The following is a 57,671-nucleotide window of genomic DNA, read 5'->3' as shown; positions in this document are numbered from 1 at the left end:
TTCGACACCAGGGCCTTCCAGACCGGGAGGAGACGCTCCCGGAACTCTCGATCGGATTCAGGGGTACGCATCAGGGCGGAGACGGCAACACCTCGCGCCAGCTCTATGGCGAGGTCGATGATGTCGGGACTCACCCGGTCGCCCATGATTTCGAGGCAACCGGTGCGCAGCGCGTCGGACACCTTACGTTCCAGCGGGATCATCGCCGCGTGGAGCGACGGATCCGTCCGGGCCGCGACCCACAGTTCGAGTGCCGCGTCGAACAAGGGTCCGGAGAACGCGTCGAACAATGCCTCGAATCCGTACTCCGGGTCGGGGTCGGATTCGAGGATCTCTTGCAGCCGCTTTTCCACCAGATGCTCGATCGCCGCCACGACCAGCGATTCCTTGGTGGGAAAGTGGTGTAACTGTGCGCCACGGGAGACACCGGCACGGGTGGCGATGCCCTGTGTACTGATGCCCGCATATCCCTGCTCGACGAGGGATTCCACGGTTGCGTCGAGCAATTTCGCGCGAGTGGCCGCTGTTCGTTGCGCCTGAGTTCGTGTGGCGCCGGGCACAGTGTCGTGGATCACGCTACGGATCGTAACGGTAAACCAACAAACAATCCAGACTGTATGTAAACCTGTTTACGGACGGTTCAGCGACCGGGCCGCCTCATGGGTAGGTGGTCGATACCCGCCTCGATGAAATTCGGGCCGGTGCGCTCGAAACCCAAGCGGCCGTACCAGTCCTCGAGATACGCCTGTGCCAGGATCTCGACGGGTTGCGGATGGTCGTCGATCACCGACTCGATCAAGCGGGCAGCGAGACCCCTGCCCCGGGCCTTCTTCGCGGTCGCGACCCGCCCGATGTGGATGACCGGTCCGTCGGCGTCGAGGACCCGGAGGGTCGCCACCACATCGTCGCCCTCCTCGATCCAGTAGTGCGTCGTGCCGGGCTCGAGATCGAGGCCGTCGAGTTCCGGCTCGGACACGATCCCCTGTTCGTACACGAACACTTCTGTGCGCAACCGCACGATGCGGTAGAGGGTCGCCGGTGCGATGCGGTCGAGGGTCGCGGAACGAATGGACGTCACACCGGCCATCCTAGGTGGGCGCTCGCAGCGAACCCTTGGACGAAAAGCAGCGAGTGGACCACCCCTGCGGGATGATCCACTCGCTCGAGTACCGAGGTGCCGGAGATCAGACGAGCAACTCCGCGATCTGAATGGTGTTGAGCGCAGCGCCCTTGCGCAGGTTGTCGCCCGAGACGAACAACGCGAGTCCACGACCCTCGGGCGCACCCGGGTCCTGGCGGATGCGGCCCACCAGCGAGACGTCGTCACCGGCTGCAGCGAGTGGGGTCGGCACGTCGACGAGCCGGACACCCGGAGCCGAGGCGAGGATCTCCTGCGCACGCTCGACCGACAGGGGCCGCTCGAACTCCGCATTGATCGACAGCGAATGGCCCGTCACGACCGGCACGCGCACGCACGTTCCGGACACGAGCAGATCCGGAAGACCCAGAATCTTGCGCGACTCGTTGCGCAGCTTCTGGTCTTCGTCGGTCTCGCCGGAACCGTCGTCGACGAGCGAGCCGGCGAGCGGCAGCACGTTGAACGCAATCGGTGCGACGTACTTGTCGGGTGCGGGGAAATCGACCGCGCCGCCGTCGTGCACCAGCTTCTCCGCGTCGTCGATGACCGCGCGGGCCTGGCCGAGCAGTTCCTCGACACCGGCGATACCGCTGCCGGAGACCGCCTGGTAGCTCGAGACGATCAGACGCTGAAGGCCCGCCTCGTCGTGCAGCGCCTTGAGGACCGGCATCGCGGCCATCGTGGTGCAGTTGGGGTTCGCGATGATGCCCTTCGGCGGATTCTTCGCCTGCTCGGGGTTGACCTCGCTCACGACCAGGGGAACGTCGGGATCCTTGCGCCATGCCGACGAGTTGTCGACAACGGTCGCGCCTGCGGCAGCGAAGCGCGGAGCCTGGGCCCGGGACAACGTCGCACCGGCGGAGAACAGGGCGATATCGATGCCCGCAAGGTCCTCGTCGGACGTCGCGGCGGCGTCCTCGACGACGATTTCCTCACCCCGGAAGGGAAGCTTCTTGCCGGCCGAGCGAGCCGAGGCGAAGAACCGGACCTTGTCGGCCGGGAAGTTCCGCTCCTCGAGGAGCGTGCGCATGACGATGCCGACCTGTCCGGTGGCACCCACAACAGCAATGGTGGTCATGTCTATCGCCCCGTCCCTGCGTGCACGACCGCTTCCTCGGCACCACCGAGATCGAACGCTGCGTGCAGGGCACGCACCGCCTCGTCGAGTTCGGTGTCGTCGACGAGGACCGAGATGCGGATCTCGGAGGTCGAGATGAGATCGATGTTGATGCCGGCGTCGGCGAGTGCCTCACAGAACTTGGCGGTGACGCCGGGATGGCTCCTCATACCTGCGCCGACGAGGGAGACCTTGCCGATGTGGTCGTCGAAGAGGACCTGCGTGAAGCCGATCTCTTCCTGCCGCTTGGTGAGTAGTTCGACCGCGCGCGGAGCGTCGGAGGTGGGCAGGGTGAAGGTGATGTCGGTCTTGCCGGTCTCGACCTTCGAGATGTTCTGCAGCACCATGTCGATGTTGATGTCGGCGTCGGCGACCGCACGGAACACCTTGGCGGCGTAGCCGGGGGTGTCCGGCAGACCGACCACGGTGATCTTCGCTTCGCCGCGATCGTGCGCAACGCCGGTGATCAGTGCCTCTTCCACAGGGATGTCCTCCATCGATCCGGACACGATGGTGCCGGGCTTGGTGGTGTACGACGAACGAACGTGCACAGGCACGTTGTAGCGGCGGGCGTATTCGACGCACCGCAGCATCAGGACTTTGGCGCCACTCGCGGCGAGCTCGAGCATCTCCTCGAAGGACACCTTCTCGAGCCGCTGCGCGTCCTTGACGATCCGCGGGTCCGCGGTGAACACACCGTCGACGTCGGTGTAGATCTCGCATACGTCCGCCTCCAGTGCGGCGGCGAGAGCGACGGCGGTCGTGTCGGAGCCACCACGACCGAGGGTCGTGATGTCCTTGCTGTCCTGGCTCACACCCTGGAACCCGGCGACCAGCACGATGCTGCCCTCGTCCAGGGCCGTGCGGACACGACCGGGTGTGACGTCGATGATCTTCGCGTTGCCGTGGCTGCCCGTGGTGATCACGCCGGCCTGCGAGCCGGTGAACGAGCGGGCCTCGGCACCGAGAGAATGGATAGCCATCGCGACCAGGGAGTTCGAGATTCGCTCGCCCGACGTGAGGAGCATGTCCATCTCTCGCGCCGGGGGCACGGGGCACACCTGATGAGCGAGGTCGAGCAGTTCGTCTGTGGTGTCACCCATTGCGGACACCACGACCACGACGTCGTTGCCCGCCTTTTTGGTCTCGACGATCCTTTCAGCGACGCGCCGGATCCGCTCGGCCGTCGCGACCGAGGATCCTCCGTACTTCTGGACGACGAGTGCCACGCTGTCGAACCTCCGGGTCTTGGGAACAAGTCCAGGGGCCAAGCTTACCGATGGCTGTGTGGGGGCCGGTCGGGCCCATCGGGAAAGTGTCGTGCGCAACAAAGGGCGGTCGCCGTCGGCGTCACGAACCGGCCGCCCGAACGTTCGACCGGTCTACCTCCTCGAGCCGTCGTCGCAGAAACCGGGCCGTTGCCTCGTTGCCCGTGGTCTTCAGCGCGGCGCGGTACGCGTCGGCGGCGTCGGCCCAACGCCCGGCGCGCCGCAACAGATCTGCGCGGGCAGGCTCGATCAGCCTGCGCAATCGCGGATCTTCGGGCAGTGCCTCGAGGGCTGCGAGCCCCGCGTGCCACCCATCCCGGAACCCGAGGGCCACCGCGCGGTTGACCGCCACCACGGGAGATCCCGACAACTCCAGCAGGTGGTCGTACGCGCCGACGATGGTGGCCCAGTCGGTCGAGTGCCAGGTCGGAGCGCAGGCGTGGACGGCGGCGATCACCGCCTGGGGCAGGTACGGCCCCGCGGAGCCACCCGCGCGCGTCGAGGCCGTCCCGGATGCGGTCCCGGTCCCACCGCCCGCGATCCTGCTCCTCGAGCGGTCGCACCGGTCCGTCGGCGCCGACTCGCTCGTGACGCCGACTGTCGTGCAGGAGCATCAACGCGAGGAGTGCCCACGCCTCCCGCTGCTCGGGCATCAGGTCACACAGCAGCCGTCCGAGCCGAATCGCCTCCGCGCACAGATCCTCTCGGACCGGTGCGTCACCGGAGGTCGCGGAATAACCTTCGGTGAAGACCAGGTAGATGCAGGTGGTGACTTGCGGAACACGTTCGGGCAGAAGGTGTTCCGGAGGTGACCGGAACGGTATCCCCGCATCGCGTATCTTCGCCTTCGCGCGGCTGAGGCGCCTAGTCACGGCCGGCTCCGCCTGCAAGAACGCCCGGGCGATTTCGACGGCCGTCAGCCCACACACCAGACGGAGCGTGGGAGCGACTTGGGCGTCGCGCGCGAGCGCCGGATGACAGCATGTGAACAGCAACCGCAGTTCGTCGTCACGCACCCACGGCACCTCCTCCTCGAACGCCCCCAGTACATCGCCGCACCGCACGGCCGCGACCTCCTTTCCGTCGCGGGCCGCCTCCCGGCGGATCCTGTCCAGGGCACGCCGACGCGCAACGGTGGTGATCCACGCGCCGGGATTCGCAGGTTCGCCCTGGTCCGGCCAGGCCCGCAATGCGTCGACGAAGGCGTCCTGAACCGCGTCCTCCGCAAGGGTGAGATCGCCGGTGAATCGCGTCACCGCTGCTACCGCGCGGCCGTGCTCCGCGCGAAACACCCGGGCGACGTCCATACGGCCAGTCCGCTACTCGTCGACCATGCGGCGTAGTTCGACGCATCCCCCGGGACCCATCGGAATCTGCAGCGCGAGTCGCACAGCGGTGGCGCGATCCGGCGCGGACAACACGTACAGTCCGTTGGCGATCTCGGTGGTTTCGGAGAACGGCCCGTCCGTCAGCATCACCTCGCCGCCCTTCGTGCGAACCGTGGTCGCCGAGGACGGGGGTCGGAGTGCTCCTCCCGCGCGCACCGCCGAGCCGGCCGCTTCCGTGAATCGGGCGTGCGCGGCCGCACCCTCGTCCCACGCCGGGGTACCCGGATCGTCCGCGCCGCCGGCGGGTTCGCGCAGCAGTGCAAGCCAGCATCCGGCGCTGTGCGGCGTGGAGAACCACTCCACCATCGGCCACAACTCGATGTAGCCGTTGTCCATGTCGGGGATCCGGCGCACGAGGTCGAGAGCGGCGTCGACATCGTCCGCCTCGAAGATGCAGAACCCGCCGACGACCTCGTTCGACTCGGCGAACGGACCGTCCGTCACCAGCGGGGTGCCACCGGTGTTCCTGACGGTCGCCGCTTCGGCCACCGGATACAGCGCACCGCCGCCGACGATCGCCGGACCGGCGTACGCGTCGAAGGCCGCTCGGAAAGAGGCGGGAAGCCCCTCTGCAAAGACGACGAACAATCGGAGCCCTTTCGGACAAAGCGGGGGCCGGCGGTGCAATGAAGTGTCGTGGCGTTACACTGCTTGGCATGCAGCGCGCGCTTCTCCTCGGCCGCCGCGGCGGGATCTGACCAGACCGGCTTCCCGTCGCGGGGTTTCTACGCGCCGGTCGATATCCTGATCTGGACCCACCGGTCCCACCTCTTTGGAGATACGTCATGTCACCCGCCGACGCTTTCACCTCCGGTTCGCGCACCATCACCCCGCCGAGCAAGCCCGCGCCCGCCGATCAGCCCGCGTGGAACACCCAGAAGAACTCGTCGATGCCGACGTACCGGTACCGGCCGTTCGCCGAGGAAGTCGAGCCGGTCTCGCTGCCCGACCGCACCTGGCCCGACAAGATCATCGACCGCGCGCCCGGCTGGTGCGCAGTCGACCTGCGTGACGGCAACCAGGCGCTCATCGATCCGATGAGCCCGGCCCGCAAGCGGCGGATGTTCGATCTGCTGGTGCGGATGGGCTACAAGGAGATCGAGGTCGGCTTCCCGTCCGCGAGCCAGACCGACTTCGACTTCGTCCGGGAAATCATCGAGGACAATGCAATTCCCGACGACGTCACCATCCAGGTGCTGACGCAGTCTCGTCCCGAGCTGATCCGGCGCACCTTCGAGGCATGTGTCGGTGCACAGAACGTGATCGTGCACTTCTACAACTCCACGTCGATCCTGCAGCGCCGCGTCGTGTTCCGCGCCGACAAGGACGCGGTCAAGAAGATCGCGACCGACGCCGCGGAACTGGTGATCGAGACCGCGAAGGACTACCCCGACACCAACTGGCGGTGGGAGTACTCCCCCGAGTCCTACACCGGCACCGAACTGTCGTACGCCAAGGAAGTGTGTGACGCGGTCGTCGAGACCCTGGGCGCCACCCCCGAGCACCCGGTGATCATCAACCTGCCGGCGACCGTCGAGATGGCCACCCCGAACGTGTACGCCGACTCGATCGAGTGGATGCACCGCAATCTGGCCCGACGCGACTCGATCATCCTGTCGCTGCACCCCCACAACGACCGCGGGACCGGCGTCGCAGCCGCCGAGCTGGGTTACCAGGCCGGCGCCGACCGCATCGAGGGTTGCCTGTTCGGGAACGGCGAACGCACCGGCAACGTATGCCTGGTGACGCTGGGCCTGAACATGTTCAGCCGCGGGGTCGACCCGCAGATCGACTTCTCGAACATCGACGAGATCCGCCGCACCGTCGAGTACTGCAACCAGCTGCCCGTCCCCGAGCGGCACCCGTACGGCGGCGACCTGGTCTACACGGCGTTCTCCGGTAGCCACCAGGACGCGATCAACAAGGGCATGGACGTCATGAAGGCCGACGCCGATGCGGCCGGCTCCGATGTCGACGACATCACGTGGGCCGTGCCGTACCTGCCGATCGACCCGAAGGACGTCGGCCGCAGCTACGAGGCCGTGATCCGCGTCAACTCGCAGTCCGGCAAGGGCGGCATCGCCTACATCATGAAGCACGACCACGGCCTGAATCTGCCGCGTCGCCTGCAGATCGAGTTCTCGCAGTCCGTGCAGGCCGTCACCGACGGGGAAGGCGGCGAAGTCAGCCCCAAGGAGATGTGGGACATCTTCCACGAGGAGTACCTGGCTCCCATCACCCCGCTCGAGCGGATCCGCCAGAAGGTCACGGCTGCGGAGACGGACGAGGGCGAAGACACCATCACCGCGATCCTCAAGGTCAACGGTGTCGAGAAGGAGATCACCGGTACGGGCAACGGCCCGCTGGCCGCCTTCGTCGACGGCCTCGAGTCGCTGGGCTACCGCGTCGCCGTACGCGGATACTCCGAGCACGCCATGTCCGCCGGCGACGACGCGAATGCCGCCGCCTACGTCGAGGCCGACGTGACCCGTCCCGACGGCACCACGACGCTGGTGTGGGGCGTGGGAATCGCCTCGTCCATCACCGTCGCGTCGCTGCGGGCGGTCGTCTCGGCGGTCAACCGCGCCAGCTGATCAGTCGGCCGATTCGGCCGATGTCCCGACCCACGCGGCGGTACTCTGCGGGAAGTTCCCGGGGTACCGCCGCGTGGTCGGTTCGGTACGCATCCCCGGACCACTGAGCTCGTCCTACGAGTAAGGGGATCGCCGTGGAGTTCTGGGACATCATGTGGTACATCATCGTGTGCTTCGCGTTCATCGCGTATCTGATCATGCTGTGGCTGATCATCAGCGATCTGTTCGCCAACCGCGACCAGTCCGGATGGGTGAAGGCGATCTGGATCGTATTCCTTTTCATCTTCCCGCTGCTCACCGGCCTGGTGTACCTGGTGGTCCACGGTCGCGGTATGGCCGAGCGGTCGGCGCGAGAGGCCGCGCAGATCAAATCCGCGCAGGACAACTACATCCGCGAGGTCGCGGGCAAGTCCCCGGCCGACCAGATCGCCGACGCGAAGGCGCTGCTGGACGCCGGAACCATCACCGAGGACGAGTTCCAGGCGCTCAAGTCGCACGCCTTGGCCGCGACGGCGGAGCCCACCCGTAGTTCCTGACACAGTTGGCAAGCCGCCGTCGGCGGCTTCGGGGTGGCTGTGGAACACTCGCCGACGTGGGAACTAGCACTGAAATCACCGCGCGCGGCCGGTTCGCCCTGCGCGCCGCGAAAGCTGCCGCCTGGGCGTCCCAGAAAGCCGGACGCGGCAAGGGGTCGATGATCGGCGGGCTCATCGCCCTGAAGATCGAGCCGACGCTGATGAAGCAGGTCGGCCACGGACGCCGCACGGTGCTCGTCACCGGCACCAACGGCAAGTCGACCACGACGCGGATGACCGCCGCCGCCCTGGAGACGATCGACAAGACCGTCACGCAGGCGGACGGCGCGAACATGGACGCGGGCATCGTGGCGGCCCTCGCCTCCGATCTCGGCGCGCCTCTCGCCGCGATCGAGGTCGACGAGCTGCACACCCCGCACGTGGCCGACGCTCTCGCCCCCGAAGCGATAGTCCTGCTCAATCTCAGCCGCGACCAGCTCGACCGCGTGGGCGAGATCAACATGATCGAGCGCAAGCTACGCGCCGGCCTTCAGCGGCACCCCGGCGCCGTGATCATCGCCAACTGCGACGACGTGCTCGTCACGTCGGCCGCGTACGACAACCCGAACGTCGTGTGGGTGGCCGCCGGCGCAGGATGGGCGAACGATTCGGTGAGCTGCCCCCGCACCGGGGAACCGATCGCCCGCGAGGGCGTCCACTGGTACAGCACTGGATCCGATTTCGCTCGGCCTCAACCTGATTGGTGGGTCGACGACGACAATCTGTACGGGCCGGACGGCCTCGTGCTGCCGTTGAAGCTGACACTGCCCGGCAAGGCCAACCGCGGAAACGCCGCCCAGGCGGTCGCGGCCGCGGTCGCGCTGGGCGCCGACCCTGCCGACGCGGTCGCCGCAGCAGCAGTTGTCGACGAGGTCGCGGGCCGGTACAAAACCGTCCAGGTCGGCCCGCATTCCGTCCACATGCTGCTCGCCAAGAATCCGGCGGGCTGGCAAGAAGCGCTGTCGATGATCGATCCGACCGTCGACGGACTCGTCATCGCCGTCAACGGCCAGGTGCCCGACGGCGAAGACCTGTCCTGGCTGTGGGATGTGCGCTTCGAACACTTCGAGGGAGTACAGGTGGTCGCGGCGGGCGAGCGCGGCACCGACCTTGCGGTGCGCCTCACCTACGCGGGCGTCGACCACACTCTCGTTCCGGACCCGCTGAAGGCCATCGCCTCCTGCCCGCCCGGGCGGGTGGAGGTGCTCGCCAACTACACCGCGTTCCGGGATCTCAACACCGAAATCTCCAGGAGGACGGCCCATGTCTGACTCGACCGTTCGGATCGGGCTGGTGCTGCCCGACGTCATGGGCACCTACGGCGACGGCGGAAACGCCCTCGTGCTGCGGCAGCGCCTGCGCATGCGCGGCTATGACGCCGAAGTCATCGAGATCGGTTTGAGCGACCCGGTGCCCGAGTCGCTCGACATGTACACGCTCGGCGGAGCCGAAGATGCCGCGCAGCGACTCGCCACGCGGCATCTCCAGCGTTATCCGGGTCTGCAGCAGGCCGCCGGCCGCGGCGCGCCCGTGCTCGCGATCTGCGCCGCCATCCAGGTGCTCGGCCACTGGTACGAGACCTCGTCGGGAGAACGCGTCGACGGTGTCGGCCTCCTCGACGTGACGACGTCGCCGCAAGAGGTCCGTTCGATCGGGGAGATCGTCACACAGCCCGTCGTCGACGGTCTCACCCAGCCGCTGACCGGCTTCGAGAACCACCGAGGCGGAACAACTCTCGGGTCGAGTGCGACAGGCCTGGGACGCGTGTCCCGCGGCGTCGGCAACGGTGTCGGCGACGGACTCGAAGGCGCAGTACAGGGTTCGGTGATCGGCACCTATCTGCACGGACCGGTGCTGGCGCGCAATCCCGAACTCGCCGACCACCTGATCGCGCAGGCACTGGGCGTGGATTCACTACCGCCGCTCGATCTTCCGGAAGTCGACCTGCTGCGGCGCGAGCGCCTGCGCGCCTAGGACTCCGTCGAGAGCCCGCCTCCGTCGAGAGCCCGCCTCCGTCAGCTGTGGGCGGAGGCGTGCTCGACGACGAAGCGGGCGAGTTCGTCGGGGACTTCGTCCGGGATCCAATGGCTGACGCCGGCGAGCGTCTCCGACCGGTACGGACCGGAGACATAGCGCGGCGTGGCCTCGACCCCGGCGGGCCCGACGGCGACGTCACCGTCGCTCCACACCATGAGCGTGGGCACCGTGACGGACTCGAGCGTCGCCTTGGGGTCGCTCCACAGCATCGCCCGGTACCAGTTCACCCCACCGCGCACCGCGGATCGATCGGCAAGACGCGCCGCGTCGCGCGTCACCGCAGCGTCGGGCTGGCCCGACCGGCTCAGAACGAAGCGTCCGACCGACTCGTTGCTCAGCAGCAGTTCCGGGACCCACGGCATCTGGAACGCGAGCATGTACCAGGACTTGAACAACTGGGTGCTCGTGGCGAACGCGCGAAGGAACGCCGCGGGGTGGGGCACCGACACTGCGGTGAGGGACCGCACGAGGTCCGGGTGCTGGGCAGCCACTCCCCACGCGACTATCGCACCCCAGTCGTGCCCGACGAGGTGGACAGGCGACCCGTCGCCGACCTGCTCGATGATCGCGACGGCGTCCCCGACGAGCAGGGGAATCCGGTAGTCGCGGCGACGCGGCGGACGCGCGCCCGGTGAATACCCGCGCTGGTCCGGCGCGAAGGTGCGGTATCCGGCCTCGTGCAGCCATGCGGCCACGCCGTCCCACGATCGTGAATCCTGCGGGAACCCGTGAAGCAGTACGACACGTTCGCCGTCGATCGGTCCGTCGTCCCGGATGTCGAACGTCAATCCGTTGTGGACGACGGTCGTGATGCGTTCCCCCACCCTGATCCCTTTCGTCGCAGGCCCCCCGACAGGGGTTCGGCCCGGTTCCGCTCTCGCGTGTACCGGGCCGGATCTCTGCTTCACGAGCACTTCTCTGTCGTCCGCGGACGTCTCCGGCTCGATTCGCAAGATCGATGTTACCTAGGTCACATCGGCGGGTGCAACCCCAGGGGCTTCTTGCGCGAGGATCGCGGTACCCATCCACCGGCGCAGGTACCGGCGCAGTTCGTCCTCGCTGCGCGGAGGATCCCCCGGGGAGACGAAGAACGACTGCATCGTCCGCAGGACGAATTCGACCAGTTCGCCGAGCGACTCGTCGTCGTAGCCGTAGCTCTCCCAGTCGACGTCGAACCGCCGGATCATGGTCATGCCGAAGGCGCGCGCCTCACCCGACGCGATTACTTCCGGATGCGGGTCCGAATACGTACTCGACAGCAGGATGCCCAGGTGTGGGGTACGACGGACTTCCGCGAGCGTGAACACGACCCCGGCGACCATCGCCTCCGCGGGGTCACCGATACCGCTCACCTCGTCGGCCAGCCGATCCAGGAATCCTTCGACCGACGCGATCGCCGCCGCACGCATCAGCGCGTCTGCGCTGGCGAAGTACCGGTACACCGTCTGACGGATGACGCCGAGCGACTGAGCGACGTCGGCGATGCTGATTTCCGCTCCGGACTGCGCGATCAGCTCGACCGCTGCCGCGACTATCCGCTGCGTGGCCTCCTCGTCGTCGACGGGAGGACGCCCGCCCCATCCACGTCTCCGCGCCACGATCCGCTTCCTCGGGTACCACGACCTGCAACAAGAACCCGACGGTAACACGGCGCACGTCTGCACACCGGGCCCGTCTGCGCGTCGCGGGGCCTTCCGCATCGGCGCCGGGATTCCTATCATACAAATGAGCGCACTGATGTATGGTCACGCCGAACCGAGGCCTCGTCACCCGGGGCCCCACCCGTCCGGCCTCCCGGGGCCGGCATGAGACGAGGTAGCGCCACGATGACGAACCTGCAGGTCCGGAAGATGCGCTTCGCATTCGCGGACTACGACGTGCCGTTCCTGTGGAACGAGGAGAACCCGGCCTTCTCGAGCATGGCCAACGCGGTGTCGTTCCTCGCGATCGGTTTCGAGAAGATGATCGTGAACATGGTCCAGGAGGTCGTGCACCGGATCGAGGACCCGAAGGTGGTCGAGGAAGCCAATGCCTTCATGTACCAGGAAGGTCAGCACTCCACCGCCCACCGGCAACACGTCAAAGGGCTGATCAAGCGGTACCCGGGTCTGCAGGAAACGCTCGACGAGGTCGTCGCTGCGTTCGATCGGCTCACGGCGGAGAAATCCCTCGAGTACCGCCTCGCCTACACGGCGGATCTGGAAGCGACCTTCACTCCGGTGTTCAAGCTGATGCTCGACAACGACTCGCACTTGTTCCGGCCCGGCGACGACCGGGTCGCATCGCTGTTCATCTGGCATTTCGTGGAAGAGGTCGAGCACCGCAGTTCCGCGCTCATCATCTTCGATGCGGTCGTCGGTAGCGACCTCTACCGGATGCGCATGGCACCGTCGGTGTTCAAGCACGTGCTCGACGTCATCGCCATCGCGTGCGACGGCTTCAACAAGCATGTCCCGATCGAGGACCGGAAGATCGACGCCATGTCGATGTTCGCGTCGTACCGGCGTAAGCAGATCCTGCGCAAACGCCTGCCGTTCCTCGACGCGGAGGACCACGGGCCGATGCCGCGGGCGTTCGACGTGCTGCCGTTGCGCGAGCAACTCGTCGCACTTGCGGGTGTCGTGCGCAGCCAGTTGCCCAAGCACAATCCCGATCACGAGAAGCTTCCCGCGCTCGCCGACGTCTGGTTCGAACGGTTCGACGCCGGCTACGACGTCTCGCACTGGTACACCGCCGAGACCGTGTCCGCGCGGGAGGCCGAGTGATGTCGGATCTCTGTTCCCCCACGTTCGAGGATCTCGCAACGCGGCTGGGGTTCTCGTGTGCCGAAGCCGGCGGGCTCTTCGAACTGCGCAGCCCGTTCGCCCTGGAGAACTGGACCCTTCCGGTGCTCGAAGCGACGATCGTGATCGGTGCGCTCCTGGCGCTGATCTACGCGATCGTCCGGCTCCGCCGCACCGGTGATCCCACCAATCTGGTCGTGTGGCTCGGAACGCTCGCGTTCCTGTTCATCATCGAACCGCTGTTGTACTTCCCCGACGCCTTCGGCGTCGAGGAATACGTGGACACGATGTTCGCGCACAACGTGTTCACGGTCGAATTCATGTGGGGGCGTCTGCCCCTGTACATCATCGCGATCTACCCGCTGATGGCGACGATCGCGTTCGAGATCGTCCGGATGCTCGGCGTGTTCCGGCAGTACGGCACCCTCGTCGGCGCCGCGTGCGTCGGTTTCGTCCACCACGCTTTCTACGAGATCTTCGATCATCTCGGCCCCCAGTTGCGGTGGTGGGAGTGGTCGCTCGACAATCCGGTCAACCAGCCGTTCTTCGAGTCGGTTCCGCTGCCGAGCGTGGTCGTCTTCGCCGCCTTGTGGCCGATGTCCCTGGCGTTCTGCGTCCAGTACTTCGTCGGCCGCCACGCCGACGCGGGCCGCACCTTCGGAGGTCTCGAACTGGTCTGGCGGACAGTGGTCGTCGGGCTTCTGGCCGCTCTGGGAACGGTGATCCTCCCGGCACCCGCGACCGTCATCGGGATGGGCAGCACGACGGTCCGCGCGACCATCTACGCCGCCGAACTCGTGCTCGTCTCCGCCGTGGCGATCTATGTGCTCGCACGCCAGTGGCGCCGGTTGCGCACCGTGCAGGGCACGACCGGTTCACCGGCGACGCCGGCGTATTCCAACGACTTCGTCAGGTATTTCAGCATCGTGTACCTGCTGGTGATGGCGGTGTTGTGGGCGAGTGCGCTGCCCGACTACTTCGCGGCCACCGACGGCGTGACCGCCAACGGCGATCCCGTCGGCAGCCTCTGGTACACGGCGGCATGCTTCGTGGCGGCGATACTCGTTGTGGCAGCGACCTTCACGATCCCGCGCAGCTACTCGTCGAGCGTCGACGACGCTCGCGCGAGGACACTCTCCGGCGCATAGTTGGCCCAGCCCGTTCCGGGCCAGTTGAACCACCCCGACGACGCGAGTGTGCCGCCGTCGGGGTGGAGCGTCGTTCCGGTGACGAACGACGACAGACCCGACGCGAGGAACACGACGCAGTTCGACACGTCGTGGACGTGACCGACCCGCCCCATCGGGATCGCGACAGCCGCGCTGCGTGGATCCGTCAGCGCGTGCTCGCCCACGGCGAGTTTGTCGAGGTTAGGCGTCGGAACGAAGTCCGGGGCCACGTTGTTCACCCGGATGCCGTCAGGCGCCACTTCGACGGCAAGGGTGCGGGCGAACTGCTCCACGGCGGCCTTCGCCGCGGAGTACACCGCGAAACCGGGTGCGGCGCGGTGCGCTTCGATGGTCGTGAGGTTGACGATGCTCCCCCCGCGGCCACCACGCTGCATGAGGGGCACCGCCAGGGAACACGCGTGGAACACATGCGAGAGGTTGGTGCGGACGAGCGCGTCCCAGCCCTTGGGGTTGGTGTCGACGAACGGTGACCGGAACGTGCCGCCGACGATGTTCACGAGCGTGTCGAGTCTCCCCCATCGCTCGTCGGCCGCCTCGAACAAGGCCTCGAGCGTCTGCGGATCCCGGACGTCGCCGTGCCGGACGACGGCGTCGACGCCCGCCTCCCGCAGCGACGAATCCAGTGCATCGACCGCGGCACGGTCGATGTCGAGGACGGCGGGACGCACGCCGTTGGCGGCGAGGTCCCGTACGATCGCCTCACCGAGACCGCCCGCGCCTCCGGTGATCACGGCGACGGTGCCGGCGAGCCGGGCCCGCTCCTCGAACCATCCTCCGGCCGAGGCGTTCACGGTGGTGTTCTGCACGGTTGCGGGATCTTTCACGACAGGTACGTGGTGCCGAAGGATTCGAGGAAGTCGACGGTGGCCGACAGTCCCTCGATGCGGCAGGAGACGGTCACCCAGTCCACACCGGCCTTCTCCAGATCCGCGAAGACCTCGCGGTGCCGGTCGGGGTGGACGCCCGCCGAACCGATCTCACCGCTGTACGAGTAGACGACGTCGATGTGGTCGGTGCGGCCAGCGGCGACCGCTGCCTCGCGCACGTCGGCGATCTGGCCCGCCAGCTGATCGACAGGTCCGAGTTCCTGCGTGCGCGCGGTCGCACTGAGCTGGGCGCCGCCGGACATCGGCATCCACCCCTGTGCTCGCTGCGCGACGCGACGGCGGGTCAGTGCCGAGTTGCCGCCGATCCAGATCGGAATCGGATTCTGCACCGGGCGTGGCCTCGCCACGATGTTGTGCGCACTGAAATGACGGCCGTCGTAGCTGAAGGGTTCACCGCTCCAGTGCAGTGGAAGGACATCGAGCGCCTCGTCGAACAGTGCGTTGCGTTCGTCGAAGTCGACGCCGAGGGCATGGAACTCGCTCTTCTGGTAGCCCGTGCCGATTCCGAGCATGAAGCGTCCCCCGGAGATCTTGTCGAGCGATGCCGCTGCCTTGGCGAGCAGGAACGGGTTCCGGTACGGCGCCACCGCGAGGTAGGTGAGCAGACGGAGACGCTCGGTCGCGCCTGCCACGTACCCGAGAGCAACGAACGGGTCGAGAGTCTGATGCCCACCGGCGGAGAGCCAGCGCGCGCCAGGAGCGGGATGCTCGCTGAAGGAGAAGGCGTCGAATCCGGCACGCTCGGCAGCCACCGCGACCTCGCGGACGGGCCCGGGGTCGAGTACATCGCCCTCGGGGCCGTTGATCTCGGGGTAGTGGAAGATGAACCGCATTGTCACCTGTGCGCCTTTCCGGCGAGCCGTCTGCCGTTGCTCCACCCGCGCGTAAACGGGATTCTGGTTTGTGAGAACTTTCCTATCTTCAAAAGATAGTCAGATTGTCTCAGGATGCAACGGCGAGGCTTCGGAGCGGTGGAAGGATCCGGTTACGCGGCGTCGGCGCCGTCGAGCAGCCACCGATCGTCGACGCGCTCGACCGTGACGATGAACCGGGTCGCGTCGGTGCGGCCGTCCGGCACCACCGCATTCGTGACGTCCTGGTCGAGGAAGACGAGCACCGTGGCGGTCTCACCGTCGAAGCTCTCGAGTCCGGCGTGGTCGGCGCGGGCGACGGACGTGCCCTGCCCGTTCTCGACCAGTCCACGCAGATCGCCCGCCACACCTTCGTACTTCGCCGCGAACTCGGCGGTGGAATTCGCGGTGACCGCAGCCAGCGACTCGTCGAAGGTGCGGTAGTCGTACGTGCCCAGCATGACCGCGTACTCCCGCGCCTTCGTCACGGCTTCGGCGCGCAGCGCGGCAACTTCCTCCGCCTGCCACCACCGGAACCCGAGGAATGCCGCTGCGGCGAGAAGCGCAACGATCGACGCGACTACCGCCCATCGTGCGGGCCCGCCCCTCCGGAATGCGCCCCGCGCGTCCGGCGACAGCGCCGGGGTGTCGTCTCCCGTGTCGACGTCCGTCGCGGTCGTGCCTTCCGACGTTTCGGCAGGTTGCGTCATCTCAGTTGCCCAATCCTTCCAACAGCTGCTGCCAGTAGTTGAGTGCTTCCACCCCGGTCGGAATGAGGAGCGGGTCGTCGGCGATGTCCGGGCCGGTCACCGCACCCGGCGTGGTCTGGTTCTGCAAGCCGAGGTCGTTCGGTCTCGGGGCCACCCGCGCGCCGCGCTGAGCATGGCCTTCGCCCGGTGGGCAGTAGAGCGAAAGGTTCGGCTGCCGGGGGCCGTAGTCCGGGATGGTGCGGCGCGGGGTGTCGTAGTAACACACCGGCCCCTGCGTGGCCACGAGCGAGAAGTTGCCCCGGTCACCCACGACAACCCGGTCGAGATCCTTCAAAGCCGCCGGAATCGACACGAGTCCGGCCTCCAACGCCGGGGTCCTTGGTCCCAGCACCTCACCGACCGTCACCAGGTTGGTGAGCAGGACACCGAAGTTGTCCTCGGTCGCCGCGAACAGCGCTTCGACGCGGGACAGGGCCTCCGGCGAGCGGTCGAGCAGATACACGAGAGAGTCCCTGCTGCCCACCAGTTGGTCGGATACGTCGCGCACCGCCCCCACCGTGCCGGGGAACGATTCGGAGTTGGCGGCCAGTGCGTCGACGAGACCGAGTCCCTCGTCCAGCAGCGTCGCGAGGGCCGGCGCCCGTTCCTCCACCATCCGCGACAACGCGTCGGCGTTCTCGAGCAGCGCCTGCAGTTCGGGACCCGTCCCTTCGAGGGCGGTTCCCCAGGTCTCGCCGAGGGTGACCAGAGAATCTGCGTCCAGACTCTCGATCAGCGACGTCATCCGGATCAGCATCTGGTCCAGCCGAAGACTCTGTTCCGCGACCGGTACGAGGATTTCGTCGCCGGCAACGAGGTACGGGCCCTCGTCCGTCTCGGGTTCGATGTCGAGGGTGAGAATGCCGATCGCTGTTGCGGTGGCCACCCGCGCAGTACTGCCGACCGGAATCTGCGTCCCCGGGTCGAGGGAGAGCACCGCGTCTGACCCGCGTCCGCCCGGTGCGACCTCGATGGAGTCGATTTCCCCCACCGCGACACCCCGGTACGTCACGGATGTGCCCGGACCCATCCCCCGCGCGTCGGACAGGTGTGCCCGGATGTCGATCGCCCCGCCGAGACTCTGCGGTCCCAGCACGTACCGGACACCGAAGACCGTCGCGAGGAGGCCGACGATCACGAACAAGGTGACCTGCACTTTCACCGAGCGGTTCACCGGACACCGCCTCGGAGCAGGTCCTGCAATCCCGTCGCGATGTCCGCCTGCGGCAAGGGCACCGCCGGCCCGCCGTCGAGCGGTACCCCTCCGGTCACGAGCAGGTCGATGGCTGCGGGAATGTCGAAGGCGCCGTCGAAGATCAAGTAGTCGCCGGGTGTCGCGCGGCGGAAACCGTCCATGAACCCCGTCATGTTGACGATCGCCGCCTCCACAGTGTTGTTGAAATCCTTGATACCCGAGGTGATGTCGGCGAGGTCGGAGACCGCTCCCCCGATCGTGCCGGAGTCCTGCATCACGGCATCGACCGACGCGGACACCGCCGCGGTACTCGACACGAGCGTCGTCAGATCCTGCTGCTGCTCGGCGAGCAAGGTGACCATGCGCGAGCTGTCGTCGATACTGCGGTCGAGCAATTCCTGTTGCTGCGCAAGACGCCCGGACACCGACTCCACCGCGACGAGAGTGCGCTCGAAGTGCACGCTGTTCTCGTCGGCCAGCGCCATCGTGGAGTCCAGGCGGGTGAGCATGTCGCGGATCTTCTCCCCGCGGTTGCCGAACGCGGCATCGAGTTCCGTGGTGATGGTGCGGAGCTGGTCGAGCCCGCTGCCGTTGACCACCTGACCGAGCATCGCGAAGGTTGCCTCGATGTCCGGACCCACCTCCGTCCGCTCGATCGTGTCGCCGTCGGACAGCGGCTCGGGTGACGGGTCCTCCGGCATGTCGATCTGCACGAAAGGGCTGCCCAGCGCGGACGGAAGTCGCACGGACGCGCCGATATTCGACGGGAGCTCGGCAGACGCCGACATGCTGAGATCCACGTACGCGCGTGTGCCGTCCGTCCGCAGCGTGTGGACACGGCCCACGACGGCCTGCCCGGCACGCACCTCCGCTCCCGGGTCGATCCGGTCGGCGCTCTCGAAGACCGCCGTCACCGTGTACGTCTCGCCGGCTGCGGTCCGGCCGAGCGGGAGTTCGTGCAGGCTGAGACCGCACCCGGACAGCACCGTGATCGACGCCAGTGCCCCGGCCACGCGGAGACGCCCGATCATCGGGTGCCGCCTTCGTTCAGGGCACGGTCGAGTGCTTCGGGTACGAGATCTTCGTAGGGGTCGGAGAGATCGAACGGCACGGTGATGGGGTTGGTGAATCCCGCGCCGGTGCACAGCGGTAACGGTTCCTGCGCACAGAGTTCCTGTGCGCGCGGGAACTGGCCGATCTGCGTGGAGATGTTGAGCCGGATACGTGCCCGGCCGTCGGGTCCGATGGCGTTGTCGATGTTCTGCATGGTCAGAGGCAGTACGTCGAAGATCTCGGCGAGCCCGACCTCGTGGAGCGCAAATGTGTCGGTGAGCGTCTGCGCATTCGACATGATCTGTTCGATGTCGCCGCCGCGGTCGGCGAGCAGGACGTCGAGTCGGTCGAGCACGACGGTGAGTTGATCGACCGGGGCGGCGACGTCGAGATCTGCGCGCTGCAATTCCTCGCCCAGTTCGCCCATCCCCTCGACGAGGGTGGCGAGATCTCCCTCCTTCGAACGGACTGCCCCGAGCGCGACCGCGAGGTCGTCGATCACCCCGCCGATGTCTTCGGATTTGGCGCCGACGACCGAGGTGGCCTGGCTCAAGGCGACGATCGCGCGGTTCATGTCCTCGCCCGTTCCGGCGGTCGCGTCCGCCGCGACCTCGAGGGTCCGGCCGAGTTCGCCTCCCTCGGGGCCGAGCGCACCGGCGAGCATGTCGACGCTTTCGAGCAACTCGTCCCAGTTGATCGGGGCGTGACTGCGTTCGACTGGGATGACGTCGCCGTCCTGCAGGGTGGGGCCGTCCTGATACGCCGGCCCCAGTTCGATGAAGCGGTCGCTGATCACCGCCGGGTTCATGACGAAAGCCGACACGTCGGCAGGAAGAGTGACGTCGGTCGGGACCGTCATCGTGACCTCGACGACGCGCCCCGCCGGCCGCACCTCTTCGACCGTGCCGAGGGGCAGGCCGAGAACGGCCACCTTGCTCCCCGGATAGATGCCGTTCACCGACGCGAACTGTGCGACCACGGTTCTGGTGCGGTCGGGCCCCACGACATACCAGGCACCGGCCGCGCACAGACCCAGGACGGCCACGATCGCGATAACGCGTGTCAGCCACCTTCTTCCCGTCCCGCTCAATTGCACCCCTCCATCACGCCGACGGCGCACAACGCGTTGTCGGGAATCGGTCCGGCAGGGGCGTGCACGTCGACCCAGTTCCCGTTGCCGGACGCATCGGTCGCGGCGCGGAGGCCCGCGGGCAGCGTCGCGAGAATCCGGTCGATATTCGCGGCGTTGGCCGCGAGCGTCGCGGTGACGGATTCCAGATTCACGAGCAGCGCGTCGACCTCGGACGAGTTGTCGGTGAGGAACGCTGCCGTGGTGGCGGCGAGGCCGCGCAGATCCTCGACGAGACGGACCAGGGCCTCCTTGCGCGCGGCGAGGATGTCCACCACCGTCGTGGCATTGCGGACCAGAACCGAGACGTCCTCGCTCTGCGTGGCGACCACCGAGGTGAGCGACTTCGCGGAACGCAGCAACGACGTGATCCGCGCATCGTTGCGCACGATCATCTGCGACGTCGCTTCGACGCCTGCCAGTGCGTCGGTGATGTGCCGGGAGTCGGAGGGCATGGCGTCGGTCAGCGTCTGCATCATCGTTTCGATGGATTCGATATCGAGTCCTTCGCTCACAGCCTGTGCGTCCGTGGTCAATTCGTCGAGGCTGTAGGGCACCGCGGTGCGGGACAACGGAACACGGCCGCCGGTGAGTTCGCCGGCACCCGCGGGTGTCACCGAGAGATAGCGCTTACCCAGGATGGTCTTGAGTTTGATCTCCGCCGTGGTGCGGTCGCCGAGATCCTGTTTCCGGTCGATCCGGAAGTCGACCAGTATGTGGTCGCCTGCCATCTCCAGGCCCTCGACGCGGCCCGCCGGGACACCGGAGACGTAGACCGGGTCGTTGGGAGCGAGCCCCGCCGCGTTGGCGAATTCGGCGGTATACGACTGTGTCCTGACCAGATACGTCAACTGCGGAAGCGCCAGTGCACCGACCATCACGACCGCGACGACGACCATGCCGATCACACCGAGAAGGATCGGATTCGCATTCCGGTCGTGCCGTCCGGAGAAGATCGCCGCGATCGCGTCCCGCGTCTCGCGTGTCGCGCTCATCGGCACACCTCCGAGTAGGCGGTGCCGAGAAGGTTCGTCTCGAAGTCTCCCGACAGGACCGTGAAGTTGCACATGTAGAGGTTGAGCCAGCCGCCGTAGTCGCCGATCCGATTGAGGCTGCCGGCGAGCGCGGGCAGCCCCGCCATCGCCTCGTCGAAGTTGTCGGTCTGCGGAATCCACGCGTCGGTCATCACCCGCAGATCCGTCACCGCGGTATCGAGTGGGGTGACGGCGCCGGACATCAGTGCAGCGGTGGCCCGTACGGCCGAACTACCTCGATCGACGAGTGCCGCGAGTTGCGCCTCGTCGCCGGCGAGTGCCTGGCTCACGACCGCCATCCCGGAGATCAGGGACGAGACCTCCTCGTTGCGCCGGTCGACGACGGTGACGAGTTGCTCGAGATTGGCGATCACCTCGTTGAAAACCTGCTCCTGTTCGACGACGTCCGCGCTCACCGAGGCGATGTGCAGAAGCAGGGATTCGAGTGTTCCGCCTTGCCCCTGGAACGCCTCCACCACGGAGACCGCGAGGGAATTGATGCGGGCGGGATCGATCGCCTCGAACAGTGGCTTGAAGCCGTTGACCAGCGCGGTGAGATCGACCGGCGGGGCGGTCTGCTCGAGGGGGATGGTCGCGTTCTCCTCGAGCACCACCCCTGTCGTGTCGGCGGGCAGGCGCAGCGCGACGTAGCGTACGCCGATCATGTCGCCGTAATTGACTTTCGCGGTGACGTCGGTCGTCAGTTGCCGGCCGGATTCGATGTCGAAGTGCACTCGCGCACGCGAGCTTCCGTCGTCCTGGGGAGCGAACTCCACGCGCGCGACCTTGCCGACACGGACTCCGGCGAGTGTCACGTCGCTGCCGGGAGTGAGCCCCTCGACGTCGGTGAACTCGGCGGAGTACTCGCGGGTGGATCCGACGACGGGCTGGTCGAGGGTGTTCCCCACGACGACAGCGGCGAGCACTCCTACGACGCAGAACGCGCCCAGGCGCAGCATCGGTCCGGTCACGGCACTCACGGGACACTCACCTCCGCTCCACGAACGAACGGCGCGAGCAGCATCGACGCGGCTGCCGACGGACTGTCACCGAACTCCGCCGCGTCGGGCGCGATACCCGCGGCGATCTGCTCGAGGTAGCGGAGCGGTGCGCGTTCGGCCGATGCAGACCGAATCGAGGAGGGGTTCGGCGCAGGCGTCCGGACCGGATCACCGCAGTTCGCGCCGTCCATGCCCGGGTACCTCGGGCAGTCCGCTGCTGTGTACGGCATCGGGTCGGCGAAATCGGGAACTGCGGTGATGTTGAACCGGCCGGTCGAGAACACCCGGGCGCCGGCACCACCGAAGACGGACAGGTAGCGAAGGGTCTCGTCGAGGCCTGTGGTGTTGCCTGCGAACGCGCCCATCACCGGTGCCCCGTTCCGGACCACCGCGATCATGTTGCCGGTGTTGGCGGACAGCACAGCCGCGCCTTCCTGCCCGAGTGACGCGCCCCCGGACAGCAGTCGGCGGATACCGTCCTCCCGGTCCAGCACGACCTGGGACAGTTCGGACGCGTTCTGCATGATGGCGACGACATCGTCGGTGGCTGCGGAGATCGCTTCGTTCACAGTTGCGAGCTGGGGGGCCGCGGCGATACCCGAATCGACGAGCGGGCCGAGATCGGTTGTCAGCGTGGCCATGCGGTCGATCGTCTCCCCCAGGGCTGTTCCCCGACCCTGCAATGCCTGGCTCATGGCGTCGAGCGCGACCGAAAGCTGCTCGGGGCGAAGCTGTTCCATCAACTCGGCGGCCCGGTAGTACAGGTTCGCGAGTTGCACGGACTCCGAGGAGGTATCGACGCTCAGTTCCGCCCCCGGCTCGAGTCGCGGTCCGCGCTCGGGTTCCGCTGGCGGCACCAACTCGAGGAACACGTCGCCGAAGAGCGTGCGCGGCACGACGCGCACCCGTACCGACGGCGGAATCTCGGACATCTGCGCCGCGTCGATCTGCATCGTCAGACGGGAACTGGTGACACCGGCGTCGATTCCGGTGAGGCTTCCCACGTGCACACCCTGGTACTGCACCCCCGCGGAACCGAAGATCAGTCCGGCGTCGGCGGGAAGTGTGGCGGTGATGCGCGGATCCCGTGACAAGGACCCGGCACCGGATGCGACGAGCAAAACCCCGGCGACGACGAGGATCACGGTGGAGACCACACCGATCAGAGCGAGGACCGGGCGGGTCGGACCCGACATCTTGTTCGTCCGGCGTGGGGCGGCGGGCGCGGGCACTGGGCGCGGGACGAGGCGTGCGGACGTCACGAGACTCCCACCCCCGGGATGGTGGGCACGAGACCCCACAGGGCGAAGGTCAGCACGACGTCGGTGATCCCGATGGCCAGGATGCTCGTACGCAACGCCCGCCCTGCGGCACGGCCCACGCCCTCCGGTCCACCTGAGGCGTAGAAGCCGTACGCACAGTGCACGATCGCCACGATCATCGCGAACACGACTGCCTTGATCAGCGAATACCAGAGGTCGGCCGGGGAGAGCGCGAGGTGGAAGTAGTAGTCGTAGGTGCCGGCCGAGTTGCCCTGGAAGTTGACGACGACCAGGCGGGTGGCGACGAACGAGGCGAGCAACCCCACCATGTAGATCGGTACGACGCATACCGCCGCGGCGACGAGACGGGTGCTGGCGAGAAACGGGATCGACCGGACGGCCATCGCGTCGAGCGCGTCGATCTCGTCGGAGATACGCATCGCGCCGAGTTGTGCGGTGAAGCCGGTTCCCACTTTGGCAGCGAGCGCGATGGAGGCGACGACGGGGGCGAGTTCCCGGGTGTTGGCGATCGCGGACAGCATGCCGGACAGGGACGTCATGCCGATCAGCTCGAGTCCTCGCTGCGTTTCGACACCCACCATCATCGCGGCCACCGCGGACATCGCGAACACGATTCCGATCGTGCCGCCCCCGGCGAGCAGCGACGCATATCCGAAACTGACATCGCCGATGTGGTAGAGCACGTGACGGAAGTACCGCCGCAGGGCAATGGGGATTCCGGCGACCGCTTTCCCGGCGAACACAACCTGCCGGCCCATCGATGCGAACCCGTCGACGGTCGCGGCGACCGGGCGATGCGTCATCGAGCGCGCACGGGTGAAGGTGGTGTACGAGATCATCAGTAGGTGCCCACCGCGGGAACGAGCACGGTGTACATCTGGGACAGAACGGTATTGACGACGAACACCATGACGAACGCCAGCACCACACCTTCGTTGACGGCGTCGGCGACACCGCTCGGTCCGCCCTTGGCGTGGAGCCCCTTGAAGGAAGCGATCAGCGCGGACGTGACGCCGAAGCACGCGGACTTGAACATGGCCGTCGCGAAATCCGACAGTCGACCGTATTCGCCGAGGGTTCTCAAGAACGCCCCGCCGGACCCGTCGTTGAGATAGATCTCGTACAGGTAGCACGCGGTGACACCGACCAGCGTGACGAGGGAACAGAGCATGAGCGAGACGAGTACCGAGGCGAGCAGTCGAGGCACCACCAGTCGTTCGACCACGTTGAGTCCCATCACCTCCATCGCCTCGATCTCTTCCCGGATCGTGCGCGACCCCAGGTCTGCACAGATCGCGGAACCGCCGACACCGGCGAGCATGAGAGCGCACACCAGCGCGGCGGCCTGTCCGACCACGACGAACGAGACGATTGCGCCGGAGTAGGCGCCGGCGCCGAGTTGTCCCGCGAGCGAACCGACCGACACCGCGATCAGTACACCGACCGGGAGCATCAGCAGTAGTGCGGGACCGCTGCAGACCTTCGCGATGAACAGCGCCTGGGTAACGGTCTCGCCGAGCGAGAGACGACGGCGGAACAGGACGCGGGCCGTGGCAACCAGGGTTTCGAGAGAGAAGCCGACGAGCGCACCGACCTGGATCGCCAGATCGTGTGCCGGTCCCTTCGGTTTGGGCAGTTCGAACGTCATGTGCCCCCTCTCCTTTCACTGATCCACGGCCCGGTCCCGAACGCGACCGGGTGGCCGGTGCGGGAGGGTCAGCCTTGAATCACGGCGGACAATCCGCCGCGGAGTTGGCCCTTGACGACCTTGCCGCGGGGGGTGGGGGGGCACGCCCTCGACGAGCACGACTTCCTTGGGGTGCTTGTACCGCGCCAAGTGGTCGTCGAGGTAGGGCTGGAGTTCCTCGATGGTGAGGTCGTCGGTGCCGGGTCCGAGCGCGAGCACCGCCACGGGGACCTCGCCCCACTTCGAATTCGGACGGCCGACGACAGCGGCTTCGAGAACCTTCGGGTGCCCGAAGAGGACGTTCTCTACCTCGGCGCAGTAGATGTTCTCGCCGCCCGAGATGATCATGTCCTTCTTGCGGTCGACGACGTAGACGAAACCTTCGTCGTCGACGCGAACGAGATCTCCGGAATGGAACCATCCGCCGTAGAACGCGTCCGCCGTGGAGGACGGGTTGTTCCAGTATTCGCGCATCATGGTCGGCCCGCGATAGACGATCTCCCCGACCTGACCCGGTTCGACGTCGTTCATCTCGTCGTCGACGACACGCGCCTGAATCGTGGGGATGACCCGGCCGACGGATCCGAGCTTGCGAATCGCGTCGTTTCCGTCGAGGACGCACGTGATCGGCGACATCTCCGTCTGCCCGAACACCGCGACATTGAAAGCATCCGGGAAAGATTCGGCCATTGCGCGGAGGATGGTATCCGAACTCGGCGCCGCGCCCCAGGAGATGTTGCGCAGCTTCAGCTTTCGCGGGTTCGACTGCTGGGCTGCGCACACGGCCTGCCACTGCACGGGAACCAGGAACAGACTGGTCACCTGCTCCGCTTCGAGTACGTCGAGGAGCACCTCGGGGTCGAACGCGCCGACGGGGTGGATCACCGTCGTGGTGCCGAGCATCAGGCTCGGTGCGATCGAACCGAGCGCCGCGATGTGGAACATCGGCGACGCACAGAACCCGATGCCGGATTCGTCGAAGAGGCGGAACGCCCGGATGCACGTGAGCGACTGGGCTTCCATGTTCGAATGTGTGAGCACAGCGCCCTTCGGGCGGCCGGTGGTTCCGGAGGTGTACATGATGAGCGCCGGCGTGTCGTTCGGGATCTCCACCGGAGTGCGGGCATCGCCGTCCTCGGCGACGAGGTCGTCGTAACTCACGGCGTCGCCCTCGGGTTCGGCACCGAGGGTGACGAAGAGTTCGATGCCTTCCGACTGTGCTCGCGCAGCGGCGGCGAGCGGGACGAGTGGCCCTTCGGCGACAATGGCTTTCGCACCGGAATCGGCGACGAGGAATGCCACCTCGGGCGCGGTCAAGCGGAAGTTCACGGGGACCGCTATGGCTCCGAGCGCATTGGCGGCCAGTACCGTCTCGAGGTATTCGGGGCGGTTGAGCATCAGCACGATCACCCGGTCGCCGAAGCCGATGCCCCGCCGCGACAGCGCATCTGCCAGCTTGTCGATCCGTGCGTCCAGCTGAGACCAGGAGATGGATTCGCCCAGGAATCGGAGTGCGGTGCGGTCGGGAATCATCAACGCGTGCCGGGAGACCTGGTTGTTCCAGTTGTTGCTACGAAAACGCATCGACTCGGTGACAGTCGATCGGGTGCCGGTCGATCCGGGAGTGCCTGCGGGGGGCGCCATCGATGGGTCCTCTCGTGACGGGACAGGAAGGCGAACCGGTGGGAAGCCGAGCCTTCGATGTGTGAGGCACATTACAGGGGCGACGGTGGTAAGACCAGAGTTTTGTTAACGTAGATTCTCCACGGTCGAACACTGACAGAGCGCGATATCCCGAAAGGGAGCAGACCCGAACGACGCGTGTGTTATCCGCTTTCAGCAGCGGCTTTTCCGAATGGCACCGTGCAGCGTTGTGATGCCGCCGTCCGCGACCCCCGCCGGAAAGTGCACGGTCCGTCGAACGTTTCCGGCGCTACGCGAAGCGGGCGGGGCGCTTCTCCAGCATCGCCATGGCGCCCTCGGCGAAATCCGCCGAAGTGAGCAGTTCCACCTGACCTTCTTTCTCCCGCGCAAGCGCGCTGTCGAGCAGTGGGAGGGTCGCGGCGTTGAGTGCTTTCTTGGTGAGGGCCTGTGCGCGTCGGGGTCCCCGCGCGGTGCGCGCGGCCACCGCGTCCACGTGTGCCGCGAGTTCGTCGTCCGGCAGTGTCCGCGCCACCAGTCCGAAACGGTCGGCGTCCGCGCCACCGATGCGTTCGCCGAGCAGCGCCATCTCGGCCGCGCGAGCGCGGCCGATCGCGGCCGGAACGAGCAGACTCGCCCCACCGTCGGGCATCAACCCGATGTTCACGAAGGACAGCAGGAAGTATGCGCTCTCGGCAGCGTAGGTAAGGTCGGCGACGAGGGCTATCGACACTCCGACACCGGCGGCAGGACCGTTCACTGCCGCGATGACGGGAACGGAAACGTCGGTGATCGCGCGGATCAAACCGGTAGTGGCATCCATCGCCACGGTCGGGTCCTGCGGATTCGCCGCTCCTGCAGCGAGATCCGCTCCGGTACAGAATGCCTTGCCCTCACCGGTGATAACGATCGTGCGCACCCGGGTGTCGGTATCGGCCGCCGTCACCGCGTCGCGCAGCGCCGACAACGTCGCCAGATCGATCGCGTTCATTCGCTTGGGCCGGGAAATGGTGAGCCTGAGGATCCCGTCGGCGAGTTCGGAGCGGAGTCCCTCGACGGTGGACGTTGCGGTCATGCCCCCACCTCCGAGCCGGCGGCCACGAAACCCTGGAGCCGGCTGGTGATGATGTCCTCGGCTTCGGCGACCATGCGTGTGACGAGGTCCGACACCGTCGGTATGTCGTCGATCAGCCCCTGACTCTGACCCGCGCTCCAGATTCCTGCGTCGAGGTCTCCGTACTCGAACACCTTCCGGCCGCGGGCGCCCGAGACGAGGTGCTGGATATCTCCGAACTCCGCTCCGTCCGACTCGATGTCGACAACCTCGCGACTGACGGCATTGGAGGCGACGCGGGCCGTGTTCCGGAGCGTCCGGAAGATGAGCTTGGTGTCGAGTTCGGTATTCCGGACGATCTGCTCCTTGACCTCCTGCGCTACCGGCGACTCGACCGTGCACATGAACCGGGTGCCCATGTTCACCCCCTCGGCACCGAGCGCGAGTGCGGCTACGAGACCGCGGGCGTCGGCGATTCCACCGGATGCGATCACCGGGATCGTGAGCTTGCGGGTAGCGGCCGGGATGAGGATCAGGCCCGGCACATCGTCTTCACCGGGGTGCCCGGCACATTCGAAGCCGTCGATACTCACCGCGTCCACGCCGATCCGTTCCGCTTTGACCGCGTGACGAACGCTGGTGCATTTGTGGATCACCTTGATACCGGCGTCCTTGAAAAAGGGAAGGTGGTCCGCGGGGTTGAATCCCGCTGTTTCGACGATCTCGATACCCGAGTCGACGATGGCCTGCCGGTATTCGGCGTACGGAGGCGGGTTGATCGAGGGAAGAATGGTGAGGTTGACACCGAACGGCTTGTCGGTGAGTTCGCGGGTCCGCTCGATCTCACGCACGAGATCCTCGGGGGTCGGCTGCGTCAGAGCCGTGATGAAGCCGAGCGCGCCGGCATCGGCGACAGCGGCGACCAGTTCGGCGCGGCCGACCCACATCATGCCGCCCTGAACGATGGGATGTTCCACCCCGAACATCTCGGTGAATCGAGTCCTCACGGGTCCCCCTCGGATCCTGGATGTGCTTGTGTCCAGCACGATTCCCTACCTCAATTCCATGAATTGCATTGAGAATCGGTGTTAACTTTGGTGGCTCCTCCGGGGTTTGTCAATACGTTCTGTACTGCGGTTTTCCGCCGCTCGCGAGGAAGATGCGCGTTCCTTTCCGCGGGGTGCGGCTGTTACCTTTGAAACCGACCATCCCCCTACGGCCCCGGTCGTGGGCCGCGCTCCACCCCATCCGAGGAGGCCCGGTGCCCGAACACGCGCAGGTCGAGGCGCGCAACCGCGCGGAGGCCGGCTCCGCCACTCCCGCACCGCGCCGCCGGCCCAAGAACCGGAAGGCGCAGATCGCCACCGTTGCCGCCGAGGCCTTCAGCGAACGCGGCTACCACGGAGTGAGCATCGACGAGATCGCGTCCGCAGTCGGCATTTCCGGTCCCGCGCTGTACCGGCACTTCCCGAACAAGTACGCGCTCTTCCACCACGCCGTCGCCACGCTCGCCGACGCGCTCGAAGGCGCATTGAACGAGCTCGATCCGGGGGACGACCAGGATCCGGCCGACGTGCTCGACCGGCAGCTCACCTCGCTCATCCGGACCACCGTCGACAACCGGCGCACCGGGGGTCTGTATCGCTGGGAGCGGCGGTACCTCACCAGCGACGACCGCAGCGTGATCCGCTCGAAGATGGTGGCGATCAACAGGCGGCTCGCGCATACCCTCTCCCGTCTGCGACCCGATCTTTCCGATTCCGACCACGTGTTGCTCAGCACGGCCGTGCTCAGTGTCATCGGCTCGATCACCACCCACCGCGCACCGTTGTCCACCCGTCGCATCCAGCAGTTGCTGCTCGATGCCTGCCGCGCACTCGCCGCGGTCCCCCTCGTACCGGATCTCCCGGAAGCCGACCCGGCGCCCGCACCACAGGGCCTCACCATGGCGAACAAACGCGAAGTGCTGCTCCACGAGGCCGTGTTGCTGTTCGATGCCCGTGGTTACCACGAGGTGAGCATCGAGGAGATCGGGGCGGCGGCGGGCATCAACGCCTCCGGGGTCTACCGGCACTTTCCCAGCAAAGCCGAACTTCTCGCAGCCGCGTTCCGGCGCGCCGCCGATCGGGTGGCGGTGGCCGTGGGCGCGGCCCTGACCGAGTCGACGACACCGGCCCAGGCGCTCGAGACCCTCAGCGACTTCTTCATCCGGCTGTCGTTCGAGCACAGCGCACTGATGTCGGTGTATTTCGCGGAGATCGGGAACCTTCCGGCCCATCACCGCAGCGACCTGCGGAACATCCAGCGACTCAACATCGAGGACTGGGCGCGGCTCATCGGGGAACTGCGCAGCGACCTGTCGCCGGTGGAATGCCGCTTCCTCGTGCACGCGGCCCTCAACGTCGTGCTCGACACCGGCAACCTCCTGCGATTCCGGTCCACCGCATCCACGCGGCGCCGAGTGCAGCAGTTGATGCTCGCGATACTGCTCGGCACACCCCGGCCGGAAGCACAGCACGGATGAGCCGCACGGCGACAGCAGCAGTTCTCCGGACGTACGGGGCGCCGTTGCAACTCGAGCAGGTCAGCGTCCCCGATCTTCGTCCCGACGAAGTCCTCGTGCGCATTCGTGGCGTCGGAATCTGCCACACCGACCTCACCGCGGCGGCAGGGGGCGTCCCCATTCCGGTGCCCGCGGTCCTCGGACACGAGGGCGCCGGCATCGTCACCGAAGTCGGCACGTCGGTGACGCGACTCGCGGTCGGCGACGCGGTGGTTCTGGGTTTCGATTCGTGTCGGCAGTGCCGCAATTGCACACGCGGCCGACCCTCGTATTGCGCCCGCTTCGCCGGGCTCAACTACGGCGGTACCCGGAGCGACGGCACGACGGTTCTTCAGGACGCGCACGGGAATCCCCTGCACGGTAACTGGTTCGGGCAATCGTCCTTCTCGTCGCTGGCGGTGGTCACCGAGCGCAATGCGGTGCGGCTGCCCGCCGACGTACAGGTCGCTCTCGCGGGACCTCTCGGATGCGGGCTCGCCACCGGCGCGGGCACCGTCCTCCGGGTTCTTCGCCCGGAACCCGATTCGTCGATAGTGGTGTTCGGTCTCGGTGCCGTCGGGATGGCCGCGATCATGGCCGCCCGCATCGCGGAGTGCACCACCATCATCGGTATCGACCCCAACCGTCGCCGGCACGACCTCGCGCGCGAACTCGGGGCCACCGAGGTGGTATCGCCCGACGAGCACGACGACCTCGGCCGTCATCTCCGTCGTCTCACGGGCGGCGGAGCCGATTTCGGGGTCGAAGCCGTCGGCACCGAAACGGTTGTTCGGCAGGCGTTGTCGTCGTTGGGCAGTCCCGGCGTGTGCGCGACACTCGGCCTGCAGGCAGGCCGCAATCCCATCACGGTCGATCAGACGCATCTGCTCGGCGGGCGCACGCTGACCGGAGTGATCGAAGGTGACGCGGATCCTCATCGGTTCCTGCCCGAACTCGCGGACCTGTGGCGTGACGGCCGTTTCCCCGTCGAGAAACTGGTCCGTACGTTCGACTTCACAAAACTCGACGACGCCCTCGATGCCGTGCGCTCGGGCGAAGTCGTCAAGGCAGTTCTGACCTTCGACAACTAGAGGAGACGACATGGACGTAGTTCGGCACGTCGCGGACCTTCGCGCCCGCACCGAGACAATCGATCCGCGCGAACTCGACGCGTTGTGGCCGCGTCTCACGCCGGCACGGATAGACGATCTCGTCGGATTCCGCTGGAAAGGGTTCAGCTTCGATACCGGCCATCGCACCCACGGGCTTCTCGGCGCGTCCCGGTGGTACGGGAAGACGTTCGTCTCACCGACCGAGGTGCAACCCCTGGTGTGCCGCGGTGAGGACGGGGAACTGTTCTCCGACAAGGAAACCGGTCGCGGAGAGGCGAGCCTGTGGGAAATCGTGTTCCGGGGCGAGGTGACCGCGACGATGGTGTACGACGGCATGCCCGTCTTCGACCACTTCAAGAAGGTCGACGACGACACACTGATCGGTGTGATGAACGGGAAGGGAAAACTCGTCTTCGACGGCGGAGAGCACTACTGGTTCGGACTCGAGCGCGACGTGGCTCTCTGAGTTCTCCGTCAGATGAGATGCTGCTGCGCTGCCATGCGGCGGCGCATGTCGCGCAGGTAGTACGTCGCCGACAACTGCCGGATCGGCCTCGGGACGAGGCGATAGAGCGGGGGAAAGACCTTCCAGAAGAGGTCGAATCGGCGCTGGTCGCGCCGACTCCACGGAAGGGCGAACTCCTCTCGCAACCGTTGCGGCAGAAGGCCTATCGTCATGAACCGCTGCACGGGCATCAGCGCGCGGACTGCGAGGGGGGCGTCGCCACCGGAAAGCAGGTGGCGCGTGAAGGCACGAACCTTCGCGTCCACCTCGAACGACGCGATCTTCTCGTCCCAGTACGCCTCGAAGTCGGCTCGCGTGGCCGGCCACATGTGTTCCTTGACCTGAAGCGCGGTTCCGTACACCGCCGATTGGCGATACAGGTGCTCGAGGTCGTTGTCGCCGAGTTCGCCGAACATGCGCGAGTACATCTCCGCACCGTTGCGGTACAGCGTCGCCGCCACCCACAGTTGGAGTTCAGGATCGAACGCGTTGTACGTCTCCGAATGCACCGGCACATGGGCCTTGTTGACCATCCGCACGATCTGCTGCTTCTCCTCGGGGGAACCGAGCGTGACCGCGTAGACGTAGGTCATGGTGGTCCGCAGCCGGTCGAGCGGCCGTTGCAACGTGGTGCTGTGCTCGGCAACGCCGTGCCCGACTCCTCGCTCCGCGAGTTGCAGGAGAACAGTGGCCCCTGCTCCGAGGAGCAACATGGACTCACCCACGAAATCGGCGAGGTCGACGGAGCCGGGCGGAATCGGACGGGACTCGGTGGCGACGCGGGGTGCGCCCTCTCCGGTGCGGGTCACCATGGGCTCTCCTGACGGGAATACGGATGCAGCACGGTCATTCGAATTGTGCACACCCGTGTTCAGATAGGCAAGCGCCGGTCCTACACCCCCGGCCGGTCCGTCACCACCCGCCGGCGATGCTCGACCAACCTCTCCGCCGCGTCGTCGAACTGCACCAGGGTCTGCGTGATCACCTCGTTGTGATCGCGGACCCGCATCGCCTCGATGAGCTTGGTGTGCGCCGTGACCGCCTTCGTCCCCCACCCGGTGTCGCGTGCGTAGAGGCGGTACGGGATGACACGTGCCGCATTGTTGAGGAACCAGGCGAGTTTGGGACTGCCCGCGATGCGGTTGACCTCCCGATGGAAGTCGAACTCCGCGTCGGCGATCCGCTCCACATCCGGCACCGCGCCGCCGGGAAGAGCGACGAGCGAGCGCAACCGCTCGTTGAGTTCCGCGAGCCGCACGAGATCCTCGGCAGTGACCCGATCCACGGCGCGCAGCGCCAGTTCCACCGCGATCTGCCCCTGCAACCAGAAGATGTCGTCGATGTCGGACCTGTTCAGGGGCGAGACCCGGTATCCACGATTCGGCGCCGACTCGACCATTCCTTCGCCCCGCAGCGTGAGGAGCGCTTCGCGCACCGGCGTGACGCTGACCCCGAGTTCGGCGGCCGTCTCGTCGAGGCGGATGAAATCTCCGGGCCGGAGCGCGCCCGACATGATCGAGCCGCGCAAGTGCCCCGCGACCTCGTCGGACAACTGCGGTCGCCGCCGCATCGGCAACCCCGCCCGCGGCCGGATCCCGCCCCGCTCACTGGCCTTGTCGGTGCTCGGTGTGGGTGCCGACATATCGTCTCCTGAGGTAGTCCGGACAACTGCACACAGGGGTTGTCCAATCACCGCGACAGCGCCTAATGTGATGTCCACTACAGCTATCACATCAAATATATTTGATGCGGTCCACAGGAAGTGTCGGTCATGACCCAGAATCTCAGTCCCTCGGAGACCTCGGAAGCGGGTACCGCGAAGGCGGGTGCCGCCTCGGAAAACTCCGACACGTTCGCCAGCCTCGACCCCCGCACCGGCGAGGTGATCGCCGAGTATCCGATCGCCGATGCCGCCGAGGTTGCCGCCGCCGTGGACCGCGCACGGATCGCCTCACGCTGGTGGGAGGCGCAGGGATTCCGCGGACGCCGGGAGTGGCTGCTCGAGTTCAAGAAAGCCATCGCGTCCGATGCCACCTCGCTCGCCACCGTCGTGTCGAGGGAGACCGGAAAGCCGTACGGGGACGCGTTCCTCGAAGTCCTGCTCGCGGTCGAACACCTCGACTGGGCCGCGCGCAACGCGAAGAAGGTGCTTCGCCCGCGCAGGGTCCCGTCGGGCGTCGCAAGCTTCAACCAGGCGGCCACCCTCGAGTACAAGCCGCTCGGCGTCGTCGGTGCGATCGGGCCGTGGAACTACCCGGTCTACACGCCGATGGGTTCCATTGCCTACTCGCTGGCCGCAGGAAACGCGGTCGTCTTCAAGCCGAGCGAACTCACGCCGGGCGTCGGAAAGTGGCTCGAGGACAAGTGGAACTCGATTTCCCCGTCCCAGCCTGTGTTCCAGGTGATCACGGGTCTCGGGGAAACGGGTTCGGCGTTGGTCCGATCGGGTGTCGACAAGGTCGCGTTCACCGGATCCGGTCCCACCGCACGCAAAGTCATGGCCGCGTGTGCCGAGACGCTGACCCCGCTCGTCGCCGAGTGTGGCGGTAAGGACGCAATGATCGTCGCGGCCGACGCCGACATCGACAAGGCGGTGGAATTCGCCGCCTTCGGTGCGTTCGGCAACGCCGGCCAGACATGCGCGGGCGTCGAACGGATCTACGTCGTCGAGCCTGTCTACCGCGAGTTCCTCGACAAGCTCACCGCGACCGTCTCGCGCGCACATCCGGGCGGGGACACCGATTCGACCTACGGCCCGATGACTCTGCCGCGCCAGGTGGACGTCGTGCGCGGCCATATCGAGGATGCGCTCGCGAGCGGGGGCAAAGCGGTACTCGGCGGCCTCGACTCGATCCAGGGTCTCGTCATCGGACCAGTCATCCTCACCGACGTCCCCGAGACGTCCACGGCCGTGTGCGAAGAAACCTTCGGTCCCACGGTGGTGGTCAACCAGGTTCGCGACCTGGACGAGGCGGTCGATCGCGCCAACGGCACCGAATACGGTCTCGGGGCGTCGATCTTCATCGGCAACAAGTCCAAGGGACGCGAGCTCGCCGAGCGCCTGCGCAACGGCATGGTGTCGATCAACTCGGTGCTCGGTTTCGCCGCCATCGCGTCGCTGCCGTTCGGTGGCGTCGGCGAGTCGGGCTTCGGACGCATCCACGGCGCCGACGGTCTTCGCGAGTTCAGCCGCCCCAAGTCGGTCACGGTGGAGAGGTTCAGTTCCCCACTGAAACTGATGAGCCTCGAGCGGCCGGCGCGTGACCTGAGGATCTCCGAACTCATGCTCAAGTACATGCACGGAAGGTGACCGGATGACGACCACTCCCCCGCGCACCCGCAGCCGCAAGGCGGCCGTGGTGGCGAGTCCCGCGGCTCGTATCGAGAAGGCAGGAACGTTCTCGCCCCCGGACCGCGAGCCTCGCCCGCGGCGGGGTCGCATGGGGTGGGTCAAGGTCATCGAGAAACTCGACCCGGTGACGCAGCACCAGGACATCCACCGGATCACCGCCGGGTACGAATTCCCTTGGGACTACCAGCGTTCCCTCGAATTCGCGTTGTTCCGTACGTACTGCGTTCCCACCATTTCCGCACTCCTCGCGCGCACCGGTGAATTCGAGAAGCGCCCGCAGAAGCGTTACGACGACACAGCGCTGCTGATGGCCGAACTCGTCGAGCACGGATACGACGCCGAACGCGGCCGCGAATCGCTGCGGAACATCAACCGGATGCACGGCAAGTACTCGATCGACAACGACGACATGCTGTACGTGCTGTCGACCTTCGCGTTCGACCCGCTCGACTGGATCGACAGGTACGGGTGGCGTCGCCTCCACCCGAACGAACGTCTCGCGTCGTTCCACTTCTACCGGCAGGTCGGTATCCGCATGGGTATCAAGGACATTCCGGAGACGTTCCAGGAGTACTACCGGTTCAAGCAGGAGTACGAGCGGACGAGGTTCGTCTACAGCGACGACAACCACGCCATCGGGACCTACACGCTGCGGCTGTTCCAGTCCTGGTACCCGAAACCGCTGCGCGGTGGAGTCGAGAAGGTCGTGTACTCGCTGATCGACGACCGGATGGCCGCGGCGTTCGGGTTCCCGAAGGGCTCGGCTCGGATGCGGGCGGTGTCCGAGGGTGCGCTGCGCGCACGGTCCGCACTGGTCCGCCGCTTCCCGAAACGGCGGGCGTCGCTCTCCGCAAGCAATCCGAGCAACCGGACCTACCCGGGTTACCCGCTCGGATACCGCCCGCGCGACCTCGGCGTAGAGCAGCACTGACGTCGCAGCGCCCAGGCCCCGCCCGTCGCCGTCAGACCCCCGCCGCCGTCAGACTGTCGTCGAGCGGGGCCGACGCGTCTGTCGTGACGGCAGCGCGAACGCCGACGCGAAGACCACGATCGCGCATGCGGCACACACCAGATAGGCGATGACGAACCCGGCGGTGCTCACACCGCCCGCGAAGGCGTGAGCGGCGAGCACCGATGCGACCACTGCGCTGCACACCGTGCTGCCCACCGTGCGCAGCAGAACGTTGACGCCGTTGGCTGCTGCGTTCTGCTCCAGGGGGACCGCTCCGAGAATCAGCACCGGCAACGTGCAGTACACGAGCGACGTGCCGACTGCCGCGACGAAGATCGCGGCCACGACCAGCCAGAGCGGTTTGTCCGGCACCGCGTGGATGCCGTAGCCGGCGAGCAGGAACAGCGCACCGATCATGATCGTCACCTTCGGACCGAATCGCTCGGTGATCCGCGACGCCACGATCGCAAAGATCATCATGGCGACGCTCGCGGCGAGCTGGCACGCCGCCGCCTGAAGGATCGTCAGACCGTATCCCGCGCCCTCGCCCCGCGGTGCCTGCAGCAACTGGGTGGTGATGAGTGTATTTCCGTAGAACGCGAACCCGACGAGCAACGCCGACAGGTGCGGGGTGAGCACGGAACGCCGAGCGGCGACGCGAAGGTCGACGAGCGGATTGCGGTTGCGCAGTTGCTGGAAGCCCCAGATGCCGAAGACGACCACGGCGGATGCGGCCATGGACAGCACTGCCGGGCTCGTCCAGCCCCACGAACTGCCCTGGGTGATGGGCACCAGCAAACAGATCAGTGCTGCCGACAGTCCGGCCGCACCCACCACGTCGAAGCGCCCGCCCGCGCGGCTGTCCGATTCCGGCACGACGAACCACGCCGCAAGCGTCACGCCCGCACCGATGGCCGCGGTGACCCAGAACAGCAGGTGCCAGTCGGCGAATTGCACGATGGCTGCGGCGAAGGGGATTCCGATCGCGGTGCCGATGCCGAGGGTCGAGCTGAGCATCGCAACCGAGCGGTCCACGCGATCGCGCGGCAGCACCTCGCGCAGGATCGCCATGCCGATCGGAAGCACTGCGGCGCCCGCTCCCTGCAGGCCGCGCGCAAAGATGAGCAGCCCGATGTTCGAGGTCATGGCGCAGATCAGCGATCCGATGGTCATCACCGTGAATGCGATCAGGAGCATCTTCTTCTTGCCGATCATGTCGGCGAGGCGGCCGAAGATCGGTGTCATCACCGCGCCGACCAGCAGCGTCGCCGTCACCAACCACGACACCGCGGTCGGTCCGGCACCGGTGAAGCCCGGCATGCTGGGCAGTAGCGGCACCATGACCGTCTGCATGATCGCCTGGAAGACGGCTCCGACGGCGAGCACCGCGAAGACGAACCGGCGAAGGTCCGGACGACGGGCAGCGGAAGCGTCGATGCGGGTTCGTTCCGCGGGACGGAACCGGCGGGGCACGGACAGCCGCAGAGGGACCGAAACTGTCAAGGACCCTCCTCGGCATAGGTGAATGGGTGTTCACCAGATTAGGTGAACACCCATTTACCTCACAACACGAGTGAGACGATTCACTCCCGAATGCCGTCGAGAAGCGCCTGCACCACCGGTGCGTAGAGGGCCACGACCTCGTCCAGCGTCCCCGTGGCGTGCTCCCGCATCATGCGACGACGCATGATCGCGAGACCCATCACCGCCGACATCGCGAGTTCGGCGCGCAACCTCGCATCGACGCCCGGCAGCCTCGCGGCAAGGGCATCGATCATCTGCGTCGAATAGTTCTCACGCAGCAGCCGATTGCTCTCGTCGCTCGCCCCGCTCATGAACAGAATGTTCATGGACAACGGCTTGTACGGTTCGAGCGGACGGGCGAACATCGCAACCATCCGCTCCCCCAGCGTCTCCAGCGGGCCGTCGAACAGCACCTGCGCGCCGGCTTGGAAGTCCACCAGCGCTTCGTACAACTGCTCCTTCGAGCCGAAGTACTTGATGATCAGCGGAGCACTCACCCCCGCGTCCACCGCGATGTCCTTGAGGGTGATGTCGCGGTACGGCCGGGTCGCGAACGCCTTGCCCGCCGCATCGAGGATCAGCTTGCGCGTCTCGTCCGAACTCCGTCGGCGCTTCTCGGGTTCGTCCGGAGCGATGTCGTCCGCGGCTCCGCCGGTCACATCGCTCGCCGGCCCGACAGCGCACGTCCGAGGGTGAGCTCGTCCGCGAACTCGAGGTCACCGCCCATCGGCAGGCCGGACGCGAGGCGCGTCACGGTCAGCCCGGGGAAGTCGCGCAACATCCGGACCAGATACGTCGCGGTGGCCTCGCCCTCCGTGTTGGGATCGGTCGCGATGATCACCTCGGAGACGTCGACGCCGTCCTCCTGGTTGCCGATCCGGGTGAGCAGTTCCCGGATGTGCAACTGATCGGGCCCGATGCCGTTGAGCGGATCGAGCGCACCACCGAGCACGTGGTAGCGGCCGCGGAACTCGCGGGTGCGCTCGATCGCCTGCACGTCCTTGGGTTCCTCGACCACACAGATCTGTGTGCGGTCGCGCCGGAGGTCCGAACAGATCCTGCACCGCTCCCGATCCGACACGGTGCCGCACACCTCACAGAACTGAACCCCGTCGCGCACCTTCTGCAACGCCGCCTGGAGTCGGTCGATCTCGGGAGGTTCCACCGACAACAGATGGAACGCGATGCGCTGCGCACTTTTCGGCCCGACGCCGGGAAGCTTGCCCAGTTCGTCGATGAGGTCCTGTACCGGTCCTTCGTACAACGCGAACCTCTAGAGACCGGGCAAGCCGGGAATGCCGCCGCCGAGACCGCCGGCGAGCGGGCCGAGCTTCTCGGCGGCACTCTCCTGCGCCTTCGCGGATGCGTCGGCGATCGCACCGACCACCAGGTCCTGCAGGGTTTCGACATCGTCGGGATCGACGACCTTCGGATCGATGTGCACGGCGACGACCTCACCCGTGCCCTTCACCGTCGCGGTCACCAGGCCTCCACCGGCCTGACCGGTGACCTCCTCCTGTGACATTTCGTTCTGAGCGGCCATCAGTTGCTGCTGCATCTGCTGGGCCTGAGCGAGGAGTTGCTGCATGTCGGGCATTCCACCGGGTTGCACGGACACGTCCTTTCTGCACGTTTGTCTGTCCAGGGTAGTCGTCCACCGTCTGCGGTGATACGACGGAGAGTTCAGTCCACTTCGTTCTTCAGGTTCTGAAGGACCTGCTGCTGGATCTTGCGCAGCCCGATCGGCGCGAAGGTCTTCTCGAAGAATCCACCGATACCGCCCGCTCCGTTCCAGCCGGTGAGGACGACCACCGTCGAACCCGTGCCGTGGGGCACGACGCTCCAGGTGGTCACGAGCGACGAGTTCGCGTCCGTCTCCGTGATGGTGCTGCCGGAGACGGAGACGGTGGCCTGCACATCGCGCTGCCGCTTCTCGGTGGCCTGGAGAATCCAATGCACGACGGTGCCCTCACCCCGGCCACCCGAGATCACCCGGTAGTCGCGGTAGTGATCCGACAGGATGCGCGGGCGCACCGTCTCGTAATCGGCGAGGGCGGCAAGCACCTTGTCGGGCGCTGCCTCCAGTTGTATCGAACTGCTCGCACTGACCTGTGCCATGTCGATTTCCTCCGTAGTCGGTCGGATATTGCTCGTGGACGAGTTCTCCGTCCATCCTGCCTTCTCCTCAGTACCGGGACGGGCACGAGCCACGGGTTTATTGTGGGTGTGCCATCAAGCAGCGCCGCAGGGGAGTCGATGCTCATGCTGGGATCGTCACGTGCCACGAGTCCGTACGGACTGCAGGTTCACCGCGAAGGTGTGGAACGACTGTTGCGCTCGTACCGCAACATTCCCGAGCGTGCGCCGGTACGGCTCGCGAAAAAAACGTCGAATCTCTTCCGTGCCCGCGCGAAAGTGGATGCCCCCGGGCTGGACGTCTCCGGCCTCGGCGGTGTCGTGTCGGTCGATCCGCGTACCCGCACCGCGGATGTCGCCGGGATGTGCACCTACGAACACCTCGTCGACGCGACATTGCCCTACGGGCTTGCTCCCCTCGTGGTTCCGCAACTGAAGACCATCACCCTGGGCGGCGCCGTCACCGGTCTCGGAATCGAGTCGACCTCGTTCCGGAACGGTCTGCCCCACGAATCGGTGCTCGAGATGGACATCCTCACCGGCGCAGGTGAGATCGTCACGGCGCGGCCCGACGGCGAACACTCGGATCTGTTCCGAGGATTCCCCAATTCGTACGGGTCCCTCGGATACGCGACCCGCCTGAGGATCGAACTCGAACCGGTCAAACGGTTCGTTGCCCTGCGCCATCTGCGGTTCGATTCACTCGCCGAGATGCAGGCAGCGCTCGACCGAATCACCGCCGACCGCGTGTATGCCGGTGTCGCCGTGGACTACATCGACGGCGTCGTCTTCTCCGCCGAGGAAAGCTACCTCACACTCGGGGTCCAGACGGACGAACCGGGTCCGGTATCCGACTACACCGGACGCGACATCTACTACCGGTCCATCCAGCACGCGTCGGTCAACCATCCCAAAACCGATCGGCTCACGATCCGCGACTACCTGTGGCGCTGGGACACCGACTGGTTCTGGTGTTCGCGGGCGTTCGGGGCACAAGACCCCCGAATCCGCCGGTTCTGGCCGAAGCGACTGCTGCGCAGCAGTTTCTACTGGAAGCTCATCGCGCTGGACCACAAATACGCGGTCGCCGATCGTATCGAGGCACGCAAGGGCAATCCCCCTCGTGAACGTGTCGTGCAGGACATCGAGGTACCGGTCGAACGCACCGAGGAATTCGTGCGCTGGTTCCTCGAAGAAACCCCCATCGAGCCGATATGGCTGTGCCCGTTGCGATTGCGCGAGCGTCACGGACCGGGCGGTGCGTCGTTCGATGCCCAGCGTCCGTGGCCGCTGTATCCCCTCGAACCCAAACGCACGTATGTCAACGTCGGCTTCTGGTCCTCGGTGCCCGCCGATCCCGGCGGGGTCGACGGTGCCGCGAACCGGCTCATCGAAAACAAGGTGGCGGAACTCGACGGTCACAAATCCCTGTACTCCGACTCGTACTACACACGCGACGAGTTCGAGAAACTGTATTACAGCGGTGGGGAATACACCGCACTCAAGAAGAAGTACGACCCGCGGTCCCGCTTACTGGACCTTTTCTCGAAGGCGGTGCAAAGAAGATGACCACGTTCAAGTCCGAGCCTTGGGCCGGCGTGCGCCCGGCCGATGACAAGATCCCCCTCGCGAAGATCGTCGAAACCGTCACGGGCGGCGCCATGCCGCTGCGTTTCACGGCGTACGACAATTCGGCCGCGGGTCCGGAAAACTCCCCTTACGCCCTTCATCTCGCGTCGCCCAAGGGCGCGACCTACATCGCGACCGCCCCCGGCGACCTCGGGATGGCGCGCGCATACATTTCCGGTGAACTCGAGATCCGCGGCGCTCATCCCGGTAACCCCTACGCCTTGCTTGCCGCCCTGGGAGACATGCACTTCGAGCGCCCCCCGGCCCGCGTCCTCGCGCAGATCGTCCGGTCGCTCGGTACGGAACTGCTCAGGCCGATCGCGCCGCCGCCGCAGGAACATCTGCCCCGATGGCGCCGCGTCGCGGAAGGTCTCCGGCATTCCAAGAATCGCGATGCCGAGGTCATCCATCACCACTACGACGTGTCCAACACGTTCTACGAGTACGTACTCGGCCCGACGATGACGTACACGTGCGCTCTCTTCGATTCCGAGAGCCAGAAACTCGACGATGCCCAGGAGAACAAGTACCGCCTCATCTTCGAAAAGCTCCGCCTGCAACCCGGTGACCGTCTCCTCGACATCGGTTGCGGCTGGGGCGGAATGGTGCGCTTCGCCGCGCGCCGCGGAGTGAAGGCACTCGGGGTGACCCTGTCGCGCGAGCAGGCGGAGTGGGCGCGGCAGGCGATCGCGGACGAAGGGCTCGGCGATCTGGCCGAGGTTCGGCACTCCGACTACCGCGACGTGACCGAAACCGGATTCGACGCGATCTCGTCGATCGGCCTCACCGAGCACATCGGCGTCGGGAACTACCCCGCGTACTTCCAGTTCCTGCACGACAAGCTGCGGGTGGGCGGGCTGCTCCTCAACCACTGCATCACGCGCCCGCACAACCGTGGGCGGGTGAAGGCCGGCGGATTCATCGACCGGTACGTGTTCCCCGACGGGGAACTCACCGGCTCCGGCCGCATCATCACCGAAGCGCAGAACGTCGGATTCGAAGTGGTGCACGAGGAGAACCTCCGGCAGCACTACGCGTACACCCTCGCCGGCTGGTGCGAAAACCTCGAAAAGAACTGGGATGCGTGCGTCGCCGAGGTGGGCGAGGGCACCGCGCGGTTGTGGGGCCTGTACATGGCCGGGTCCCGGCTCGGATTCGAACGCAACATCATCCAGTTGCACCACGTGCTCGGCGTCAAGCTCGGCGCGGACCAGCGTCCGCAGGTACCCCTGCGCCCGTGGTGGGTCGCATAGCCCCCGCCGCCGGCGGCCTCACACCGATGACGCCGTAGCCGGAACGAGGAAGGGCCCCGCAGCGCTTCGGGGCCCGTCCGGTCTATCGGACGTGCCTGCGCAGGTCAGTCGCGGAGCGACGCCGGCGGGGTGAAGCGCTCACCGTACTTCGCGGCGAGCTCCTCGGCCCGCTTCACGAAGCCGGCCTTGCCGCCCGCGTATCCCGTGATGAACTGCGAGACACCACCGGTCCACGCCGGGAAGCCGATGCCGAGGATCGAACCGATGTTGGCGTCGGCGGTGGTCTCGAGAACACCCTCGTCGAAGCACTTCTGCGTCTCGATGGCCTCGGCGAAGAGCATCCGGTCGATCAGGTCCTGCAGCGGAACATCCAGGGTCGCGACGGTCTTGAACTGATCGCGCACGCCCTGCCAGATGCCCTGACGCTTGCCGTTCTCGTCGTACTCGTAGAAACCGGCCTTCTCCAGACGACCCGGACGACCCTGCTCGACCATCCAGTCGATGACGTCGAGCGCGGGGTGACGGGTGGCGCCCATCTTGGTGTCGCCCTGCTTGGCGGCCTCCGCGGTCTCCTTGGCGATCTTCTGCATGAGCTTCATGTTCAGCTCGTCGGTCAGCTGCAGCGGCGGAGCCGGGTAGCCCGCCTGCGAACCGGCCTGCTCGATCGTCGCGGGCTCGATGCCCTCGCCGAGCATCGCGATGGCCTCGTTGACGAACGTGCCGATGACTCGCGAGGTGAAGAATCCACGGCTGTCGTTGACGACGATCGGGGTCTTGCGGATCGCGAGCGTGTAGTCGAACACGCGGGCCAGCGCCTCGTCCGAGGTCTTCTCACCCTTGATGATCTCCACCAGCGGCATCTTGTCGACCGGCGAGAAGAAGTGGATCCCGATGAAGTCCTCGGGACGCTTCACACCCGTGGCGAGACCGGTGATCGGCAGCGTCGAGGTGTTGGAGCCGAGCAGCGCGTCGGGTTCGACGATGTCCTCGATCTCCTGGAACACCTTGTGCTTGAGCTCGGTGCTCTCGAAGACGGCCTCGATGACGAAGTCGACACCCTTGAAATCGGCCGCGTCGGCGGTCGGGTGGATGCGGCCGAGCAGTTCCTTGGACTTCTCCTCGGTGGTCTTCCCACGCGAGAGTGCCTTGGCCTCGATCTTCTCCGAGTAGTTCTTGCCGCGCTCGGCGGCCTCGATGCTGATGTCCTTGAGGACGACCTCGTACCCGGCACGCGCTGAGACGTACGCGATGCCCGCGCCCATCATGCCGGCGCCGAGCACGCCGATCTTCTTGATCTCACGCTTGGGCACGTCCTTCGGACGCGACGCGCCGGAGTTGATGGCCTGCATGTCGAAGAAGAACGCCTGGATCATGTTCTTCGCGACCTGGCCGGTGGCCAGTTCCGTGAAGTAACGGGACTCGATGGTCGACGCGTTGTCGAAGTCGACCTGCGAGCCCTCGACCGCGGCGGACATGATCGCGCGCGGAGCCGGCATCGGCGCGCCCTTGATCTGCTTGCGCAGGTTCGCCGGGAACGCGGGGAGGTTCGCGGCGAGCGAGGGGGTCGACGGGGTGCCGCCGGGGATCTTGTATCCCTTGACGTCCCACGGCTGAACGCCACCCTCGGGATTGGCCTTGATCCACGCCTTCGCAGCGGGAACGAGTTCGTCGACGCTGCCGACGACCTCGTGAACCAGGCCGATCTCCTTGGCCTTCACGGCGTTGTACTTGTTGCCCTGCAGCAGGACCGAGAGGAGCGCGGTCTGGATGCCGAGCAGACGCACGGTGCGGGTGATACCGCCGCCACCGGGCAGCAGGCCGAGGCTGGCCTCGGGCAGGCCGATCTGAACGCCCTTGACGTCCGCGGCGATCCGGTGATGGGTCGCGAGAGCGATCTCGAGGCCACCGCCCAGGGCCGCGCCGTTGATGGCGGCGACGACGGGCTTGCCGAGGGTCTCGAGGCGACGGAGGTCTGCCTTGATGTCCTGCACCTCGTCGAACGCGGCCTGCGCGTCGTCCGGGCCGATCGCGATGATGTTGCGGAGGTCGCCTCCGGCGAAGAAGGTCTTCTTCGCCGACGTGATCACCACACCGCTGATCGAGTCCTTCTCCTCGACCAGGCGGTCGACGGTGGCTTTCATGGAGGACTTGTAAAGCGCGTTCATGGTGTTCGCGCCCTGGTTGGGGTCGTCCAGGGTGAGCACAACGATGCCGTCGGCGTCCTGATCCCAAGAAATCATGTTGTCGGTCACTGTATTTCGAATCCTTCCGGGTATCAGACGCGCTCGATGATGGTGGCCACGCCCATACCGCCACCGATGCACAAGGTGACGAGGGCGCGCTTGGCTCCGCGGCGCTCGAGCTCGTCGATCATGGTGCCGGTGATCATGGCGCCGGTAGCGCCGAGCGGGTGACCCATCGCGATGGCGCCGCCGTTGACGTTGAGCTTCTCGTCCGGGATCTTCAGATCCTTCTGGAACTTCAGGACGACGGACGCGAACGCCTCGTTGATCTCGAAGAGGTCGATGTCGTCGGCGGTGAGACCGGCGGCGGCGAGCACCTTCTCGGCGGCGGGAGTCGGGCCGGTGAGCATGATGGTCGAATCGGCACCCGAGGTGGCCGTCGCCACCACGCGGGCACGCGGGGTGAGACCGAGATCCTGGCCGGCCTGCTCGGAGCCGACGAGCACGAGAGCCGCGCCGTCGACGATGCCCGAGCTGTTACCGCCGTGGTGGACGTGGTTGATCTTCTCCACGAAGTGGTACTTCTGCAGCGCGACAGCGTCGAAGCCGCCCATCTCGCCGACCGACGCGAACGACGGCTGCAGCTTCGCCAGACCCTCGAGGGTCGTGTCGGGACGCATGTGCTCGTCCTGCTCGAGGATCGTCAGACCGTTCTGGTCCTTGACGGGCACGACCGACTTCGAGAAGTAGCCACCGGACCACGCTGCGGCTGCGAGCTGCTGCGAACGCAGTGCGTAGGCGTCGACGTCCTCGCGGGAGAAGCCCTCGATGGTCGCGATCAGGTCTGCCGAGATGCCCTGGGGCACGAGGTAGCTGTCGTAGTTCGTGGCGGGGTCGAGCATCCACGCGCCGCCGTCGGAACCCATGGGCACGCGCGACATGGACTCGACACCACCGGCGAGGACCAGTTCGTCCCAGCCGGAGCGGACCTTCTGCGCAGCCATGTTGACGGCTTCGAGGCCGGACGCGCAGAAACGGTTGATCTGGACACCACCGGTGGTGGCGGGCATGTTGGCGACGGTGACGGCGGTGCGAGCGATATCGGCACCCTGATCGCCGACCGGGCCCACGACGCCGAGGATGAGATCCGAGATGCGGTTCTCGTCCAGGTCGGGGAAGCGGACGCGCAGTTCGTCGATCAGGCCGGTTACCAGAGAGATCGGCTTGACGGAGTGCAACGATCCCGTCTTCTTGCCTCGGCCTCGTGGTGTTCGGATGGCTTCATAGATGAATGCCTCGGTGGTCACAGTGCGCAGGTTCCTTCCCGTGCTTGCGGAGTAACAGCACGGACGGCCCCGCTCGGAGCCGTCGTGCCCAACTTCACACCACCGTAGAAGGTGTGGCCCATAGCAGTAAGGACCGAAGCGATCGAGGTCCGTGACCGAACCGAGCGACCTTCCGTCAGAACACGCACCGCGAAGACGGTCGAAGAAACGGGGTTCGCTCTGACACTGGGCAGTCGCCCGCAGCGATCTGATGGAGCAACTCGCCGATCAGCGGCCGAAGCTGACCAAGGATCGCAAGGAAGTGCAGCAGGCCGTGGGACTCGAGACCAAGGACGGTATCTGACCCGCCGCTACTTCTCGTCGAGTCGCTTCGCTCCCAGCATGTCCTCGAGCAGTTCGATCGCGACATCTTCGGGGTCGCGCCGCGCCGAGGGATCGCCCGGGGTGGCGGCCTCGGCGAACATCTGCTCGACGTCCTCGGGGGTCACCGCAGACGGGTCCGGGGGCGGGAGCGGCACGTAGCCAGGCTCGAGTCCGGGGTCGTCGGGCAGGTCGGGCGCTTCGGGCGGCGGGATGTCGTCGTCGGGCGGCGCCGCGGAGGCATTCTGCGGAGACCCCTGCGGTCCGGACGGCGCCGGGGAGGGGGCAGGTGTCTGCTTCGCCTGGCTCGGACGGGAAAAGCGAGGCTGCCCGGACTGCTTCGACTGTGCTTGTGCGGGAGCGGTTGTGACCGGGGCGGCCGGTGCAGACCCGTGCAGGCATGTGACTTCGAACGTGCCGCCGAAGACGTCGCCGAGGGCGGCGGCGATCACGGTCGCGTTGCGAGGCTCGGCCAGTCGCTTGACCAGCGGCGCAGAGTCGTGGACGAGGACGACGCGGTTACCGTCGACTTCGCGCACCGTCGCACCGGACAGCATGACCTCGACGGTGCGGCTGCGGTCTCGCACCTTCGCCCGGACCTCGGACCACACCGCGCGGATCGCGGCGGCGTCGGGTCCTGCCGCTACCGGCGCGGGGACCTCGGAAACCTCCGGCGACAGCGACTGTGCCGCAGCCGGTTCCGGATCGGGAGTACGCCGGGGCTCCGGAACGGCGTCGGGTTCCGGCGTGCCGGACGGGCTGTCTCCGGCCCGGACCGCATCCTGCGCGGGAACCGGCGGGGCCGGCTGCCGATCCCGCACGGGGGGCGACACCGGGTCGGGCTCGGACGGAGCAGGCGGAGCTGCCGGGACCGTGGTGTCGGGCTGCGAAGGCGGCGTCGCCTGGCGCTGGGACGGCCGCCGGAATCGGGTCGCGACCTCGTCCGTCGCTCCCGCCGGTTGCGGCGGGACGACGGCATCTGCCGGCGTCTCTCGTTCCGGAGCGGTGCCGCGGGCCGGTGCGGCGGCGGGCCGCGCCGCGACCATGCCTTGCTCGAGCCGTTCGAGTCGTTGCAGCACAGCCGAATCCGTATCGGAGGCGGCGGGAAGCAACATGCGGGCGCACATCACTTCGAGCAGCAGACGCGGCGCGGTGGCACCTCGCATCTCCCCCAGCCCGGCGTGGACGATCTCCGCGTAACGGGTGAGCGTGGCCGATCCGATCCGTGACGCCTCGTCGCGCATCCGCTCGAGGACGTCACCCGGAACGTCGATCAGGCCGCGCTCGGGAGCATCGGGGACGGTGCGCATGAGAATCAGGTCGCGGAACCGCTCGAGAAGGTCGACGGCGAATCGCCGCGGGTCGTGACCGGCGTCCATGATCTTCTCGACGGTGCCGAACAGCGCCGCGCCGTCTCCGGCAGCGAGGGCATCGACCGCCTCGTCGATGAGCGCGACGTCGGTGACGCCGAGAAGCGACAGGGCCCGCTCGTAGGTCACGCCCTCCGGTCCGGCACCGGCCAGCAGCTGATCCATCACCGACAGCGAGTCGCGTGGGGAACCGCCTCCGGCACGAATCACCAGCGGGTAGACCGCGTCGGCGACCGGGACGTTCTCCCGCGTGCAGATCTCTTCGAGCAAGCCGCGCATGGCGGTGGGAGCGAGCAACCGGAACGGATAGTGGTGGGTACGCGACCGGATGGTCGGCAGCACCTTTTCGGGCTCGGTGGTCGCGAAGACGAAGATCAGATGCTCGGGCGGCTCCTCGACGATCTTGAGCAGGGCGTTGAAGCCCTGCGTGCTGACCATGTGCGCCTCGTCGATGATGAAGATGCGGTAGCGCGACTCGGCCGGCGCATAGAACGCGCGGTCGCGGAGTTCGCGGGTGTCGTCCACGCCGCCGTGACTCGCGGCGTCGAGTTCGGTGACGTCGAGGTTGCCTCCCCCGCCCGGACCGAGCGCGATGCACGACCGGCAGGTACCGCACGGCGTGGATGTCGGTCCCTTTTCGCAGTTGAGCGAACGGGCAAGGATGCGGGCGGACGATGTCTTGCCGCATCCGCGCGGACCCGAGAACAGGTAGGCGTGGTTGATACGGCCGGTATCCAGGGCGGTGCCGAGGGGAACGGTGACGTGCTCCTGCCCCACCACCTCGGCAAAGGTCGCGGGTCGATATTTCCGGTACAGGGCCACGCGCCGAGAGTACCGGCGCGGGCCGACACATGAGCAGGTCGGTCTCCGCGTCGCCGGCACATCCCCTGGTCCCGGCCGCGCGGGAGAGGCGTTGCGTGGGTCAGTTCATATCCGACCCTTGACGTAACGATATATCGCGTTCTATCTTGATCGTATCTACAGGAAGGGAGTGCACCTCATGCGCATCCACGGATTCCCCCACGGCGCGCGTCGCGCCGGACACGATCACGACTTCTTCCCCGACGGCCCGTTCCGTCCCGACGGCCCGCAGCGGGGCACGCCGCAACACCCCGGAGGAGGGCCTCATCCCCGGCCGCATCGCGGCGGGCACCCACCCCGCGGCGGACGCCGGGGCCGTGCGCAGCGCGGCGACGTGCGCGCCGCCGTCCTGATGCTGCTCACCGACGAGCCGATGCACGGCTACCAGCTCATGCAGGCCATCGCCGAACGCACCGGCGGGGCATGGCGGCCCAGCCCGGGTGCCATCTACCCGACCATCGCCCAACTCGAGGACGAAGGACTCGTCGTCGTCGACAAGAACGGCGGACGCAAGCTCGTCTCGCTCACCGACGAGGGCCGCGCTCTCGTCGAAGACCCGGAGAACGTCCCCACAGACCCGTTCGAAGGCCACACCCGCGAAGCGGAGACACCGGACCTGCGTGCAGCCCTGCACGGGTTGCAGCACGCGGCACGGTCTGTCGCCGCGACCGGGACCGACGCGGACGTCACCGCGGCACACAAGGTGCTCACCGATGCCAAGAAGGCGCTGTACCGGATTCTGGCGGAAGACGACGGTACGACCGCGTCGCCCGAGAGCGACTGAGTTCGACGGTGACCGAGTTCGACGCGGCCTGCGCTCAGCTCCCCGCGAACATCCGAATGCGCTGCTCCCGGCTGCGCTCGAGATGCGCGCGCATGTGCTCGCGGGCCGCGGTCTCGTCGCGCGCCCGGAGTGCGTCGAGGATCTGGGCGTGCTCGTCGTTGAGCAGGTCGGGCTCGCCGTAGTTCGACGGCGGGCCGGAGTCGTAGATCCGGAGTTGAGTGGTCAGCCTCACCAGCAGCGCGGTGATCGTGGAGTTGTGCGCGGCCTGCCACAGCGCCTCGTGGAACCGGAAGTTTCCCGTTCGCACCGCGACCTCGCCCGTCGCATGGCAACACGAGTCGTGAAGTCGCTCCAGACGGGCCAGATCCAGGTCGGTGTGCCGGATGGCAGCGGCACCCGCAGCCTCCGACTCGAGCGCCACTCGCGCGGCGTAGATCTCGATCACGTCCTCGGGCGTGCCCGAACGCACCCGGAAACCGCGATTCGCGCGTTCCAGCAGACCGTCGTGGGCGAGCCAGTTCAGCGCTTCCCGGATCGGCGTGCGCGACGCGCCGTACGTCTCGCTGAGCTGAGTCTCGTGCAGAGCCGCACCCCGCGGGAACTTGCCGGCGAGGATGTCCGAGCGCAGACGCAGGTACTGCTTGGACGTCTGGTCGTCGCGCCCGGTCGGCGGCACTACGAGGAGCGAACTCCCCAACTCTGCCGCAGTGTCCTGCTCGGTCATGTGTGCCCCCGTGTGCTGATCCCGGTGTGTCCGCCGATTATGCCATTGATGACACACGAATACTTGCGTATACGCTCGTGGTCGTTTAGCGTCGCAAACGAGTTCCACGAAAGGACGAACGCGTGCCCGACCAGGCTTCACCCTCCGAGCAGGTGCTGATCAGCGCCGAAACACTGGCACGTGACGTCGGCACCTACACGATCCTGGACGCCACGGTGTCCTTCCCCAAGCCGCGTTTCGACGGCGACTACCGCCCCGAATCCGGATACGCAGCCTGGCGCGGCGCCCATCTGCCGGGTTCGGTGCACGCCGATCTGCTCGGAGATCTCAGCGCCGGCCATCCCACCCTGCACTTCTCCCGCCCGACTCCGGACGAACTCGCCCGAGCCCTGGCCGAACTCGGAGTCGCTCCCGGCGCCGACATCGTCGTCTACGACGACGGCGGCATGACGTGGGCTTCCCGCCTGTGGTGGATGCTGCGCAACGTCGGCATCCCTGCCCGCGTGCTCGACGGCGGTCTTGCACGCTGGACCGCGCTCGGCCTTCCCGTCGAGACCGGCGACGCCGCAGATCGGCACACCACCGGCATCCGTACCGACCTGACCGACCGCGGACTGTGGCGCGATCGGGAGGACGTCATCGGCGTCGTCCGAGGAGACAACTCCGGCACTTTGGTCTGCGCCCTCGACCACGAGCAGTTCACAGGCACCGCGACCACCCGCTACGCGCGTCGCGGGCACATCCCGGGAAGCCTCAACCTCTCCGCCAAGAGCCTGCTCGACGACGGCACCCTGCGGTCCGCGTCGCACGTTGCCGAACTGGCCGAGGCGGCACTCGCCGGCGCTGCACGTCCGGTGATCCTCTACTGCGGTGGTGGCGTGTCCGCGTGCCTGGTCGCGCTCGCGCTGGTCCGGGCGGGACGCGACGACATCGCGGTCTACGACGGGTCGCTCGAGGAGTGGGCCGCAGATCCCGCGCTGCCCATGGCCACCGGCACGACCGCGACCGAATCGACCGTCACGGAAGGGAAGGGCGACGCATGACGCGATGTCCCCGGTCCTGACCCTGCCCCGAATCCCCTTCTCCGACAGGATTTCTGTGACTACCACGACGAATGCTCCCACCGTCGACGATCTCGTCTCGGCCCTCGACGCGCTCCGCGCGCAAGTGCCGCTGGTGCAGTCGCTCACCAATATCGTCTCCGCGAACTTCCTCACCAACGTGCTGCTCGCCGCCGGTGCCAGCAACGCGCACATCGACAACGCACACGAAGCCGGAGAGTTCGCGCGCATCGCCGGCGGTGTGCTCGTCAACCTCGGGACGCCCGACGACGGGACCGCCGTCGCGTTCACCCGCGCCGCCGAAGCCGCACACGATGCCGGCACGCCGTGGGTTCTGGATCCGGTCGGGGTCGGCGGCCTGTCCTGGCGCACCGGTCTCGCCGCGGATCTGCTGGAGTTCCGGCCGACCGCGGTCCGCGGCAACGCATCCGAGATCATCGCGCTCGCCGGACTCGGCTCCGACACCCGCGGTGTCGACAGTGCCGACGAGGCCGCAGCCGCCCTGCCTGCCGCGCTGGCACTGCTCGAGCATGCGGACGCCGTATCCGCGTCGGGGCCGATCGACTACCTGGTCGGCCGCGACCGCAACGGTGAGATCACCGGACTGCGTATCGGAGGTGGCAGCGCGATGCTCCCCCGCGTGACCTCTACCGGATGCTCGCTCGGCGGCCTGGTCGCGGCGTACCTCGCGGTCGCTCCGACGCCGCTGATCGGCCTCGCGGCCGCCCACACCCACGTCGCGGTCGCGTCGGAGATCGCCGAGGAGAACTCCACCGGTCCCGGTTCGTTCGCGGTGGCCTACCTCGACGCACTGTTCACCGTCGATGCGGCGGCGCTTCGCGCCCGCGCACACATCGACACTCTCGATCTCCCGACGAAGGACGCACACTGATGGGCATCAAGACCTTCTGGTACCTCACCCAGGCGGACGGCGACTATCCCTGGAGCCCGGACGGGCTGTACCCGGTCGACGGGCAGCGACAGATCGAGCTGGCCAAGACCATCGACGACGGCGGTTTCGACGGTGCGCTCGTGGCAACCTGGCCGAACGACCCGTTCATCTCCGCCACGTGGGCCGCGGCGCACACCAGCCGGATGAAGTTCCTCGTCGCGGTCTACGCCAACATGACACCCGCGCGGCTCCTCGCCGAAAAGGCGCTGACCTTCGATGCGTTCAGCGGTGGCCGGTTGATGATCAATTCCGTCAACGGCCGGGAGAACATCCTCACCAAGTACGACATGAACGTCGAGCACGACCGGCGTTACGAACTCGGTGAGCAGTACTGGGCCGACTTCCGCCGCATCTACGCCGAAGGCACGGAGTCGAACTTCCCCAACACCCCGCTGCGGATCGATCCGCCCGAACCCGGGCACACGGTGCCTCTCTGGGGCACAGGCGATTCCCCCGCCGGGCTGCAGAACTCCGGCAAGGTGCTCGACGCCTACCTGGTGATGCTGCGCGAAAACGCTTTCGTCCGAGACAAGTTCACCGCCGCGCGCGAATCCGCTGCCGCCGAGGGACGCGAGTTCAGCGACTTCGGTGGTCTGTCGGGCGTGATCGTGCGCCCGAATCGCGCCGAAGCGCTCGACCGGTTCCGCTCGCTGTTCGAGAAGACCGGGATCGAGCGGATCCGCGAGGTTCTCGACAATGCGGTGCGCCGCCGGACCGGTGGTCAGCAGACCTTGGAGACGTTCACCGCTCGCGATGCGCAGCGACAGGGCTGGGTCGACACGATCAACGCCGGCAAACTGCCCGAGCCCGAGGACCTGTACCTCGGCGACGGTCTGTACGCAGGCATCACCGCCTGGTCGCCGCTGGACATCTTCGCCACCGGATCGTCGGCGGTCTACTACGTCGGCGAACCGGACGAGATCACCGGGCATGTGCGCACGCTGCGCGACGAGACGGGATTGACCACTCTCATCCTCGCGGGATGGCCGCTGATCGACGAGGCGAAGCACGTCGCGGAGCATCTCATCCCACGGTTCCGCGAACTCTGAGCTCGCAGCGAAGTAGCCCGGTGACCCAACCGGGCTATTTCTTCGCGGCCTTCGCCTCGGCCTTGGCCGCCTTCTTGAACTCACGTACCTCGAGCAGCGACTGCTGGTCTACGACATCGGCGATCGACCGGCGGGAATTCTCGTCACCGTAGGCGCCTGCGGCCTCTCGCCAGCCCGCCGGCTCCACACCGACCTGCTTGCCGAGCAGCGCGAGGAAAATGCGGGCCTTCTGGTCGCCGTATCCCGGCAACGCTTTCAGTCGCTTCAGCACTTCCTTGCCGTCCGGTTCACCGGAGGTCCAGAGCGCAGCGGCGTCGCCGTCGTAGTGCTCCACGAGGTACGTGCACAGCGACTGGATACGTTCCCCCATCGACTTCGGGAACCGGTGCACCGCGGGGGGCTGCGCACACACCGCGATGAACTCGTCGGGTTTCATCGCGGCGATCTCGTGGACGTCGAGCCGGCCGAGGCGATCCGCGATCTTCTTCGGGCCCGCGAACGCGGTTTCCATAGGGACCTGCTGGTCGAGCAGCATCCCGATGAGCAACGCCGCCGGATTCTGCGAGAGCAGGGCGTCGGCGTCGGGGTCTCCCACCAGATTCAGCGTTGCGTCCATGGCTCGATCATGCCCCGGTCTGCATGGCCGACGCCACAGCCCGGCGTGATGCCCTGGGACCGGCTCCGACCGTCGTACCGAACCACGCCGCGCAGAACCGGACATTCATCACAGGGTGTGGAATTCGCACGTTCCTCCGAGAACCACAGGTCAGAGCACTGCGAACGCAGTTGTCCACGTTCGGTCCACCGGAATTCCACAGGGTTGTCCACAGCTTGGGAACAAGCGTGGACCGTGCCTTTTCGTTCGGGTCCCCGGCACCGGGGCGAAGACCGACACGCGGCCTGCGGCAGGGGCCGGCCGCCGTCGAGCCGATGGAGCTGCTATGCCTCGAGTGCCTTCTCCGTGGCGGCGAGCAGGACGCACGTCGCGACGCCGTCCATGGCTTTTTCGAGTTCGCCGAGCGACGGGAAACTCGGCGCGAGCCGGATGTTCCTGTCGTCGGGATCGTTCTTGTACGGAAACGCGGAGCCCGCACCGGTGAGTGCGATGCCGGCGTCCTTCGCGAGCGAGATAACCCGCTTGGCGGTGCCGTCCACGACGTCGAGGCTGATGAAGTAGCCACCCTTGGGGTCGGTCCACGACGCCACCTTCGACTCACCCAGCCGATCCTCGAGGATGCGGCGGACGAGCGCGAACTTCGGCGCGAGGATCTCGCGATGCTTGGCCATGTGGGCTCGGACGCCCGCCGCATCGCCGAAGAAGCGCAGGTGCCGGAGCTGGTTGACCTTGTCGGGGCCGATGGTCTTGATGCCGAGGTGCTTCTGGTACCACGCGAGATTCTCGGTGGAGCTACCGAAGAAGCTGACACCGGACCCGGCGAACGTGATCTTCGACGTCGACGCCAGCGCGAAGACCCGGTTGGGGTGTCCGGCCTGCGCGGCCAGTCCCAGAATGTCGATCGCCGGGGCCAGGTTCTCGGTCAGCGGATGCACCGCGTACGCGTTGTCCCAGAAGATCCGGAAGTCGGGTGCCGCGGTCGGCATCGACACGAGTTCGCGTGCGACGTCCTCGCTGTACACCGCGCCGGTCGGGTTCGAATAGGTGGGCACCGTCCACATGCCCTTGATCTGCGGATCGTTCGCGACGAGATCGGCGATCAGCCGCACGTCGGGTCCGTCGTCGCGCACCGGAACGGGGATCATCTCGATGCCGAGCGACTCGCTGATCGCGAAGTGCCTGTCGTATCCCGGTGCGGGGCACAGGAACTTGACCACCGGCTCCTGCGACCAGGGACGGGGGGAATCGACCGTACCGTGCAGCATCGACCAGACGATGAGGTCGTGCATGATCTCGAGGCTCGCATTGTTGCCCGCGAGCAGGTTCTCAGCGGGGATGTTCAGCAGTTCGCCGAAGATCGCGCGCAGCTCGGGCAGGCCGGTGAGGCCACCGTAGTTACGGGTGTCGGTGCCGTTCGCATCGCGGTAGTCGCCTTGCCCGGGCAGCGACAGCAACTCCGCAGAGAGGTCGAGCTGTTCGGGCGACGGCTTGCCGCGCGTCAGGTCCAGCGTCAGCTTCTCGGTCTTCAAGCGCTCGTAATTCGAGGACTGGCGCTCGTGCTCTGCGACGAGTTCCTCATGGCTCATCAACCCGAACTGGGTCTGCCTAGGCATGCGGAAGGACCTTTCACCGTGCACGGTGACACGGGCATCGGCGGAGATTAAGAGGACCCCGCGCACCCGGCAGAGCCCGTTGACCCTTGCTGCCTTCCGGCCCTGGGGGAGTTCACAGGATGCGCGCCGCGCGGGATCCATCGGCAAGTGTAGAGGACGTACGGCACGCCGCGCACCACCCCCCTCCCAGGGGCGGAAATCCGTGGTTCGACCTGCCCGTTTGGTAACTATGGCCGGACATTCGCTATGCTTCCCCACGGAGGATTCGCCTAGTGGCCTATGGCGCTCGCCTGGAACGCGGGTTGGGTTAACGCCCTCAGGGGTTCAAATCCCCTATCCTCCGCCACGAGACCCCCGTGGGACGCGCAAGCGGCCCGCGGGGGTTTTCTGCGTCCGGTGGAGTCCGGAGTAGCGGCGGACCCGGAGCTATACGGTTCGGCGGGTCCGGCGGATCCCGACGACGAGCCCCACCACGCAGGTCAGCACTGCCGCAAGGACGCCGCGTGCGACAGCCGGATCGGCAACCGCACCTCCGAGCAACGCCCGTTCGGCGTCGACGATGTAGGTCAGCGGGTTGAGCAGCGCGACCGTCCGCATCCATGCGGGGCCCGCATCGAGCGGCAGCATCATTCCCGACAGGATCAGGAGCGGGAACAACAGAGTCTGCTGCACGGTCCAGAACATCCACTCGCGGTTCTGGGCGGCGAGGGCAAGCGCACAGGACAGTGCGCCCACCCCGATTCCGAACACACCGAGCAGCGCCAGTCCCGCAAGTACATGGAACGGGTACAACTCGAAACCGAACGGCACACACACGATCACGATGAGCAGACCCTGAATCATGAGCGGCGCGAACTCTTTCAGCGCTCGTCCCACGAGAAGTGAAGACCTGCACAGCGGGGTCGCGAGTACGCGTTCGTAGGATCCCGTCATCAATTCGTACAACAGGTTCGAACCCGTCATCGAGGTGCCGAACAGCGCAATCATGACGATCACGCCGGGCACGAACCACTGCAACGTCTCGGCGGTGGACCCGACGCCGAGTGCACCCGTGAGGAGCGGGCCGAAGAGCGCGAGGAACACGAGGGGTTGCAGCAGCGAGAACGTAAGGCTGAACGGGTCGCGGAGCAGCAGCAGTATCTCGCGGATGAACACCGCTGCGGTGTCGGCGGTGAATTTTGCGGCCCCAGCCCGTGGTGCCGTTACGTCGGCGGGGCGGGAACGAACCGGTGGGACGTCGGTCTGCACGTTCACGACGCGATCTCCTCTCGCAGGCTGCGACCGGTCAGGTTGAGAAAGACGTCGTCGAGGCTCGCCTGCGTGAGCGAGGCGGACAGCACCGCCAGGCCGGCAAGACGCATCGCTTCGAGCGCGGCGGGAAGCCGCTCGGCGCCGTGGGTTGTGGCAATGACGACGGTGACGACATCGCCCGAGACCTCGGTGTCCACGGCTCCGATGTCCGGCGGGAGAGCCCGGCGGACGAGCCCGGCCGCCTCGGTGGCGTCGAGTACGGCCGGCGAGGCGACGCGTGCGGTGATGACGTCGTCGGCATACTCGCGTTCGAGATCGCCCGGCGACGCGTCGGCGACGATCCGGCCGTGGTCGATCACCACCACTCGTTCTGCCATCTTGTCCGCTTCGTCGAGGTAGTGCGTCGTGAGCACGATCGTCATACCGGTGCGCCGGCGGAGTTCCTGGATGTGCTCCCACAGATTGGCTCGACTGTGTGGGTCCAGACCCGTGGTGGGTTCGTCGAGAAACAGCAGTGGCGGTTCGTGCATGAGACCGAGTGCGACATCCAACCGGCGCTTCTGGCCGCCGGACAGTGATTGGATGCCGCGCTTCTCGAGCCCACCGAGTTCCAGCGCCTCGATGAGTTCCGCAGCGCGGCTGCGGTATCGGCGTGCGGGCAGGCCGTAGAACCGGCCCTGGTTGTACAGCTCGTCGCGCACTTTGTAGGAGTAGCCACCGCCGTTGCCCTGTCCGATGTAACCGATGTGGGCGCGTACCCGGTCGGGGTCGCGGACGACATCGAACCCGGCGACCGTCGCCGTGCCCGATGTCGGTGTCAGGAGGCTGGTCAGCATGCGCATGGTGGTGGACTTTCCGGCCCCGGTGGGGCCGCGGCAGGCAACGCGTTGACCTTCCGCCAC

Annotated in this window: 52 protein-coding genes, 1 tRNA gene, 1 other RNA gene and 2 pseudogenes (1 of these 56 running past the window's edge); 18 read left to right on the top strand and 38 right to left on the bottom strand. The window is 66.8% G+C overall.

The window, feature by feature from the left end; translation table 11 throughout:
- From TVH25_RS00720 to TVH25_RS00695, 6 genes and pseudogenes are all read right to left on the bottom strand, one after another.
- Positions 1-575, bottom strand: partial view of a TetR/AcrR family transcriptional regulator gene (locus TVH25_RS00720; RefSeq protein ID WP_422423132.1) — the 5' portion only. Its footprint begins 4 nt before the window's first position; only the first 575 of its 579 coding nucleotides appear in the window; it begins with the start codon at positions 573-575; its stop codon lies off the left edge, out of view.
- Positions 576-640: 65 nt separating this feature from the next.
- Positions 641-1,078 (bottom strand): GNAT family N-acetyltransferase, encoded by a 438-nt coding sequence (locus TVH25_RS00715; RefSeq protein WP_422423131.1) that lies wholly within the window; start codon positions 1,076-1,078, stop codon positions 641-643.
- 106 nt (positions 1,079-1,184) lie between these two features.
- Positions 1,185-2,216, bottom strand: a complete 1,032-nt coding sequence (locus TVH25_RS00710) for an aspartate-semialdehyde dehydrogenase (protein ID WP_422423130.1) — start codon at positions 2,214-2,216, stop codon at positions 1,185-1,187.
- Between the two features lie 2 nt (positions 2,217-2,218).
- Positions 2,219-3,484 carry an aspartate kinase gene (locus TVH25_RS00705; RefSeq protein ID WP_422423129.1) on the bottom strand — a complete coding sequence of 422 codons (1,266 nt, stop codon included), beginning with the start codon at positions 3,482-3,484 and terminating at the stop codon, positions 2,219-2,221.
- Between the two features lie 121 nt (positions 3,485-3,605).
- Positions 3,606-4,830, bottom strand: a pseudogene (locus tag TVH25_RS00700) (RNA polymerase sigma factor).
- Between the two features lie 12 nt (positions 4,831-4,842).
- On the bottom strand, positions 4,843-5,499 hold the full coding sequence (locus TVH25_RS00695; RefSeq protein WP_422423128.1) for a YciI family protein: 657 nt from the start codon (positions 5,497-5,499) through the stop codon (positions 4,843-4,845).
- 197 nt (positions 5,500-5,696) lie between these two features.
- Here TVH25_RS00695 and leuA point away from each other — a divergent pair, with 197 nt between their 5' ends.
- The 4 genes from leuA to TVH25_RS00675 all read left to right on the top strand — a co-directional run bounded on the left by leuA (position 5,697) and on the right by TVH25_RS00675 (position 10,054).
- Positions 5,697-7,505 (top strand): 2-isopropylmalate synthase, encoded by a 1,809-nt coding sequence (leuA, locus tag TVH25_RS00690; protein ID WP_422423127.1) that lies wholly within the window; start codon positions 5,697-5,699, stop codon positions 7,503-7,505.
- A gap of 134 nt (positions 7,506-7,639) precedes the next feature.
- Positions 7,640-8,041 (top strand): SHOCT domain-containing protein, encoded by a 402-nt coding sequence (locus tag TVH25_RS00685; protein WP_422423126.1) that lies wholly within the window; start codon positions 7,640-7,642, stop codon positions 8,039-8,041.
- A 56-nt stretch (positions 8,042-8,097) separates the two neighbouring features.
- A complete protein-coding gene (locus tag TVH25_RS00680) occupies positions 8,098-9,351 on the top strand; it encodes a MurT ligase domain-containing protein (protein ID WP_422423125.1) in 1,254 nt (417 codons plus the stop codon).
- Positions 9,344-10,054, top strand: a complete 711-nt coding sequence (locus TVH25_RS00675) for a type 1 glutamine amidotransferase (RefSeq protein ID WP_378528317.1) — start codon at positions 9,344-9,346, stop codon at positions 10,052-10,054. The genes TVH25_RS00680 and TVH25_RS00675 overlap by 8 nt, the downstream gene beginning before the upstream one ends.
- 41 nt (positions 10,055-10,095) lie before the next feature.
- Here the strand turns inward: TVH25_RS00675 and TVH25_RS00670 are convergent, their stop codons facing one another.
- A complete protein-coding gene (locus tag TVH25_RS00670; RefSeq protein WP_422423124.1) occupies positions 10,096-10,941 on the bottom strand; it encodes an alpha/beta fold hydrolase in 846 nt (281 codons plus the stop codon).
- 141 nt (positions 10,942-11,082) lie between these two features.
- On the bottom strand, positions 11,083-11,715 hold the full coding sequence (locus TVH25_RS00665; protein WP_378528315.1) for a TetR/AcrR family transcriptional regulator: 633 nt from the start codon (positions 11,713-11,715) through the stop codon (positions 11,083-11,085).
- Between the two features lie 228 nt (positions 11,716-11,943).
- On the opposite strand from TVH25_RS00665, the gene TVH25_RS00660 reads away from it, so the two are divergent.
- Positions 11,944-12,882, top strand: a complete 939-nt coding sequence (locus TVH25_RS00660) for a metal-dependent hydrolase (protein ID WP_422423123.1) — start codon at positions 11,944-11,946, stop codon at positions 12,880-12,882.
- Positions 12,882-14,048: a hypothetical protein gene (locus TVH25_RS00655; protein ID WP_422423122.1), complete on the top strand. Its 1,167-nt coding sequence runs from the start codon at positions 12,882-12,884 to the stop codon at positions 14,046-14,048. The genes TVH25_RS00660 and TVH25_RS00655 overlap by 1 nt, the downstream gene beginning before the upstream one ends.
- Here TVH25_RS00655 and TVH25_RS00650 read toward each other — a convergent pair.
- The 14 genes and pseudogenes from TVH25_RS00650 to TVH25_RS00585 form a co-directional block, all read right to left on the bottom strand.
- A complete protein-coding gene (locus TVH25_RS00650) occupies positions 13,997-14,914 on the bottom strand; it encodes an SDR family NAD(P)-dependent oxidoreductase (protein ID WP_422423121.1) in 918 nt (305 codons plus the stop codon). The two genes, TVH25_RS00655 and TVH25_RS00650, sit on opposite strands and share 52 nt — an antisense overlap.
- Complete coding sequence (locus tag TVH25_RS00645) at positions 14,911-15,810, bottom strand: LLM class F420-dependent oxidoreductase (RefSeq protein ID WP_422423155.1); 900 nt, start codon at positions 15,808-15,810, stop codon at positions 14,911-14,913. Before TVH25_RS00645 ends, TVH25_RS00650 begins: the two co-directional genes overlap by 4 nt.
- A 152-nt stretch (positions 15,811-15,962) precedes the next feature.
- On the bottom strand, positions 15,963-16,538 hold the full coding sequence (locus tag TVH25_RS00640; protein ID WP_422423120.1) for a hypothetical protein: 576 nt from the start codon (positions 16,536-16,538) through the stop codon (positions 15,963-15,965).
- Between the two features lies 1 nt (position 16,539).
- On the bottom strand, positions 16,540-17,751 hold the full coding sequence (locus tag TVH25_RS00635) for an MlaD family protein (RefSeq protein ID WP_422423119.1): 1,212 nt from the start codon (positions 17,749-17,751) through the stop codon (positions 16,540-16,542).
- Positions 17,748-18,803, bottom strand: coding sequence for an MCE family protein (locus TVH25_RS00630; protein WP_422423118.1), 1,056 nt, complete (start codon positions 18,801-18,803; stop codon positions 17,748-17,750). Before TVH25_RS00630 ends, TVH25_RS00635 begins: the two co-directional genes overlap by 4 nt.
- Entirely contained in the window at positions 18,800-19,870 is a 1,071-nt protein-coding gene (locus TVH25_RS00625) for an MCE family protein (RefSeq protein WP_422423117.1), read from the bottom strand. The genes TVH25_RS00630 and TVH25_RS00625 overlap by 4 nt, the downstream gene beginning before the upstream one ends.
- 41 nt (positions 19,871-19,911) lie before the next feature.
- On the bottom strand, positions 19,912-20,949 hold the full coding sequence (locus tag TVH25_RS00620) for an MCE family protein (RefSeq protein ID WP_422423116.1): 1,038 nt from the start codon (positions 20,947-20,949) through the stop codon (positions 19,912-19,914).
- Positions 20,946-21,968 carry an MCE family protein gene (locus TVH25_RS00615; RefSeq protein WP_422423115.1) on the bottom strand — a complete coding sequence of 341 codons (1,023 nt, stop codon included), beginning with the start codon at positions 21,966-21,968 and terminating at the stop codon, positions 20,946-20,948. The genes TVH25_RS00620 and TVH25_RS00615 overlap by 4 nt, the downstream gene beginning before the upstream one ends.
- On the bottom strand, positions 21,965-23,251 hold the full coding sequence (locus TVH25_RS00610) for an MCE family protein (protein WP_422423114.1): 1,287 nt from the start codon (positions 23,249-23,251) through the stop codon (positions 21,965-21,967). Before TVH25_RS00610 ends, TVH25_RS00615 begins: the two co-directional genes overlap by 4 nt.
- The gene (locus TVH25_RS00605) at positions 23,248-24,111 is read right to left on the bottom strand and encodes an MlaE family ABC transporter permease (RefSeq protein WP_169622596.1); all 864 of its coding nucleotides are present in this window, start codon (positions 24,109-24,111) and stop codon (positions 23,248-23,250) included. The genes TVH25_RS00610 and TVH25_RS00605 overlap by 4 nt, the downstream gene beginning before the upstream one ends.
- On the bottom strand, positions 24,111-24,920 hold the full coding sequence (locus TVH25_RS00600; RefSeq protein ID WP_169622595.1) for an MlaE family ABC transporter permease: 810 nt from the start codon (positions 24,918-24,920) through the stop codon (positions 24,111-24,113). Before TVH25_RS00600 ends, TVH25_RS00605 begins: the two co-directional genes overlap by 1 nt.
- Before the next feature lie 68 nt (positions 24,921-24,988).
- Positions 24,989-26,543: pseudogene (gene fadD5, locus TVH25_RS00595) on the bottom strand (fatty-acid--CoA ligase FadD5).
- A 349-nt stretch (positions 26,544-26,892) separates the two neighbouring features.
- A complete protein-coding gene (locus TVH25_RS00590) occupies positions 26,893-27,675 on the bottom strand; it encodes an enoyl-CoA hydratase (protein WP_422423113.1) in 783 nt (260 codons plus the stop codon).
- Positions 27,672-28,661, bottom strand: coding sequence for an NAD(P)H-dependent flavin oxidoreductase (locus tag TVH25_RS00585; RefSeq protein WP_422423111.1), 990 nt, complete (start codon positions 28,659-28,661; stop codon positions 27,672-27,674). Before TVH25_RS00585 ends, TVH25_RS00590 begins: the two co-directional genes overlap by 4 nt.
- Positions 28,662-28,915: 254 nt before the next feature.
- Here TVH25_RS00585 and TVH25_RS00580 point away from each other — a divergent pair, with 254 nt between their 5' ends.
- The 3 genes from TVH25_RS00580 to TVH25_RS00570 are packed head-to-tail and all read left to right on the top strand — an operon-like array spanning position 28,916 to position 31,774.
- Complete coding sequence (locus TVH25_RS00580) at positions 28,916-30,178, top strand: TetR/AcrR family transcriptional regulator (protein WP_169622592.1); 1,263 nt, start codon at positions 28,916-28,918, stop codon at positions 30,176-30,178.
- Positions 30,175-31,287, top strand: a complete 1,113-nt coding sequence (locus TVH25_RS00575) for an NAD(P)-dependent alcohol dehydrogenase (protein WP_422423110.1) — start codon at positions 30,175-30,177, stop codon at positions 31,285-31,287. The genes TVH25_RS00580 and TVH25_RS00575 overlap by 4 nt, the downstream gene beginning before the upstream one ends.
- Before the next feature lie 10 nt (positions 31,288-31,297).
- Complete coding sequence (locus TVH25_RS00570) at positions 31,298-31,774, top strand: DUF4334 domain-containing protein (protein WP_169622590.1); 477 nt, start codon at positions 31,298-31,300, stop codon at positions 31,772-31,774.
- A gap of 8 nt (positions 31,775-31,782) precedes the next feature.
- On the opposite strand, the gene TVH25_RS00565 is transcribed toward TVH25_RS00570, so the two are convergent.
- Positions 31,783-32,625, bottom strand: coding sequence for an oxygenase MpaB family protein (locus TVH25_RS00565; RefSeq protein WP_422423109.1), 843 nt, complete (start codon positions 32,623-32,625; stop codon positions 31,783-31,785).
- Positions 32,626-32,705: 80 nt separating this feature from the next.
- Positions 32,706-33,455, bottom strand: a complete 750-nt coding sequence (locus TVH25_RS00560) for a GntR family transcriptional regulator (RefSeq protein ID WP_422423107.1) — start codon at positions 33,453-33,455, stop codon at positions 32,706-32,708.
- 129 nt (positions 33,456-33,584) lie between these two features.
- Between TVH25_RS00560 and TVH25_RS00555 the strand changes: the two genes are divergently transcribed.
- Together TVH25_RS00555 and TVH25_RS00550 are read left to right on the top strand one after the other, a co-directional pair.
- The gene (locus tag TVH25_RS00555) at positions 33,585-35,123 is read left to right on the top strand and encodes an aldehyde dehydrogenase family protein (RefSeq protein ID WP_422423105.1); all 1,539 of its coding nucleotides are present in this window, start codon (positions 33,585-33,587) and stop codon (positions 35,121-35,123) included.
- Positions 35,124-35,127: 4 nt separating this feature from the next.
- Positions 35,128-36,096 (top strand): oxygenase MpaB family protein, encoded by a 969-nt coding sequence (locus TVH25_RS00550; RefSeq protein ID WP_422423104.1) that lies wholly within the window; start codon positions 35,128-35,130, stop codon positions 36,094-36,096.
- Positions 36,097-36,144: 48 nt separating this feature from the next.
- On the opposite strand, the gene TVH25_RS00545 is transcribed toward TVH25_RS00550, so the two are convergent.
- The 5 genes from TVH25_RS00545 to TVH25_RS00525 form a co-directional block, all read right to left on the bottom strand.
- On the bottom strand, positions 36,145-37,554 hold the full coding sequence (locus TVH25_RS00545) for an MFS transporter (protein WP_378528582.1): 1,410 nt from the start codon (positions 37,552-37,554) through the stop codon (positions 36,145-36,147).
- Between the two features lie 146 nt (positions 37,555-37,700).
- A complete protein-coding gene (locus tag TVH25_RS00540; RefSeq protein WP_422423154.1) occupies positions 37,701-38,276 on the bottom strand; it encodes a TetR family transcriptional regulator in 576 nt (191 codons plus the stop codon).
- Positions 38,277-38,296: 20 nt separating this feature from the next.
- The gene (gene recR / locus TVH25_RS00535) at positions 38,297-38,905 is read right to left on the bottom strand and encodes a recombination mediator RecR (RefSeq protein ID WP_169622585.1); all 609 of its coding nucleotides are present in this window, start codon (positions 38,903-38,905) and stop codon (positions 38,297-38,299) included.
- Between the two features lie 9 nt (positions 38,906-38,914).
- Positions 38,915-39,238, bottom strand: coding sequence for a YbaB/EbfC family nucleoid-associated protein (locus TVH25_RS00530; protein ID WP_378528584.1), 324 nt, complete (start codon positions 39,236-39,238; stop codon positions 38,915-38,917).
- 86 nt (positions 39,239-39,324) lie between these two features.
- Positions 39,325-39,759: an SRPBCC family protein gene (locus TVH25_RS00525; RefSeq protein ID WP_169622584.1), complete on the bottom strand. Its 435-nt coding sequence runs from the start codon at positions 39,757-39,759 to the stop codon at positions 39,325-39,327.
- Positions 39,760-39,903: 144 nt separating this feature from the next.
- Between TVH25_RS00525 and TVH25_RS00520 the strand changes: the two genes are divergently transcribed.
- On the top strand, positions 39,904-41,346 hold the full coding sequence (locus TVH25_RS00520) for an FAD-binding oxidoreductase (protein WP_422423153.1): 1,443 nt from the start codon (positions 39,904-39,906) through the stop codon (positions 41,344-41,346).
- Complete coding sequence (locus TVH25_RS00515) at positions 41,343-42,659, top strand: class I SAM-dependent methyltransferase (protein ID WP_422423103.1); 1,317 nt, start codon at positions 41,343-41,345, stop codon at positions 42,657-42,659. Before TVH25_RS00520 ends, TVH25_RS00515 begins: the two co-directional genes overlap by 4 nt.
- Before the next feature lie 104 nt (positions 42,660-42,763).
- Here the strand turns inward: TVH25_RS00515 and TVH25_RS00510 are convergent, their stop codons facing one another.
- The 3 genes from TVH25_RS00510 to TVH25_RS00500 form a co-directional block, all read right to left on the bottom strand.
- Complete coding sequence (locus TVH25_RS00510) at positions 42,764-44,899, bottom strand: 3-hydroxyacyl-CoA dehydrogenase NAD-binding domain-containing protein (protein ID WP_206037306.1); 2,136 nt, start codon at positions 44,897-44,899, stop codon at positions 42,764-42,766.
- A gap of 35 nt (positions 44,900-44,934) precedes the next feature.
- Complete coding sequence (locus TVH25_RS00505; RefSeq protein WP_169622581.1) at positions 44,935-46,149, bottom strand: acetyl-CoA C-acetyltransferase; 1,215 nt, start codon at positions 46,147-46,149, stop codon at positions 44,935-44,937.
- Between the two features lie 329 nt (positions 46,150-46,478).
- On the bottom strand, positions 46,479-48,680 hold the full coding sequence (locus TVH25_RS00500) for a DNA polymerase III subunit gamma and tau (RefSeq protein WP_422423102.1): 2,202 nt from the start codon (positions 48,678-48,680) through the stop codon (positions 46,479-46,481).
- A gap of 178 nt (positions 48,681-48,858) precedes the next feature.
- Here TVH25_RS00500 and TVH25_RS00495 point away from each other — a divergent pair, with 178 nt between their 5' ends.
- A complete protein-coding gene (locus TVH25_RS00495) occupies positions 48,859-49,503 on the top strand; it encodes a PadR family transcriptional regulator (RefSeq protein ID WP_422423101.1) in 645 nt (214 codons plus the stop codon).
- A gap of 34 nt (positions 49,504-49,537) precedes the next feature.
- Here the strand turns inward: TVH25_RS00495 and TVH25_RS00490 are convergent, their stop codons facing one another.
- Positions 49,538-50,227: a GntR family transcriptional regulator gene (locus tag TVH25_RS00490; RefSeq protein WP_169622566.1), complete on the bottom strand. Its 690-nt coding sequence runs from the start codon at positions 50,225-50,227 to the stop codon at positions 49,538-49,540.
- A gap of 122 nt (positions 50,228-50,349) precedes the next feature.
- On the opposite strand from TVH25_RS00490, the gene TVH25_RS00485 reads away from it, so the two are divergent.
- The 3 genes from TVH25_RS00485 to TVH25_RS00475 are packed head-to-tail and all read left to right on the top strand — an operon-like array spanning position 50,350 to position 53,289.
- Positions 50,350-51,270, top strand: coding sequence for a sulfurtransferase (locus tag TVH25_RS00485; RefSeq protein ID WP_422423100.1), 921 nt, complete (start codon positions 50,350-50,352; stop codon positions 51,268-51,270).
- A 55-nt stretch (positions 51,271-51,325) separates the two neighbouring features.
- Entirely contained in the window at positions 51,326-52,180 is an 855-nt protein-coding gene (thiM, locus tag TVH25_RS00480; RefSeq protein ID WP_422423099.1) for a hydroxyethylthiazole kinase, read from the top strand.
- Complete coding sequence (locus tag TVH25_RS00475) at positions 52,180-53,289, top strand: LLM class flavin-dependent oxidoreductase (protein WP_422423098.1); 1,110 nt, start codon at positions 52,180-52,182, stop codon at positions 53,287-53,289. Before thiM ends, TVH25_RS00475 begins: the two co-directional genes overlap by 1 nt.
- Before the next feature lie 34 nt (positions 53,290-53,323).
- Here the strand turns inward: TVH25_RS00475 and TVH25_RS00470 are convergent, their stop codons facing one another.
- From TVH25_RS00470 to ffs, 3 genes are all read right to left on the bottom strand, one after another.
- Positions 53,324-53,905, bottom strand: coding sequence for an HhH-GPD-type base excision DNA repair protein (locus TVH25_RS00470; RefSeq protein ID WP_422423097.1), 582 nt, complete (start codon positions 53,903-53,905; stop codon positions 53,324-53,326).
- Positions 53,906-54,228: 323 nt separating this feature from the next.
- Positions 54,229-55,518, bottom strand: a complete 1,290-nt coding sequence (locus TVH25_RS00465) for an aminotransferase class I/II-fold pyridoxal phosphate-dependent enzyme (RefSeq protein ID WP_422423096.1) — start codon at positions 55,516-55,518, stop codon at positions 54,229-54,231.
- Positions 55,519-55,565: 47 nt separating this feature from the next.
- Positions 55,566-55,660: signal recognition particle sRNA small type (ffs, locus tag TVH25_RS00460), an RNA gene on the bottom strand.
- Between the two features lie 116 nt (positions 55,661-55,776).
- On the opposite strand from ffs, the gene TVH25_RS00455 reads away from it, so the two are divergent.
- A tRNA-Ser gene (locus tag TVH25_RS00455) sits at positions 55,777-55,864 on the top strand.
- Between the two features lie 80 nt (positions 55,865-55,944).
- Here the strand turns inward: TVH25_RS00455 and TVH25_RS00450 are convergent.
- A complete protein-coding gene (locus TVH25_RS00450; protein ID WP_378528561.1) occupies positions 55,945-56,772 on the bottom strand; it encodes an ABC transporter permease in 828 nt (275 codons plus the stop codon).
- Positions 56,769-57,671, bottom strand: a 903-nt coding sequence (locus TVH25_RS00445) for an ATP-binding cassette domain-containing protein (RefSeq protein ID WP_422423095.1), incomplete at its 5' end; no start/stop codon positions are given. The genes TVH25_RS00450 and TVH25_RS00445, both read right to left, overlap by 4 nt.

The sequence above is a fragment of the Rhodococcus sp. 7Tela_A2 genome, from assembly GCF_049311045.1.
GTDB lineage: Bacteria > Actinomycetota > Actinomycetes > Mycobacteriales > Mycobacteriaceae > Rhodococcus.
The sequence above is the reverse complement of the archived record's forward strand: the minus strand, read 5'-3'. Positions and strand labels throughout refer to the sequence as shown.

What these genes read in the sequence shown, in the direction of transcription:
- TVH25_RS00515 (WP_422423103.1), top strand. Translation starts at nt 41,343, where the DNA reads ATGACCACGTTCAAGTCCGAGCCTTGGGCCGGCGTGCGCCCGGCCGAT.
- TVH25_RS00640 (WP_422423120.1), bottom strand. Translation starts at nt 16,538, where the DNA reads ATGACGCAACCTGCCGAAACGTCGGAAGGCACGACCGCGACGGACGTC.
- TVH25_RS00565 (WP_422423109.1), bottom strand. Translation starts at nt 32,625, where the DNA reads ATGGTGACCCGCACCGGAGAGGGCGCACCCCGCGTCGCCACCGAGTCC.
- TVH25_RS00465 (WP_422423096.1), bottom strand. Translation starts at nt 55,518, where the DNA reads ATGCCTAGGCAGACCCAGTTCGGGTTGATGAGCCATGAGGAACTCGTC.
- TVH25_RS00475 (WP_422423098.1), top strand. Translation starts at nt 52,180, where the DNA reads ATGGGCATCAAGACCTTCTGGTACCTCACCCAGGCGGACGGCGACTAT.
- TVH25_RS00710 (WP_422423130.1), bottom strand. Translation starts at nt 2,216, where the DNA reads ATGACCACCATTGCTGTTGTGGGTGCCACCGGACAGGTCGGCATCGTC.
- TVH25_RS00510 (WP_206037306.1), bottom strand. Translation starts at nt 44,899, where the DNA reads ATGATTTCTTGGGATCAGGACGCCGACGGCATCGTTGTGCTCACCCTG.
- TVH25_RS00570 (WP_169622590.1), top strand. Translation starts at nt 31,298, where the DNA reads ATGGACGTAGTTCGGCACGTCGCGGACCTTCGCGCCCGCACCGAGACA.
- TVH25_RS00525 (WP_169622584.1), bottom strand. Translation starts at nt 39,759, where the DNA reads ATGGCACAGGTCAGTGCGAGCAGTTCGATACAACTGGAGGCAGCGCCC.
- leuA (WP_422423127.1), top strand. Translation starts at nt 5,697, where the DNA reads ATGTCACCCGCCGACGCTTTCACCTCCGGTTCGCGCACCATCACCCCG.
- TVH25_RS00560 (WP_422423107.1), bottom strand. Translation starts at nt 33,455, where the DNA reads ATGTCGGCACCCACACCGAGCACCGACAAGGCCAGTGAGCGGGGCGGG.
- TVH25_RS00490 (WP_169622566.1), bottom strand. Translation starts at nt 50,227, where the DNA reads ATGACCGAGCAGGACACTGCGGCAGAGTTGGGGAGTTCGCTCCTCGTA.
- TVH25_RS00520 (WP_422423153.1), top strand. Translation starts at nt 39,904, where the DNA reads ATGCTGGGATCGTCACGTGCCACGAGTCCGTACGGACTGCAGGTTCAC.
- TVH25_RS00605 (WP_169622596.1), bottom strand. Translation starts at nt 24,111, where the DNA reads ATGATCTCGTACACCACCTTCACCCGTGCGCGCTCGATGACGCATCGC.
- TVH25_RS00550 (WP_422423104.1), top strand. Translation starts at nt 35,128, where the DNA reads ATGACGACCACTCCCCCGCGCACCCGCAGCCGCAAGGCGGCCGTGGTG.
- TVH25_RS00590 (WP_422423113.1), bottom strand. Translation starts at nt 27,675, where the DNA reads ATGACCGCAACGTCCACCGTCGAGGGACTCCGCTCCGAACTCGCCGAC.
- TVH25_RS00600 (WP_169622595.1), bottom strand. Translation starts at nt 24,920, where the DNA reads ATGACGTTCGAACTGCCCAAACCGAAGGGACCGGCACACGATCTGGCG.
- TVH25_RS00620 (WP_422423116.1), bottom strand. Translation starts at nt 20,949, where the DNA reads ATGAGCGCGACACGCGAGACGCGGGACGCGATCGCGGCGATCTTCTCC.
- TVH25_RS00575 (WP_422423110.1), top strand. Translation starts at nt 30,175, where the DNA reads ATGAGCCGCACGGCGACAGCAGCAGTTCTCCGGACGTACGGGGCGCCG.
- TVH25_RS00630 (WP_422423118.1), bottom strand. Translation starts at nt 18,803, where the DNA reads ATGATCGGGCGTCTCCGCGTGGCCGGGGCACTGGCGTCGATCACGGTG.
- TVH25_RS00470 (WP_422423097.1), bottom strand. Translation starts at nt 53,905, where the DNA reads ATGGACGCAACGCTGAATCTGGTGGGAGACCCCGACGCCGACGCCCTG.
- TVH25_RS00530 (WP_378528584.1), bottom strand. Translation starts at nt 39,238, where the DNA reads ATGCCCGACATGCAGCAACTCCTCGCTCAGGCCCAGCAGATGCAGCAG.
- TVH25_RS00675 (WP_378528317.1), top strand. Translation starts at nt 9,344, where the DNA reads ATGTCTGACTCGACCGTTCGGATCGGGCTGGTGCTGCCCGACGTCATG.
- TVH25_RS00555 (WP_422423105.1), top strand. Translation starts at nt 33,585, where the DNA reads ATGACCCAGAATCTCAGTCCCTCGGAGACCTCGGAAGCGGGTACCGCG.
- TVH25_RS00660 (WP_422423123.1), top strand. Translation starts at nt 11,944, where the DNA reads ATGACGAACCTGCAGGTCCGGAAGATGCGCTTCGCATTCGCGGACTAC.
- TVH25_RS00645 (WP_422423155.1), bottom strand. Translation starts at nt 15,810, where the DNA reads ATGCGGTTCATCTTCCACTACCCCGAGATCAACGGCCCCGAGGGCGAT.
- TVH25_RS00655 (WP_422423122.1), top strand. Translation starts at nt 12,882, where the DNA reads ATGTCGGATCTCTGTTCCCCCACGTTCGAGGATCTCGCAACGCGGCTG.
- TVH25_RS00495 (WP_422423101.1), top strand. Translation starts at nt 48,859, where the DNA reads ATGCGCATCCACGGATTCCCCCACGGCGCGCGTCGCGCCGGACACGAT.